At 73.5% G+C, this 54526-nt stretch carries 64 protein-coding genes (1 of these 64 cut by a window edge); 43 read left to right on the top strand and 21 right to left on the bottom strand.

Features of this window, described 5'->3' with window-relative positions; translation table 11 throughout:
• Positions 1-119, bottom strand: the 5' end (the start) of a protein-coding gene (locus ACFYPJ_RS32785; protein WP_389025064.1) for an NUDIX hydrolase. Its footprint begins 343 nt before the window's first position; 119 of the gene's 462 nt are visible here — the first part of the coding sequence; its start codon is at positions 117-119; the stop codon falls past the left edge of the window.
• A gap of 124 nt (positions 120-243) precedes the next feature.
• On the opposite strand from ACFYPJ_RS32785, the gene ACFYPJ_RS32780 reads away from it, so the two are divergent.
• On the top strand, positions 244-1230 hold the full coding sequence (locus tag ACFYPJ_RS32780; protein WP_389025062.1) for a phosphotransferase family protein: 987 nt from the start codon (positions 244-246) through the stop codon (positions 1228-1230).
• Here the strand turns inward: ACFYPJ_RS32780 and ACFYPJ_RS32775 are convergent.
• Genes ACFYPJ_RS32775 through ACFYPJ_RS32755 form a run of 5 tightly spaced genes read right to left on the bottom strand, consistent with a single transcriptional unit; the run spans position 1191 to position 7268 of the window.
• Complete coding sequence (locus ACFYPJ_RS32775; protein WP_389025060.1) at positions 1191-2486, bottom strand: ATP-grasp domain-containing protein; 1296 nt, start codon at positions 2484-2486, stop codon at positions 1191-1193. The two genes, ACFYPJ_RS32780 and ACFYPJ_RS32775, sit on opposite strands and share 40 nt — an antisense overlap.
• Entirely contained in the window at positions 2483-3637 is a 1155-nt protein-coding gene (locus tag ACFYPJ_RS32770; RefSeq protein ID WP_389025058.1) for a glycine amidinotransferase, read from the bottom strand. Before ACFYPJ_RS32770 ends, ACFYPJ_RS32775 begins: the two co-directional genes overlap by 4 nt.
• Before the next feature lie 26 nt (positions 3638-3663).
• Positions 3664-4635, bottom strand: coding sequence for an aspartyl/asparaginyl beta-hydroxylase domain-containing protein (locus ACFYPJ_RS32765; protein WP_389025056.1), 972 nt, complete (start codon positions 4633-4635; stop codon positions 3664-3666).
• Positions 4636-4651: 16 nt separating this feature from the next.
• Positions 4652-6058: a peptide ligase PGM1-related protein gene (locus ACFYPJ_RS32760; protein WP_389025054.1), complete on the bottom strand. Its 1407-nt coding sequence runs from the start codon at positions 6056-6058 to the stop codon at positions 4652-4654.
• 31 nt (positions 6059-6089) lie between these two features.
• Complete coding sequence (locus tag ACFYPJ_RS32755; RefSeq protein WP_389025052.1) at positions 6090-7268, bottom strand: cytochrome P450; 1179 nt, start codon at positions 7266-7268, stop codon at positions 6090-6092.
• A 374-nt stretch (positions 7269-7642) separates the two neighbouring features.
• Here ACFYPJ_RS32755 and ACFYPJ_RS32750 point away from each other — a divergent pair, with 374 nt between their 5' ends.
• The 5 genes from ACFYPJ_RS32750 to ACFYPJ_RS32730 all read left to right on the top strand — a co-directional run bounded on the left by ACFYPJ_RS32750 (position 7643) and on the right by ACFYPJ_RS32730 (position 11323).
• Positions 7643-8962, top strand: coding sequence for an XRE family transcriptional regulator (locus ACFYPJ_RS32750; protein WP_389025050.1), 1320 nt, complete (start codon positions 7643-7645; stop codon positions 8960-8962).
• A gap of 76 nt (positions 8963-9038) precedes the next feature.
• A complete protein-coding gene (locus ACFYPJ_RS32745) occupies positions 9039-9353 on the top strand; it encodes a hypothetical protein (protein ID WP_389025048.1) in 315 nt (104 codons plus the stop codon).
• The gene (locus tag ACFYPJ_RS32740; RefSeq protein ID WP_135788890.1) at positions 9353-10468 is read left to right on the top strand and encodes a tyrosine-type recombinase/integrase; all 1116 of its coding nucleotides are present in this window, start codon (positions 9353-9355) and stop codon (positions 10466-10468) included. Before ACFYPJ_RS32745 ends, ACFYPJ_RS32740 begins: the two co-directional genes overlap by 1 nt.
• A gap of 31 nt (positions 10469-10499) precedes the next feature.
• Positions 10500-10838 carry a hypothetical protein gene (locus ACFYPJ_RS32735; protein WP_389025046.1) on the top strand — a complete coding sequence of 113 codons (339 nt, stop codon included), beginning with the start codon at positions 10500-10502 and terminating at the stop codon, positions 10836-10838.
• Positions 10839-10918: 80 nt separating this feature from the next.
• Complete coding sequence (locus ACFYPJ_RS32730) at positions 10919-11323, top strand: hypothetical protein (protein WP_389025044.1); 405 nt, start codon at positions 10919-10921, stop codon at positions 11321-11323.
• A gap of 18 nt (positions 11324-11341) precedes the next feature.
• On the opposite strand, the gene ACFYPJ_RS32725 is transcribed toward ACFYPJ_RS32730, so the two are convergent.
• From ACFYPJ_RS32725 to ACFYPJ_RS32715, 3 genes are all read right to left on the bottom strand, one after another.
• The gene (locus tag ACFYPJ_RS32725; protein WP_389025043.1) at positions 11342-11959 is read right to left on the bottom strand and encodes a hypothetical protein; all 618 of its coding nucleotides are present in this window, start codon (positions 11957-11959) and stop codon (positions 11342-11344) included.
• 99 nt (positions 11960-12058) lie between these two features.
• Complete coding sequence (locus ACFYPJ_RS32720) at positions 12059-12484, bottom strand: hypothetical protein (RefSeq protein ID WP_389025041.1); 426 nt, start codon at positions 12482-12484, stop codon at positions 12059-12061.
• An 88-nt stretch (positions 12485-12572) separates the two neighbouring features.
• Positions 12573-12875: a hypothetical protein gene (locus ACFYPJ_RS32715; RefSeq protein ID WP_389025040.1), complete on the bottom strand. Its 303-nt coding sequence runs from the start codon at positions 12873-12875 to the stop codon at positions 12573-12575.
• Between the two features lie 158 nt (positions 12876-13033).
• On the opposite strand from ACFYPJ_RS32715, the gene ACFYPJ_RS32710 reads away from it, so the two are divergent.
• From ACFYPJ_RS32710 to ACFYPJ_RS32700, 3 genes are all read left to right on the top strand, one after another.
• Positions 13034-14317 carry a hypothetical protein gene (locus ACFYPJ_RS32710; protein WP_389025038.1) on the top strand — a complete coding sequence of 428 codons (1284 nt, stop codon included), beginning with the start codon at positions 13034-13036 and terminating at the stop codon, positions 14315-14317.
• A gap of 88 nt (positions 14318-14405) precedes the next feature.
• Positions 14406-14681, top strand: coding sequence for a hypothetical protein (locus tag ACFYPJ_RS32705; RefSeq protein WP_389025036.1), 276 nt, complete (start codon positions 14406-14408; stop codon positions 14679-14681).
• Positions 14682-14784: 103 nt separating this feature from the next.
• On the top strand, positions 14785-15165 hold the full coding sequence (locus ACFYPJ_RS32700) for a hypothetical protein (RefSeq protein WP_389025034.1): 381 nt from the start codon (positions 14785-14787) through the stop codon (positions 15163-15165).
• Positions 15166-15235: 70 nt separating this feature from the next.
• Here the strand turns inward: ACFYPJ_RS32700 and ACFYPJ_RS32695 are convergent, their stop codons facing one another.
• Genes ACFYPJ_RS32695 through ACFYPJ_RS32685 form a run of 3 tightly spaced genes read right to left on the bottom strand, consistent with a single transcriptional unit; the run spans position 15236 to position 18596 of the window.
• On the bottom strand, positions 15236-15856 hold the full coding sequence (locus tag ACFYPJ_RS32695; protein ID WP_389025033.1) for a hypothetical protein: 621 nt from the start codon (positions 15854-15856) through the stop codon (positions 15236-15238).
• On the bottom strand, positions 15853-17220 hold the full coding sequence (locus tag ACFYPJ_RS32690; protein WP_389025031.1) for a hypothetical protein: 1368 nt from the start codon (positions 17218-17220) through the stop codon (positions 15853-15855). The genes ACFYPJ_RS32695 and ACFYPJ_RS32690 overlap by 4 nt, the downstream gene beginning before the upstream one ends.
• Positions 17217-18596, bottom strand: coding sequence for a hypothetical protein (locus ACFYPJ_RS32685; RefSeq protein WP_389025029.1), 1380 nt, complete (start codon positions 18594-18596; stop codon positions 17217-17219). The genes ACFYPJ_RS32690 and ACFYPJ_RS32685 overlap by 4 nt, the downstream gene beginning before the upstream one ends.
• 395 nt (positions 18597-18991) lie before the next feature.
• On the opposite strand from ACFYPJ_RS32685, the gene ACFYPJ_RS32680 reads away from it, so the two are divergent.
• Positions 18992-19666, top strand: a complete 675-nt coding sequence (locus ACFYPJ_RS32680) for a hypothetical protein (RefSeq protein ID WP_389025027.1) — start codon at positions 18992-18994, stop codon at positions 19664-19666.
• A gap of 93 nt (positions 19667-19759) precedes the next feature.
• Here the strand turns inward: ACFYPJ_RS32680 and ACFYPJ_RS32675 are convergent, their stop codons facing one another.
• Positions 19760-20764, bottom strand: a complete 1005-nt coding sequence (locus ACFYPJ_RS32675) for a hypothetical protein (protein WP_389025025.1) — start codon at positions 20762-20764, stop codon at positions 19760-19762.
• 76 nt (positions 20765-20840) lie between these two features.
• On the opposite strand from ACFYPJ_RS32675, the gene ACFYPJ_RS32670 reads away from it, so the two are divergent.
• Positions 20841-21218 carry a hypothetical protein gene (locus ACFYPJ_RS32670; protein ID WP_389025024.1) on the top strand — a complete coding sequence of 126 codons (378 nt, stop codon included), beginning with the start codon at positions 20841-20843 and terminating at the stop codon, positions 21216-21218.
• Here ACFYPJ_RS32670 and ACFYPJ_RS32665 read toward each other — a convergent pair.
• Positions 21204-21974: a hypothetical protein gene (locus ACFYPJ_RS32665; RefSeq protein ID WP_389025022.1), complete on the bottom strand. Its 771-nt coding sequence runs from the start codon at positions 21972-21974 to the stop codon at positions 21204-21206. The genes ACFYPJ_RS32670 and ACFYPJ_RS32665 overlap by 15 nt on opposite strands.
• A gap of 88 nt (positions 21975-22062) precedes the next feature.
• On the opposite strand from ACFYPJ_RS32665, the gene ACFYPJ_RS32660 reads away from it, so the two are divergent.
• A complete protein-coding gene (locus ACFYPJ_RS32660) occupies positions 22063-22473 on the top strand; it encodes a hypothetical protein (protein ID WP_389025020.1) in 411 nt (136 codons plus the stop codon).
• 81 nt (positions 22474-22554) lie between these two features.
• Here ACFYPJ_RS32660 and ACFYPJ_RS32655 read toward each other — a convergent pair whose 3' ends face one another.
• The 7 genes from ACFYPJ_RS32655 to ACFYPJ_RS32625 form a co-directional block, all read right to left on the bottom strand.
• Positions 22555-23022, bottom strand: a complete 468-nt coding sequence (locus tag ACFYPJ_RS32655; RefSeq protein ID WP_389025019.1) for a hypothetical protein — start codon at positions 23020-23022, stop codon at positions 22555-22557.
• Positions 23023-23113: 91 nt separating this feature from the next.
• On the bottom strand, positions 23114-23791 hold the full coding sequence (locus tag ACFYPJ_RS32650) for a hypothetical protein (protein ID WP_389025017.1): 678 nt from the start codon (positions 23789-23791) through the stop codon (positions 23114-23116).
• Between the two features lie 356 nt (positions 23792-24147).
• On the bottom strand, positions 24148-24483 hold the full coding sequence (locus ACFYPJ_RS32645) for an SH3 domain-containing protein (protein WP_389025015.1): 336 nt from the start codon (positions 24481-24483) through the stop codon (positions 24148-24150).
• A gap of 976 nt (positions 24484-25459) precedes the next feature.
• Positions 25460-25846, bottom strand: coding sequence for a helix-turn-helix domain-containing protein (locus ACFYPJ_RS32640; RefSeq protein ID WP_135788875.1), 387 nt, complete (start codon positions 25844-25846; stop codon positions 25460-25462).
• Positions 25843-26358, bottom strand: a complete 516-nt coding sequence (locus ACFYPJ_RS32635; RefSeq protein ID WP_389025013.1) for a helix-turn-helix domain-containing protein — start codon at positions 26356-26358, stop codon at positions 25843-25845. Before ACFYPJ_RS32635 ends, ACFYPJ_RS32640 begins: the two co-directional genes overlap by 4 nt.
• A 1295-nt stretch (positions 26359-27653) precedes the next feature.
• Positions 27654-29345: a hypothetical protein gene (locus ACFYPJ_RS32630; RefSeq protein WP_389025011.1), complete on the bottom strand. Its 1692-nt coding sequence runs from the start codon at positions 29343-29345 to the stop codon at positions 27654-27656.
• Positions 29346-29926: 581 nt separating this feature from the next.
• Positions 29927-31258 carry a GNAT family N-acetyltransferase gene (locus ACFYPJ_RS32625; RefSeq protein WP_389025009.1) on the bottom strand — a complete coding sequence of 444 codons (1332 nt, stop codon included), beginning with the start codon at positions 31256-31258 and terminating at the stop codon, positions 29927-29929.
• Positions 31259-31531: 273 nt separating this feature from the next.
• Here ACFYPJ_RS32625 and ACFYPJ_RS32620 point away from each other — a divergent pair, with 273 nt between their 5' ends.
• The 31 genes from ACFYPJ_RS32620 (at position 31532) to ACFYPJ_RS32470 (ending at position 54371) form a co-directional block, all read left to right on the top strand.
• Positions 31532-31837, top strand: a complete 306-nt coding sequence (locus tag ACFYPJ_RS32620) for a hypothetical protein (protein WP_389025008.1) — start codon at positions 31532-31534, stop codon at positions 31835-31837.
• Positions 31834-32097: a hypothetical protein gene (locus ACFYPJ_RS32615; RefSeq protein ID WP_389025006.1), complete on the top strand. Its 264-nt coding sequence runs from the start codon at positions 31834-31836 to the stop codon at positions 32095-32097. Before ACFYPJ_RS32620 ends, ACFYPJ_RS32615 begins: the two co-directional genes overlap by 4 nt.
• Positions 32094-32270, top strand: coding sequence for a hypothetical protein (locus ACFYPJ_RS32610; protein WP_167513677.1), 177 nt, complete (start codon positions 32094-32096; stop codon positions 32268-32270). Before ACFYPJ_RS32615 ends, ACFYPJ_RS32610 begins: the two co-directional genes overlap by 4 nt.
• On the top strand, positions 32267-33865 hold the full coding sequence (locus ACFYPJ_RS32605; RefSeq protein WP_389025004.1) for a DUF2637 domain-containing protein: 1599 nt from the start codon (positions 32267-32269) through the stop codon (positions 33863-33865). The genes ACFYPJ_RS32610 and ACFYPJ_RS32605 overlap by 4 nt, the downstream gene beginning before the upstream one ends.
• On the top strand, positions 33862-34119 hold the full coding sequence (locus tag ACFYPJ_RS32600) for a hypothetical protein (protein WP_389025002.1): 258 nt from the start codon (positions 33862-33864) through the stop codon (positions 34117-34119). The genes ACFYPJ_RS32605 and ACFYPJ_RS32600 overlap by 4 nt, the downstream gene beginning before the upstream one ends.
• Before the next feature lie 98 nt (positions 34120-34217).
• Positions 34218-36488 (top strand): hypothetical protein, encoded by a 2271-nt coding sequence (locus tag ACFYPJ_RS32595; protein WP_389025000.1) that lies wholly within the window; start codon positions 34218-34220, stop codon positions 36486-36488.
• 217 nt (positions 36489-36705) lie between these two features.
• Positions 36706-37218: a hypothetical protein gene (locus ACFYPJ_RS32590; RefSeq protein ID WP_389024998.1), complete on the top strand. Its 513-nt coding sequence runs from the start codon at positions 36706-36708 to the stop codon at positions 37216-37218.
• 14 nt (positions 37219-37232) lie between these two features.
• Positions 37233-37907, top strand: coding sequence for a hypothetical protein (locus tag ACFYPJ_RS32585; protein WP_389024996.1), 675 nt, complete (start codon positions 37233-37235; stop codon positions 37905-37907).
• A gap of 149 nt (positions 37908-38056) precedes the next feature.
• Positions 38057-38656 (top strand): hypothetical protein, encoded by a 600-nt coding sequence (locus tag ACFYPJ_RS32580; protein WP_389024994.1) that lies wholly within the window; start codon positions 38057-38059, stop codon positions 38654-38656.
• Positions 38657-38753: 97 nt separating this feature from the next.
• The gene (locus tag ACFYPJ_RS32575) at positions 38754-39044 is read left to right on the top strand and encodes a hypothetical protein (protein WP_389024992.1); all 291 of its coding nucleotides are present in this window, start codon (positions 38754-38756) and stop codon (positions 39042-39044) included.
• A gap of 77 nt (positions 39045-39121) precedes the next feature.
• Positions 39122-39514 carry a hypothetical protein gene (locus ACFYPJ_RS32570; RefSeq protein ID WP_389024990.1) on the top strand — a complete coding sequence of 131 codons (393 nt, stop codon included), beginning with the start codon at positions 39122-39124 and terminating at the stop codon, positions 39512-39514.
• A gap of 15 nt (positions 39515-39529) precedes the next feature.
• On the top strand, positions 39530-40105 hold the full coding sequence (locus ACFYPJ_RS32565) for a DUF6919 domain-containing protein (protein WP_389024988.1): 576 nt from the start codon (positions 39530-39532) through the stop codon (positions 40103-40105).
• 131 nt (positions 40106-40236) lie between these two features.
• A complete protein-coding gene (locus ACFYPJ_RS32560; protein ID WP_167513675.1) occupies positions 40237-40401 on the top strand; it encodes a hypothetical protein in 165 nt (54 codons plus the stop codon).
• 77 nt (positions 40402-40478) lie between these two features.
• A complete protein-coding gene (locus tag ACFYPJ_RS32555; protein WP_389024986.1) occupies positions 40479-41084 on the top strand; it encodes a hypothetical protein in 606 nt (201 codons plus the stop codon).
• Positions 41081-41413: a hypothetical protein gene (locus ACFYPJ_RS32550; RefSeq protein ID WP_135788859.1), complete on the top strand. Its 333-nt coding sequence runs from the start codon at positions 41081-41083 to the stop codon at positions 41411-41413. Before ACFYPJ_RS32555 ends, ACFYPJ_RS32550 begins: the two co-directional genes overlap by 4 nt.
• 88 nt (positions 41414-41501) lie before the next feature.
• A complete protein-coding gene (locus ACFYPJ_RS32545) occupies positions 41502-42170 on the top strand; it encodes a GGDEF domain-containing protein (RefSeq protein WP_389024984.1) in 669 nt (222 codons plus the stop codon).
• Complete coding sequence (locus tag ACFYPJ_RS32540) at positions 42170-43006, top strand: AAA family ATPase (protein WP_389024982.1); 837 nt, start codon at positions 42170-42172, stop codon at positions 43004-43006. Before ACFYPJ_RS32545 ends, ACFYPJ_RS32540 begins: the two co-directional genes overlap by 1 nt.
• Positions 43007-43053: 47 nt before the next feature.
• Positions 43054-43776: an NUDIX domain-containing protein gene (locus tag ACFYPJ_RS32535; RefSeq protein WP_389024980.1), complete on the top strand. Its 723-nt coding sequence runs from the start codon at positions 43054-43056 to the stop codon at positions 43774-43776.
• A gap of 73 nt (positions 43777-43849) precedes the next feature.
• A complete protein-coding gene (locus ACFYPJ_RS32530) occupies positions 43850-44239 on the top strand; it encodes a hypothetical protein (protein ID WP_389024978.1) in 390 nt (129 codons plus the stop codon).
• A gap of 114 nt (positions 44240-44353) precedes the next feature.
• Positions 44354-44947, top strand: a complete 594-nt coding sequence (locus ACFYPJ_RS32525; RefSeq protein ID WP_389024976.1) for a hypothetical protein — start codon at positions 44354-44356, stop codon at positions 44945-44947.
• Entirely contained in the window at positions 44944-45675 is a 732-nt protein-coding gene (locus tag ACFYPJ_RS32520; RefSeq protein WP_389024974.1) for a hypothetical protein, read from the top strand. The genes ACFYPJ_RS32525 and ACFYPJ_RS32520 overlap by 4 nt, the downstream gene beginning before the upstream one ends.
• 12 nt (positions 45676-45687) lie before the next feature.
• A complete protein-coding gene (locus ACFYPJ_RS32515; protein WP_389024972.1) occupies positions 45688-46176 on the top strand; it encodes a hypothetical protein in 489 nt (162 codons plus the stop codon).
• Complete coding sequence (locus ACFYPJ_RS32510; protein ID WP_389024970.1) at positions 46173-46829, top strand: hypothetical protein; 657 nt, start codon at positions 46173-46175, stop codon at positions 46827-46829. The genes ACFYPJ_RS32515 and ACFYPJ_RS32510 overlap by 4 nt, the downstream gene beginning before the upstream one ends.
• Entirely contained in the window at positions 46826-47104 is a 279-nt protein-coding gene (locus ACFYPJ_RS32505; RefSeq protein WP_389024968.1) for a hypothetical protein, read from the top strand. Before ACFYPJ_RS32510 ends, ACFYPJ_RS32505 begins: the two co-directional genes overlap by 4 nt.
• A 212-nt stretch (positions 47105-47316) precedes the next feature.
• Complete coding sequence (locus tag ACFYPJ_RS32500; RefSeq protein WP_389024966.1) at positions 47317-47748, top strand: hypothetical protein; 432 nt, start codon at positions 47317-47319, stop codon at positions 47746-47748.
• Between the two features lie 80 nt (positions 47749-47828).
• A complete protein-coding gene (locus ACFYPJ_RS32495) occupies positions 47829-48266 on the top strand; it encodes a DUF2742 domain-containing protein (RefSeq protein WP_389024964.1) in 438 nt (145 codons plus the stop codon).
• Between the two features lie 300 nt (positions 48267-48566).
• Entirely contained in the window at positions 48567-49325 is a 759-nt protein-coding gene (locus ACFYPJ_RS32490; RefSeq protein WP_389024962.1) for a hypothetical protein, read from the top strand.
• 231 nt (positions 49326-49556) lie between these two features.
• Positions 49557-50843, top strand: coding sequence for a hypothetical protein (locus tag ACFYPJ_RS32485; protein ID WP_389024960.1), 1287 nt, complete (start codon positions 49557-49559; stop codon positions 50841-50843).
• Between the two features lie 320 nt (positions 50844-51163).
• Positions 51164-52126, top strand: coding sequence for a hypothetical protein (locus tag ACFYPJ_RS32480; RefSeq protein ID WP_389024958.1), 963 nt, complete (start codon positions 51164-51166; stop codon positions 52124-52126).
• 490 nt (positions 52127-52616) lie between these two features.
• Positions 52617-53084 carry a hypothetical protein gene (locus ACFYPJ_RS32475; RefSeq protein ID WP_389024956.1) on the top strand — a complete coding sequence of 156 codons (468 nt, stop codon included), beginning with the start codon at positions 52617-52619 and terminating at the stop codon, positions 53082-53084.
• Positions 53085-53561: 477 nt separating this feature from the next.
• On the top strand, positions 53562-54371 hold the full coding sequence (locus ACFYPJ_RS32470; protein ID WP_389024954.1) for a hypothetical protein: 810 nt from the start codon (positions 53562-53564) through the stop codon (positions 54369-54371).
• The last annotated feature ends 155 nt before the right edge of the window (positions 54372-54526 follow it).

Genomic DNA, 54526 nt, shown 5'->3' with positions numbered 1-54526 from the left:
AGGCTGCCGCCTGGGGTCGCCCAGAAGCCGCCATTCTCGTCGTACCGGAGCAGCAGGATGCGCTGGTCAGCGTCGAGAATGACGGCTCGGGCCGCCTCCCGGAGAGGCAGAGTGCTCATGGTTCCAGTCTGGCAGGTGGTTCAGCTGGACTGCCGCGCCGAATCGGCTCTCTGTGCCGTCGTCCGGGCCCTGATAACCGGTGTGCCCTGACGGACGAGGCCCGCACGGGGCATCCTGAGCGGTATGGACTTGAAGCCGGTTGAGCGCGTCTCGGGGGCGTTCCAGCAGTCACTGGATGCGGAGGAGATCGAAAAGGTCTGCCGACGGGTCTTCGGGGCAAACACGGTGCCGCTGTCCGCCGTCGAGCTCGGCGCGGGGATGTACAACAGCGTCTATCGGGTGACCCTGGCCGGGCAGCCGAAGCCAGTGATCCTTCGTGCCGCGCCCCCGGAAAGCTGCCAGTTCCGCAGCGAGCGGCACCTGATGCGCAACGAGCACGCGGCCCAGCCATGGCTCACCGTGATCGCCCCGCTGATGCCGCAGATCCTCGCCGCGGACTGGTCGCACCAGGTGATCGCCCGGGACTGGATGATCCAGACCCACCTGGACGGCGTCCCGGCCCCCCAGCACCTGGGGACCTACCCGCGTACGGCATGGCCGGCGTTCTTCCGGCAGATGGGTGTCATCACCCGCTCCGTCCACGACGTGCAGGGCCCGCACTTCGGGTCCGTCGGCGGGCCGGGACACCGCACGTGGAGCGAGACGGTGGTCGCCTCTCTGGAGGAGATCGCGGCCGACCTGGACGAGGCCGGCCTGGATGCTGCGGACGTGCGCAAGGTCGCCGCGGTGGCCGCGCACGAGCACGCCGTGCTCGACGAGATCACCGTGCCCCGGCTGCTGACCGGGGACCTGTGGACCGTCAACGCCCTGATGGACCCGGTGGCCCCCGAGCCCGTGATCACCGGTGTGCTGGACTTCGACCGCTGCCTGTTCGGTGACCCGGCCGCGGACTGGACCATCCGCATGGCCGGCGCCAAGTCCGATGAGCGGACCACGTTCTGGGAGTCCTACGGGGCGCCGGACCGGTCTGCCGCGGCGGTGTGGCGGGCCGCGGTCTACGAGGCCCGCCACCTGGGCGCGATCCGCTTGGAGCGCCACCGGCTCGCCAGGCCGGACGCGGTCGAGGAGAGCTACGGCGCGATGGCCGAGGTGCTCTCCGCCCTGACCTGACCGGCGCTCTCCGGCCACGGATCGAGACGGATGCGGATGCCACGCAGCAGCGCGTCGGCCCGCTCCTCGACCTCCGCGGCATCCGACCCGGCGACCACGAACGCCCCCAGCCGGTGGGCGTTGGCGGTCGCCCGGTCGACGCGCCCGCCGATCGGGGCCCGCCAGCGGACGAACGGGACGCCCGGCCCGGTCCGCGGAAAGCCGGACAACGACGTGAGCCGCCCGGGGTGCGGACTGGTCACGAACCGCACGGTGGCGTGCCCACGGGCGGTGGGGGTGAGCTGGGCCGGGCGGCCGAGGGCGGTGTCGAGCAGCGCCGTCCACACGTCGACGCCCAGGGCGTGCTCGATCAGGAGCCCGATGTGTCCGGCGCCGAGCCGGGCGCCGATCTCGATGACCGTGCACCGCCCCGCGCCGTCGACGACGACTTCGGTATGCGAGGCGCCGTTGCGGATGCCGGCCGCGCCGATGGCCGCCTCGACCTGGCGGTGCACGTCCTGCTCCACGAGCGGCGGGAGACGCACGGGCAGACTGTGCCCCGTCTCCACCCGCACCGTTCCGCCGCTCACCTGCTTGCGGGTCACCGCGAGGTGCACAGGGGCGCCGTCCTGGGTGAGGGACTCGACGCTGTACTCGCTCCCGGCGGCGTACGCCTGGAGCAGGACGCGGTACGGGTCGCCGCCGGGGAACGCGCCGGCCGCCTCCCGGGCGGCGCGCACGGCCGCGCCCGCAGCGGCCGGTCCGTCCACCACCGTCACGCCGGCGGACCCGGCCCCGGACAGCGGCTTGACCACGCAGGGCACCCCCAGCCGCTCGTCCGCCAGTGCCGCCTTCAGTTCGGTGTCGTCCCGGACGCACACGGAGAAGGGGGTGCGTACGCCGGCGGCGGTGAACGCCTCGGCCATGACGGCCTTGTCCCGTGCCGCGCGGGCCCGGCCCGGGTCGTTGCCCGGCAACCCCAGCGCGGCAGCCGCCTGCGCGGCGAGGTCGGTGAGGTACTCGTTGACGGTCAGAACCGCGCCGACACCGTGGCGGCGGGCGTACGCGGTGATGTCGTCGAGGGCCTGGCCGGGCCGGGTGAGGTCGGTGACGACCGTTCCGGCCAGCAGGCCCTTCAGCTCCGGCCCGTGCCCGGCGTGCGCGACGGCGGTGGCCGCCGCGTGGACCGGGTGCCCACGGTCGGCGGCCGCCGCGGCGAGCCGGCCCGCCTCGGGACCGGCCGCGTCCAGAAGCAGCACGCCGGGGAGGAGGGTCACGACAGGTAGTCCTCGAAGCCGCCGGTGCGGTGGGTGTCCAGGGTGAAGCAGTGGAACCCGCCCCCGAACAGCCTGCGGTGCCGGTGCTGCACGGGCACGACGTCGAAGCCCTCCGTCTCCAGCAGCTTGATCAGGCCGGTGCACTCCTGGTTGGCCAGCACCGTGCGCTCGTCGACCGAGAGCACGTTGAGGTCGATGTACGGGCTGGTGAGGACCAGGTCCTTGTAGTCGTCGTAGACCGGGAACGCGCCCGCGTCCGGCTCCGGCGGCACGAGGTAGCGCCAGGAGCGCAGCGGCTCGGGCATCAGGTCGCGGATGCCGTCGTGCCGGGCCAGGAACACCCCCGGCTTCAGGGCGAGCACCATCGAGTCGATGTGGTTGTCCGCCATCCGCCACACCCGGTGGACGCGGTACGCGTCACCGAGGTGCCGCTCCAGCCACTGCGCGCCCCGGGCGTGGTTCTCCTGGGCGACGTTGACGACCAGGTCACGCCCGAGGCGCAGCACCTGCGCGCCGTCCAGCATCATCTCCACGCCGACGTCGTACGGGCTGGGCCGCGGGTCGTCGATGGCCTCCGTCGGCCCGCCCAGGGTGGTTGCGGTGTCCCGCGCGTACGACAGGTCGAAGCTGTTGTCGGTGAGGGTGGGGCGGGGCATCGTCGTCCACCGCGCGCCCGCCTCCCAGTAGGCGTTGAAGACCTGCGCGAGCAGGCGGGTCTCCAGGTAGCGGGAGCGGATCGCGGGCGGCGTCTCGATGATCTCGCCCCCGAGGATCAGCGTGTTGTCGCGGATGTTCAGCGCCGGGGTGGGGGCGGCCTCCCAGCCCAGGCCCGCGATGGCCGTGGCGTCCGCGGGCAGCGGCAGCGGCCGGTGTACGACGACGCCGAGCCGGGCGAGGGCGGCCGCCAGGGCCTCGACGTCCTCGTGCAGCTCCTCGGCGTACCGCTGCTTGATGGCCCAGCTCTCCCGGTGGCCGCCGGCCGCCCGGGTCAGGCGCGGATAGGCCCAGTCCGACCGGAAGCCCTTCAGGTTGTCGTGGTGGAACAGCTCGAAGCTGACGTCGCGGTCGTGCCCGACGTAGTTGGCGGCGGACCCGACGATGACCTCCTTGAGCGGGGTGAAGTCGTCGTGGCTGTTCAGCAGGGGGGACATGGGGCTCCTCTCGAAAGGGCCGGGGGTCAGGAGGTTCGGGGGGCTGCGGTGACGTGCCGGTCGGCGAGCGCGCGACCGCGGCGCACCCGCAGCGTCAGGCCGGTGGCATCCGGCTGGAGGGTGCGCTGTTCGCTCCAGCCGGAGAACCGGAACTCTCCGGTGTCGCCGGCCGAGACGAGGGCGAAGGCGCGTCCGGCGACGGTGAGGGTGAGGACGTCGTCGCTCTGGTCGATCCGGGCGGGAAGCAGGGAGCCGTCCAACGGGGCGGCCGCGTCGAAGTCCGCGAACCCGGACGGCAGCAGCGCCTCGTACGGCAGAGCGCAGGGCCAGGCGGGCGCCGCGGTCGGGCTCATGCGGTTGAGGAGGACCTCGCCGCGGGTCAGCAGCTCCTGCCACTCCTCGGGGAACCAGGCTGCCAGCTCGGCGGTGAGCAGGGCGTCGATGACGACGTGGACCCGGGTCACCGTCTGGCTGGTGTTGCGCACCAGGTGCTCGCGGGAGAAGTCGCCGTACCACAACGCGCCGGGCTGCCAGCAGTGTTCGACGCCGTCGAGGACGAGGACGGCGCCCGGGTCGGTGACGACGGGGATGTGCAGGCGCACGATGCCGCGGTCCAGGCGGTACTTCGGGTCGCTGTGCGCCGTGGAGACGGCGCCCGGACCCAGCGCCATCAGCCGGACCGCGTTCAGCGGGGCCGGGATGGAGCCCAGGACCTCCGCGAGGTAGGGCAGTTCGTCGAGCCAGCGGGTCGCCGTGAAGGGCTGCGGTCCGGGGCCGCCGGGATCGGTGCGGTCCGGGTCGCCGCCGAGGCTGCGCAGCGGCAGGACCCGCCAGTCGATCGCGGCGGGCTGGCCGACCTGGCCGCCGTAGGTGTGGGTGCGCTGGGGGCTCCAGGTGTGGGAGGTGACGGCCGCGAGTTCGGCGGCGAGCCGGTCGGCGTCGAAGACAGGCCGGAGTCGGGCGGCCTCGGCGGCCGCCGCGGGCGGGCTGGTGGTCATGGGTGGGCTCCCGGGGTCAGCTGGAGAAGGACACGGCGCCGGTGCCGATGTGCTGGCTGGCGTCGTAGGTGCCGGCGGGCACGGTCGCGAATCGCCCGTCGAGCCGGTCGAAGGCGTCCGCGTGGCCGCGGGCGGGGTCGTAGGCGAGGCAGAACACGAACTGCACCGGTTCCCCGGCGGCGAGCGGGATGGCGGGCATGGAGACGATCACCCCGGTCCGGGTGGCCGGGTCGTAGGCCAGCCCCAGTTCGTCGAGCGCCGTCAGGAACGCGGCGAAGGACGGGACCGCCCAGGTGGGCGGGACGTGGTACTCGACCACCTGCCGGCCCGGTTCGGCCGTCACATCGACGATGCCGTGGGCGATCGACTGGTAGATGTGCAGCGAGCCGGAGACCTGGGCGTTGACCTCGGTGAACACCACGCGGCCATCGGGCAGGACCAGGGCGTCCGCGCTCAGGTGACCGCGGTAGCCGAAGGCGCGGTACGCCTCGGCCAGGCGCCTCCCGCCGTCCAGCAGCGCCGCCCGCACTCCCGCGGTGACCCCGTCCAGCGGCACGACCTGGTGGCTCAGGCGCCGCCCGACGTACAGCAGGCGGCCCGTCTCGGTGGCCCGGGTGCCGGCGTTGGAGGCGTAGTGCTCGGAGTACACGGCGTCCGCGCCCGGCGCGAACTCCTCGATGACGACCGGCCAGCGCCCTTCCCCGCTCGCCCACGCCCACCGCTCGGCCCAGTACGCGGCGATGCCGTCCGCGCCGGGCGCCAGGTGGTGCAGGTGCCGGGCCCCGACGTGGTCCACGGCCAGCTGCGGGTCGCGGACGAGGAGCTGGTTGCCGACGCCGGCCCCGTTGTGGGCCTGCTTGACCACGACGGCCCCGATCGCGGAGTCCTGGAGCAGCGCGCCGGTCGCCTCGATCGCCTCGGCGGCGCTGCGGCAGACGCGGCCGGGCAGGATCGCCACCCCGGCGGCCGCGGCCACGGCCCGGAAGTTGGCCTTGTTGTTCCCGATCTCGCCGCCGCCCTGCGCGAAGAACGCAGCCCCGGGGAGCCGGTCAGCCACGCCCACCGCGGCGGCGAACCGCGCCACGGCGGCCGACGGCCACAGCGAGAACACCTCCTCCACCCCGTCGGCCCCGGACGGGCCGAGCGCGGCGCGCACCCGGTCGAGGAACGCGGGCGCGGTCAGGCAGGAGGGATCGAGGAGCTGCTCGCCCCACGCGCCGGGCGGGACGGCCAGCACGGTCAGGTCCTCGCGCCGCACGCCGGTGTGGGCCAGGGCGTAGTCGACGAACGCCCCGTCCGGCTCGCAGGCGAGGACGAGGAGGTCGCCGGGGCGGGCGAACCAGAACAGGCGCTGGGTCCAGGCGCGCATGTCGCCGCGCGCCCGGATCGAGGGGTCGATGTGGTTGCCGATGAGGATGCGCACGGCTACCTCCAGGAAGAGGGGCGAGGGGGTGTCAACGGTGGCGGGGGAGGAGGACGGCGGGCAGCGTGTCGAAGGCCCGCATGGTCGCGGTGCGCCGCCGCACCCCGTCGCCGGCGGCCTCCAGGCGGGCGGGGTGCTCGGCCAGGGCGGCGACCAGGGCGCGCAGGCCCGCCTGGGCGACCGTCGTCCCGATGCAGGAGTGCGGCCCCCACCCGTAGCCGAGGTGGCGGTTCGGGGAGCGATCGAGCACCAGGTCGTCCGGGCTCGGGAACGCGGCCGGGTCGCGGTTGGCCGCCGCGAACAAGGTGACGACCTTCTGTCCGGCCTCGATGCCGATGCCGCCGATCCGGCAGGCCCGCACGGCGGTGCGGGTGGTGCCCTGCACGGGGCCGTCGAAGCGGACCAGTTCGTCCACGCCGGTGGCCAGTAGCGCCGGGTCCTGCATCTGCTCCAGGGCGCCGGGGTGGGTGAGCAGCGTGTGCACGGCGTTGCCGACGGCGGCCGCCATCGTGCTGTAGCCGCCCTGGAACATCACCCGCGCCGAGTTCTTCACGTACAGCCGCGCCGAGGCGTCGGCGTCGGGGCCGGTGCTCTGCCGCACCTGGGCCAGCAGGCCGGGCCGGGGCGAGGCCGTGAACCAGGAGTCGACCAGGTCGCTCAGCCGGTGGCGGGCGAGGCGGCCCGGCTCGACGAGCGCCGGGTCGAGGCCGCCGTCCATGCTCCGCATGATCGCGTCCGACACCGCGGCGTATTCCTCGTACGGCGGCGGCTCGACCCCGAGCAGATCGGCCACGACCGCCACGGACAGCGGCACCGCGATCTTCGCGACCACGTCGAACGCGCCGGTTCCGGCCAGAGAATCGAGCCGCTCGCGGACCAGGAGCCGCGCGCGGTACTCGATGGCGTGCAGGTCCTGGGCGCGCAGCGCGGTCATGAACAGGGACCGGACCCGGTTCTGCTGCGGAGGGTCGAGCGTCTGCACGCTCAACGACGGCTCCGGCACCGTGCCCCCGGTGCGCCGCGGGTTCCGCGCGAACGCTGCATGGTCACGGAGCACCTGCACACTGTCCGCGTACCGGGTCAGCGCCCACGACTCCATGCCGGTGTGCCAGAACACCGGCTCCCGCCGGCGCAGCTCGGCCAGCACCGGGTATGGGTCGCGCAGGATGTCCTCGGCCAGCGGGTCGTAAGCGTCGGTCGCGGGCGTCATCGCAGATCCTCTCCATCAGCGGGAAGGGGGCGGGCCCGTCGTGACGGGCCCGCCCCGGGGACTTCCTCGGATCAGTGGTCGTACGACATGGCGGCCCCCTTTCCTGCGCGTCGATGGCGATGGGCGTCCGGCGTGGGGCGGACAGGTCGCGCAGACCCTCGCCCGCCGGACGCGACGAGCAGCCCGGCGAACGGCACAAGGCCCGCTAGGAGCACCCGCCGCCCGTGTCCCGCCCCGTCACACGGGTGGCGGGCGGGACACGTCGAGTACAGCCGTCGCCGGCCTCACGGCACAGAGGAAACACCTATCCCCGCCCTATCCCCGGTCTTCCGGAACCGCCCTTCCGGACACGGCGCCGGTGGTGCAATGGGTGGGTGGACGATGAGATCCGCCACCCCCTGGCGCACGCCAGGAGAGCCCGCGGATGGTCGCAGGAGGAGCTGGCGCTCCGTATCCGGCGGGCCGCCGCGCGCCGTGGCCTGCGCTCAGGAACCCGGGGCTCCCGCGTCTCCAAATGGGAGACCGGCCGGGCCGATCCGGACGAAGCCGAGTCCCAGCCGCTCATCGCCGAGGTCTTCGGCATCGACTACGCGGCCGTCGCCCATCTCGGCTGGCCCTACTGGCTCCCGGGACAGGACATGCCGCTCCCGCTCGGCCCGCACAACGCCGTCCCCTCACTGCGAGAGGCCCTGATGACCTCGCTGGACCGCCGGTCGTTCATCGCCTACACCAGCGCGTCCCTGGCCGTGATGGCCCATCAGTGGGCCATCACCGAGCCCGGCCGGTTCCCCCGCACCGATCCGCCCGGCGAAGTCGACGCCGAGATGCTCGACTGGCTGGAGGGAGCAGGAGCCGAACTGATCCGTCTCGCCACGGAACGTCGGCACCACACCCGCCACCTGCTCGACGCACACCTGAGAGCCGTCACCGACCTCATCAGCGAGTCCCGCTACACCGCCGCCACCGGGCAGCGACTGCACACCCTGGCCGCCTCCCTCGCGCAGGCCATCGCCTGGCAGCACTTCGACGAACGCCGCCACGCCTCCGCCGGCCGCTTCTGGCACGCAGCCCTCCACAACGCCCACACAGCCCACCAGCGCGACCTCGGCGCCGGCATCCTGTCCGATCTCGCCTACCAGCTGCTATGGCTCAGGGACGCCCGCGCCGCCGCCGACATCCTCGAACACGCCATCCCTCGCACCCAGCACCCCGCCGCACGGTCCCTTCTCCACCTGCGCCAGGCCCGCGCGCTCGCCGTTCTCGACGAGGCAGGTCAATGCCGCCGGGCCCTGGCCGCTGCCGAGAAGGCGCTGGACACCGTGTCCGCCGACCCCGCCCCTGCCTGGTGCTCGTGGATGTCCTACGCCGACCTGGCCGCAGACGGCGGCCGTTGCCTCGCCGATCTCGGCCAGCGCCGCCAGGCCCACCGGCTCATGGACCAAGGCATCGCCCTGCTGCCCACCCCCCGCAGCAAGACCAAATCCGTCTTCCTCACCTACCAGGCTGAGACCTACCTCCGCGACGGCAGTCCCGACATCGCGGCGGAGACCGCCACCCGCTCCCTCGACCTCGCCGAACAGATCGACGCACCCCGGTGCGTGGCCATGGTCCGTGACCTCGAACCCGCCTTCACGCCGCACGCGCACACGGGCGGCGTCGGTGAACTCCTCGAACGGCTCCGCGCCGTCGGGTGAAGCACCTCCCGGCGCCGATGGTCCGACGTGTCCGACCCCACCGGTAGCTTTGATGATCCAGAGCTAGGAGGGGCGCGTGGATCGCCAGGGTGTGAAATTCCCGATGATCGTGCAGGGCGAGGGTGAGCTGGACCGGGACCGCGCCTTGGTGGCCTTCCTGACGGAACGGATCAAGGAGCGGGCGAAGGTCGCGGAGGAGGGCGAGGAACAGATGCTCGCCGGAGTCTCCCGCGTGCTGGCCGAGTTCGAGGAGAAGATCGAGCACCCGCACCGGTACGACGAGCAGAACGACTACTTCGCCGGACAGCTCCAGGCGCTCGGCTGGTCGCTCCGCTGTGCGGCCGCCGCCTTCTCCGAACACCCCGACTTCCGCGAGGACTTCCGGCCGTGATGCCCAGACCGGAGGTCGCCCAGCGTCCCGCCGGCGACATCGCCCTGCCGCCGACCCGCGCCGAAGACGCCTTCGCCCAGATCCGCGAGGCCCTCGGCGAGGTCGCGCCGCGCGACCCGGTCACCCGGGAGCTGGGCCCGCGCCGGCACCGGATGGACATCCTCCGGGACATCTGCCGCGTCGACACCTTCACCACCGTCATGAACTGGCTGGCGTCCTCGACGATCCCCAGCGTCAACAGCAAACGGGCCTACGCCGACGACCTGCGGTTCTGGCACTCCTTCGCCCGGGAGCTCGGCCACGAGCGCTTCTACATCGGGTGCATCACCCGGGGCGACATCACCACCTGGCGGCTCAGCGAGGAACGCCGCGAGCGCGCGGACCGCAGCATCGCCCGCCGCCTGTCCGCCCTCTCCTCCCTCACCACCTTCGCGGCCGAGGAGTCCCAGACCTTCATCCCCAACCCCGTCACCCGCCACAACCGGCCCCGCATCGACCGGCGCGACGAGACCACCGCCACCCCCATGATCGAGGTCGAGGACCTCACCGACCTGTTCGAGTGGGCGGAAAGCCTTCTCGACGTCGTAGTGATCGCCCTCGTCTACACCTTCGCCGGCCGCGTCTCGGAGTGGTGCGCCGCCGACGTCGAGGACCTCCACAACGGCCGCACCCCCGCGATCGACCTGACCCGCAAGGGCGACAAGGGGCACCAGTGGCAGCTTCCCCCCGGCGTGCCCGGCCTCCAGGAGCTCCACCTGCTCCTGACGCGGCTGGTCGGAGGCCGCACGACGGGGCCCCTGCTGGTGGACGCCCAGGGCGAGCGCCTGGACCGTCATGACGTGGACCGCATCCTCACGCGGCTCGGCAAGCGCGCCGGCGTCCTGCCCGGCCGCGATCTCACCCCGCACGTCCTGCGCGTCAGCCGTCTGACCCACATGCACGACGACGGCGTGCCGCTGGCGGAGATCCAGGAGTTCGCCGGCCACCGAGACCCGGCCACCACGCTCACCTACATCCGCCGCCGCGGCGACGGCGAGCGCCGGGCCAGGCACGCGGCCGCCGCAGTGGCGAAGTTCCGCCCCCATCTGGACCGATGGCTGGCGCGGACCGCGTGACGCCCTCCCTCCGTCGGGCATGGTGAGACGCATGAGCGAGCGCACGTTCTCCACGGCCACCGCGGTGGCCGTCGCCGAAGCCGTCCGTCCCTGGCTGGGGCAGAGCGGCGACCAGCCGCCGCCGGCCGCCGCGATCGTGGCCGCCCTGCGGGCCGCCGAAGCCGAGCACGGGGGTCCGGTCCGCGACCTGTGGGGCCACGCCGCGGGCAACGCCGAGCACGCCGCGGCCGCCGTCGACCCGGCCCGCGCCGGATGGCTCTGGGCGACCTCGCTCGACTATGCCGCCCGCGCGGTCCAGGCCGCACCGACCGCCGCCGTCCCCCCTTCGGGTGGAACTACCCACACCGCCCTCTGCCTGGCGTCTCGCTGAGACGTCTACCAGCTGCGACACGACCAAGTGGAAACGGGAAACCCCTTCTCCTGCCGCCGCCCCGCCCCGAGCCTGGAGCCATGAACCCCTTACCCGTCACGATCGAGTCCTTCGGCTTCCGCCACCAGGACGACCAGCCCGTGGGCCATGCCCTCCTGTTCGACGTCCGGGGTCTGCTGCCCCGCGCCGCGGCGGGCCGGCAGACCGTCACCGGCCTCGACCCCCAGGTGCGCGGGCAGGCACGGCACAGCGAGTGCGCCGAGGAACTGGTCGAGCGCATCGCGGGGGAGACCGCCGCGCTCCTCGCCTACGCCGGGCCGCGCGGCCGGAGCGTGCACGTCCTGATCGGCGGCACGGACGGCGTGCACGGGAGCGTCGCGGTGGCCGAGTGGGTCGGCGAGATGCTCCGGGAGCGGCTGGGCGCCGACGGGCCCCGCGTCGAGGTGACCCACCGGCACATCACCAGGAGCGCGGTACGGCCGTAGGGGGCCGCCCGGCGGACGTCAGCGGCAGCCGTAGGAGCGCAGCAGGTCCCTGGACGTGCCATCGGCCGGAGCCAGCGGACGGACGCCGCCGTTGACCGCGTTCTTCAGCTTCAGCGGCGGGAACTTGTGGCCCTTCGCCGTGCCCTCCGGGACCGGGCCGCCCGGCCAGACCTCCATGACGCCGCTGTGTTCTCCGCCGTTCGCCGGCACGGTGGTCACCACCGAGGCGTTCTCCCGGCCGTACGGCGTACCCGCCAGACACCGGCCGGTCCCGCCCAGCTCGCGGTCGAAGCGGTCCCACGACGACATGAACACGTGCGACGAGGCGGTGCTGACGCCCCACACGAGGGCGATCATCGCCCCGATCGTCACCCACACCGCGCGAGGGGCCAGACGGTGACGGCGTGCGAGGAGGCGGCACAGCAGTCCGCCGAGTACGCATCCGGTGAGGGCGCTGGTCAGCCAGATGATGGTGACCAGGGGCTGCTCCAGCAGCAGGTAGGCGTCCGCCGTGACCGTGACGGCGGCGGCGAGGAAGCCGACGCCGCAGGCCAGCACCAGGGCCATGGCGGCCGGGTTCGCCTCCTGCGGGGAGGCTCCGGCCGGTCGGGCTCCGGTCGAGGTCGTCGCGGTCACGCGGGGGCCTTTCTGCTCGCGGCGTGTCGGTGGCGGCAGCATCCCACGGCTCGCTGACACCGGCCCCGCCGCTGTCACCGAAACGTTGACAACCGTCGCCTATGGCGTGCGCTTGATGCTCGCCAGGCGCGCCCGCATCTCCTCGCCCACGTCGGCACCGCTCATCCACTCGGACAGGCGGTCGTGGTCGGCCGCGGGCAGCGCGCCCTGCTGGACCCCGGCGTAGAGCAGGCCGCTCATCACGGTCGTCTGGACCGTGTTCGGCGAGCACAGGGACGTCAGGAGATTTTGAAGCAGCGCGGCCATCGCCGTGTCGCCGGCCCCGGAGGCGTCCACGTATGCGCGGAACAGCATCGAGGCGCGCAGCTGGTCGGCGAGGAGCTCGCGGTCCTCCGGGCTGGTGGCCGCCTCGGCCAGCAGGTGGTCCTCGATCTTCTTGGCCTGATCCAGGTCGCCAGCCACGAGGGCATCGCGCAGAGCCGTCGCCTGCCGAGTCTCGAAGATGTCCGGCAATGGCATCGCCACGGGAGCCCCCTGTCGTACGCGGTCGGTCCGTACGAGGGTATGCCGCTTCCCGGGCCGCCGGGGGCGGTGTTCGAGAGGGCGGCCGAGATCAGTCGGTGTCCGGGCGCGGACGGTGTTCGTCGACGAGGTCGGTCAGCCACTGGGGGATGTAGTGGCCGGGCTCCCCGGGGGAGAACGTCCGCTCGGCCTGCTCGCCGGTCTCAGCGCCGGTGCGGTCGAGGCCGGGGCCCCGCACCGTGACGATGCCGGTCTGCTCCCAGCGGCCGCCGCGCTTCTCGTACGTCACCTCTGCCACCGAGGCGGTCAGGCCCCGGCCGACGCCCGCGGCGATCTCCCAGTGGCCGGGGATGTCGGCGTTCACCTGCTTCATCGGCCCTGCCTGCTTCGCCATCGCTCTCACTGCTTCCTCGTCCAGCGGGTGGTCCGCAAATCTACCGCGAGCCGCGGAACCGGTTGAACGCGTCGACAGGGCGGCCCGCGCTCGGGCACCATAGGTAGCCGGCAGAGGGATAATGAGTCCTCAAAGATCGAGGAGGAGGGAAGTTCCGCGTGACGACGAGCCCAGTGCAGGAGGACCCCGCCCCGGTGAGCGAACAGCTCTCCGACCTGGTCAGGGAGGTGCTGGCGGACCCGGAGGTGACCGAGAGCGTCGGCAAACACGTTCGGTGGGTGGAGGGCACCCTGCACCGGGCACTGAAGGAGAAGGACTACCGGGACCGCTACGGCGCATCGCTGAAGGACCTGCTCGGACCCGGCGCCGCCGCCCTGTGCGACATGACCGACGAGGGGCAGCTGCGGGCGAAGGAGCTGAAGACCCCGCCCAAGCACGTGACCGCCTCCCAGCGGCGCCGTGCCAGCATCCTGCGCCGCCTCGCCGCCGCGGCCGGAGTGCCCAGCGGGGCGTACTCCTACCCCAAGCCGACCCCCAAGGGCACGATGCCGGCCTGGGCCCGCAGCGAGCTGCACAACCGGGTGCGGACCGAGGTCGACGCCCGCCCCTCCGACCCGGGCCGGGCCCGCTTCCTGGTCGTCCTCGGCACGGTGCTCGACACCGCCGCGCGCGCCGGGGAGCTGTGCACCATCGGCATCACCGACATCGCCCCCGACCTGTCCCTGGCGAAGATCACCCGCAATCCCCAGGCCGACGGGTCCGACCTGCACGTCACCGAGGTCTGGCCGCTCTCGCCGGTCACGCAGGCCGCCCTGGCCCACTGGCTCCCGATCCGGGCCCGCCTCACCGAGGACCTGGAGGGCGGGGCCGGCGCCCTGTTCGTCGTCCTGCACGGCAACCGCGCCGACCACCGCCAGGGCGCCTACAAGCGGGGGATGCCCCTGATGCTGCGCGGCATGATCGGCAGCTACCGGACGCACGTCCAGGAGCTGAAGGCCGACAGGACCAACCGCGGGGGAGCGGGCTGGGAACTGCCCACCGGGCTGGAGCAGCTGCGCCGCGGGGTGCAGGAGCGCCGCGACTCCTACGCGGACGAGCGCCGCGCCGGGGACCGCAAGCCGAAGTGGGCCCCGTTCCTCGTACGGCGCCCGCTGCTGAGCGAGGAGGCGGAGAAGAAGGAGAGGCAGGCCACCGCCGCGGCGTTCGCGGCCGTCGCCCAGGCCGTCGACGCCTTCCACCAGGCCCGCACGGCCGCCGGGGACGACACCGATCCGCGAGTCCTCAAGGCCCGGCGCGCGCTGCGCGAGGCGACCAGGACGGCGTGGGCCCGGTCCGACCACGCCACCGTCCTGAAGCTGCTCGGGCAGGCCAAGCTGGAGAACGCCGACCTCGACGCCGCCGGGTACGCCGCCGAGCTGCTCGACGCCCTGGAACGGTCGTGAGCCGGTCCCGGACTTCCGGGAGGCGCGTAGGGTTCAGCGGCGTCCGGCACCGGGCAGGAACAGGCCGGTCGACGTCAAGGAGCAACCGATGATCGTGAAGTTTCGGCGCTGGTGGGGTACGGGGTCGCCGCTGTGGCGCCGTCTCGCGGCGACCGCCGTGTTCGGCGCCGTCGCCTTCGTCGCGGCGCAGGTGTCGGCACTCGCCGGGGGCAACCCGGTCCTCACCTTCGGCCTCGCCGGCCTCGCCGCTGTCGCCATGATCTTCTTCGGCTTCACGCTCATGATGGCCCGCGCCCGCGGAGAGCACGCCTACTCGCCCGGCTGGTACCGCCGGTTCCAGGAGCAGGTCCACTCCGCGCGTTGACCGGCGGCCGCGGATGGGTACGCGTACTCATCCGCGGCCGCCGGAGCCCCGGCCATACTGGCCGTCGCGCGACCCGTACGCGAGCACCGACAGGAAGACCAGGATGGACAACCCACGAGAAGACTCCGGCCGACCGGCCGGGGCCGGCCCGGACTACAGCGACCTGTCCAACACCGCGGTCGCCTACCGCTGGGTGCCGGGCGAGCAGGGCCGCGAGCCGGGAAGCCAGGAGCGCATCACCGCCGAGCTGGCGGCCGGCCTGGCCATGCACGCCGAGCGGCAGGGCGCCCGCCTCATCGGCGACATGAACATGGACTTCCCCCAGTTCCGGCACCTGCCCAAGGCGGTGCGGCGCGAGCTGCTGCGGACGATGTGGCGCCAAGAGCGCTGGTGGCGCTTCGGCTCCCTCGTCCTCGTCCGGGCCTGGCAGCGGACCCGGCCGGTGACCGCGGCGGAGACCAACCGTCCGACGCCCCGGCGCTGATGCCCGCAGCCCCGGAGGGCCGCCACCGTACGACGACGGTGGCGGCCCTCCTGTTTGTCCCGGCGGCCCCTCAGCGGCCCGCCAGGGCCAGAGCGCGCGCGTGGTCCTCCACGTACGCCTGCATCCGGCGCTCGTCGAAGGCGAAGGCGTGGGCCAGCATCACCGCGGCGAACCAGCCGCCCGACAGCAGCAGTTCAGGATGGTCCTGCCCTGCGGCACCGGGCCGCACCCAGTCCTCCACGAGGTCCAGGGCCTTCTGCTCCCTGCCGGCCAGCTCCTCCTGGTCGACCTCACCGGTGCGGTGCAGCTCCTCGGCGAACAGCGCGGCGACGCCGACGGTGACCGCGTCGGCCGGGTGCTCCACGGCCGGGTTCGGTCCCTGCTCGCGCACCGTGCGGGCCTGGACGTCGAGCCAGTGGCTGACGGCCGCCGGATCGCCGTCCTGGGTGATGGCCAGCGCGGCGACCGCCGTCCGGCCCAGCGCGCACACGATGGGCACGAGCTCGGCGCGCAGGTCCGCGCCGTGCGCCCACGTCGACATGTAGCGCAGGCCCTCGTCGACCCCGCCCCGGGCCTGGTCGATCGTCTGCTCCAGCCCCTTGCGCTCCAGCGCCCCGCCCATCAGCGCCCGCACCAGGGTCAGGGCGGCCAGCTGGGGACCGACGGCCGCGCGCACGGCATCGCGGTTCATCGCCCGCCCCTCTCGTCGGCGGCGGCCGGGGTGCCGATCGGCAGACCGGATCGGTGCGGGGAGCGCTCGGCGGCCAGGTGGGCGCCGTGGTTGTACGTACCGGCTCCGGCGGCGTGCATCCAGTGAACGGCCCGCCGCAGCCAGTCCGCCGCGGTGTAGTCGGCCGGCCGGGTCTTGGAGCGCACCCGTTGCCAGTGCCGCTCGCGGCCCAGCTCCGCCCGGATCTCGGTGAGCGGCTTGCCGTCCAGGGCGCCGAGCACCCGGGCGTGGGCGAGGGCGTCGAAGGCGCGGTCGTCGTCCAGCGTCGAGGGGAGCGCCGCCCGCGCCCCGGCCACCGTGCGGCGTACGGACGCCAGGGCGTACGGGAGCTTGCCCACCCGCCCCTCCTCGACGCCGAGCTGGTCCCGTACGGCGGCCGCCGCGGCGGTGAAGGCGGCTCGGTCGACGCCGACCAGGAGGCCGTCGTCGAGGCGGCGCCCGATCTCGTCCAGGGTGGAGGTGCACGCGCTGGTGAAGGTGTCGGCCAGCTCGCCCAGGCCGTCGAGAGCGGCCGCCAGGTCGGCGGTGGTATCGCCGGGTGTCTCCCAGTGCTGGCAGACGAAGGCGTACAGCGACCGCTCCGCCTCCCACACGGCCCACGCCGGGGTTCCCGCGACGGCGGGCAGCGCCCGCTGGATCGAGCGGCCGTACGCCCGCGCGCTGTAGCGCTTCTCCGGGACCGGCCCGGTCAGCTGCGTGGTGACCGGGCTCTGCCACGTCTCCTCGGCGCGCTCCTCGCCGGGCTGCGGCATCGTCCCGCCCGCCACCGCACACCACTCGCCCGGCGGGTAGAGGACCGCTTCGGCGCGCTCCTGCTCCGGGGACGCGGCGATGACCTCCGGCAGCACGGCGACCGCGCCGGAGGCGTGGGCGGTGTGGCTGGTCCACTCCCGCAAGTCGTACACCAGATGCGAGGCGTCGCTGAGCGACCGGTGCACCGGGTTGTCCGGCTCGCGGTCCGGCTGGTGCCAGTCGGGGATCAGGCCGCCGCCGTACGTCCGCACCAGGTCGCGGTAGGCGCTCAGGTGCTGGTGGGCCGCCTCGATCTGGCGGGCCATCAGCACCGCGACCGTCGAGGGGACCTCGGCTGGCCGGTGCTCGAAGGCCCGTACCGGAGCGGTCCCGGCCGCCGAGACGTCCTCGACGGCCACCTCGCGCGCGGCGGGGCGGGTGTCGACCTCCAGGTAGTTGCGTCCGCCGCTGTAGGGGTCCGGGTCCGTCACGGTGAAGTGCCCGGCCAGCACGTCGAGCAGGGCCTGCGTGGCCGCGTCGTCCCCGGTGATCCTCACGCGGGCGACCCCGGGCAGGGTTCGGCGGCCGCTCATGACAGCGTCCCGCGGACCGCGACCAGACCGCCCAGGAGGTGCCCGGCCCCGGCGGCCCGGCTGACCGCCTCCAGCCACTGGTCGCCCTGGCGCTCTCCCACGCTGCCGGACGGCACCACCAGGAGCAGCGCGCTGCGCTGCCGGGCGGCCTTGCGCCACTCGCCCGGCGTCGCCCACCCGCCTTCCTGCCGGTACCAGGCGCCGGTGCTCGCGGTCATCACCGAGACCAGGCGGCCCCCGTCGCACCGCAGGCTCCACCCGTCCAGCTTCGGGAACGGCTGCTGGCCGGAGAGGTCGACGGGCTTGAAGCCCTCGGAGAGCCGGGCCGCCAGCCAGCCCTCGGCGCCGTACGCGTCGGGCTCGCCCGGCTCGATGAGGACCAGGGGCACCATCCCGCCGCCCGGCCGGCGGGCGAGGCTGAAGGTGGTGTAGTCGGCGTTGCGGGGGTGCTGCTGCCCGGCCGGCCTCTCCGGCTGGCGGTCCTCGGGGGCGACCTCCAGCCCGCGGCGCTGCCGCTCGGCCATCAGCTCCGCCCACGGCCACACCCGGGTACGGCCGCAGCCGGGGTGCGTGAACACCGGGTGCACCGTGTCGAGCTCCCGGCCGTCGAGGGTGAGGGTCCGCATCGCCACCCCGAGGTGGATCTCCGGTTCCGCCGCCACGTCGAGCGGCTGGTCGCACAGGAAGCACTCCACCGCGTCGCCCGCGGCCGCGGACTTCTCCGCGTGCTGGATCAGGGCCTGCATCTCCTCCCGGTCCAGCAACTGGTCGATGCCCGCGCTCAGCAGGTAGGCGGTGCCGCCGGCGACGTCGAAGCGGCGCGGCTCCTGCTCCTGCTGTCCGTCCGGGGCGCCGTCCTCGGCGGCCGGGGAGGCGGGGGCGGCGCCGGCGGCGGCCGCCCACAGGTCGAGCGTGTCCTCCAGGAGCGCCTCCAGGTCCTCCGCGCTCATCTCCTCGACGGCGGCGAGGACCGCCGGGCCGTACCCGTCGCGCCCGGTGTCGTGGGCCACCGCGTGGAACCGCCGGGTGGCCGGGGAACAACCGAAGCCGGGGGAGGGGAGGAGCGCGTAGACGGTCCCGGCGAGGCTGGCGACGACGAGCCGGTCACCGGTGAGGACCTGGTCGGCCAGGCTGGCCTGGCACGACCGGCACCTCTCCAGGCAGGCGCCGATCAGCGCGGAGGCGGTCTGCATGTCGGCCGTACGGTCGGCGCCGAACCCGGAGCCGTCCAGCGCAGGCAGCTCGGGCCCGCGGTGGCAGTGGACGGTGCCCGACTGGGCGGAGGTGTAGGAGGCGCCGCTCGCGGCCTTCTTCGCCTTGATCCGGTCGCGCTCGGCGTGGCTCTTGCGGCGGCGGGTCTTGTCGTTCTTCGGCACAGCTGACTCTTCTCGGCGCGGCACGGTCCCATGACCCGGCGCGCACGAGGATCAGCGCACGGCGGAGGAGGTCGTCGAGGACGACGACGGGGAACTCGTGCGCTGGCGCGCTGCCGTCTCCGGCGGCTGACCAGGTCCCGGAGGACCCTGGCACCTTTGCCCTCGTGCCGCTCGGTCATGGGCCGCAGCGACGGGCTTGGGCCTACGCGATGCCCACACCCAGAATACCGGTGCGCCGAAACGAATCCAGGGTGAAACCGGCCATGTTGGACGCTTTTCCGGCCGTGCGTGTCCCGCCCGGGGGGCCCGCCGTTGTACGCGGCGGCGCGGCCGCCCGGCGCGTCACCGCGCGCGGCGACGCGGCCCGTCGTCGCCGCGTCGAGCGAAGGATGCCGATGACCCCCCAGCAGGACGCCACCGAGGACCACATCCGGAGCGCGGTGACCGCACTGGTCCGCGTCTTCGAGAACCTCGGAGCCGAGCACCAGGCCCTGACGGCCGAAGAGGCGAAGACCTCCGCGAAGGAACGCCGCGGCACCGTGATCCGCATGGCCGAGGACATCGCCCAGACGGCCCGCACCATCTCCTCCACCATCATGGAGCTGGCCACCGCCCGCGGGCTGCGCGACCTCGGCGTCCCCCACCAGTTCGCCAAGGACGCCGAAGGGCGCGACTACAGCCCCCTGCTCACCCTGCCCGCTCCCTCCGACACGCTGTACGACGCGGTCACCTACCTCTCGGAGGCCGCCGACACCCTGGGCCGGGCGTACGAGCCGACCAAGAAGAACCCGGGCCTCGCGGTGGCCCGCTGCCCCAGCCACATGAGGGTGGTCTTCACCAGCCTGGGAACAGCCCTGGGCGCAGTGTGCGCCGACCTCGCCACGAAAGACGCCGAGGTGGCACAGGACTACGCTGCCGCCCAGGCTCTGCTGGTCAGGCTGGAGGACCGGGTGTGCCGCACCGTGCCCGCCCAGGGTGCCGGCCTGAACGCGGACCAGGTCGCCGCGGCGATCCGGGCGGACCCGGCGGTGGCCCGAGCGGCCGCCGCCGCACTGGCGGAGAGCGCGTGAACGCAGGCCGCCCCGGCAGGCACGGGGGGAGCCTTCCGGGGCGGTGCTGAACTCAGCGTACGGGCGCCGCTGCACGCGGGCACCGGCTTTGCGTCAGCCGCCCGCCATCAGGTCGTCCACCCACCCGGCGAAGCCGTCCTGTCCGAGCGCGGCCACCCCGTACATCGACAGGAATACGGCCGCGTAGTGGGCCGACACCTCCCGGCCGTGTGCGGTGTCGATGTCCACGCCCCCGGTCGGGTGTCCGGCGCTGGTCGCCTCCAGGTAGGCGATCAGCGCCGCCCGCGTCGCCTCGGGGGCCAGCGCGGCGAAGGCGTACAGCCGCTCGTCCTGCTGCTGCGGCGACAGCTTCACCCCGGCCGCCGTGGCGAGCGGGACCATCGTCTGCATGGACCGGCGCACCAGCATGAAGGTCTCGGTGGCCACCTCGGAACTCGCCGCCATGCGAAGCTGGGCCCGCGCCACCTGGCCCGGCTCGGCCAGGCCGTACCCCCGGACCAGCTGCACCGCCACCTGCGCCGCCTCCTGGAGGGGATCGGCGGCGGGGGCGGGCGTGTTCCCGAAGAACCCCAGCGCGTCCATCGTCATCAGGAGCTCGGCCTGCGAGGTCGAGACCTGCTCGGCGGTGGCGACGGTGGCCTCCCACGTCTCCAGCCAGCGGCGGACGTTCGACCGGCTCAGGTGCGCGGCCTGCTGGCGCAGACACCGGATGGCGGCGGCGTGGACGACCGCCACGAGCTTCGGACCCTCCAGGGCGACGTCGCCGAAGAGGCCGGAGAGCGAACCGGCGTCCATGGCCCGCAGCGCCTCGGCGATGTCCCGCTCGATGTCCGCCGGGGCCACTCCCACCGGGCCGAACATCTCCGGCAGGCGGGCACCGGGGTCCTTCTCCCGCAGCTCCGCGCCGCCCTGGCGCAGCAGCATCCCCACCACCGACACGGCCCGTTCCGCCGTACCGCTGTCGGCCAGCAGGTCGGCGTGAGCCCGCAGCACGGGCGCCTGGTCCGCTCGGAAGTAGCCGCGCAGCAGGCCCAGCACCGCGGTGTGAGCGGCGCGGAAGTCGGCCAGGTACGCAGGGTCGGCGTCGGTAGTCGTCACACCGGTACAACGAATCGCCCGGTCGGCGGACACGCCCGGCCGCGTTGCCCCAGGTCCGCCGCGTCGTTCACCGGTCATGAGCACCACGCCGCACCCCAGCGCCGCCCCGGCTCTCGCGCAGCGGGCCGAAGCGCTGGCCGAGGCCGCCTGTGCGCTGCACGACGTCTCCGGCGGCGCCGGGCCCTGGGCCGCGGCGTCGGCCGAGGACGCCATCGAGGCCGTCGAGACCACCCTGCTCGCCCTGGCTACGGCGCACACCGCCGCCGGGCCCGCCTTCGCCGTCCTGCGGCAGGACCTCGCCCGCCTGCGCCGGGACCTGGGACTGCCGCCGGGCGACCTCCCCGCTCCCGGCCCCGTCCGCAGTGCCGCCGTCACGCCCCCGGACGGACGAGGTCGGCGGCCGCAGCGCCGCGGGCTCGGCCGCGGCTACGTCCCGCTGTCACCGCTTCGTTGACAGCCGTGCGGCGTCCGCCTCCCGACGGACCCGCGCCACCTCGTCGAGCAGGGCCTTCACGACGTCGCGCACCCGCGCCGCCTCGCCGGCCCGCTCGCCGGAGGGCTCCGGCGGCGGCTTCCCGTACGGCATCAGCCGCATCCGCATCGTCTCCAGCTCCTCGACCAGCTTGGCGCCGTTGCCGCCGTCCTCCGCCCTCAGCTGGGCGTCGATGGACCGCAGGGCGTAGGGGGCGATGTAGTCCTCGGCCAGCTCCGGCCACGCCCCGGCGACGTCGACCAGAGCAGCGGCCGTCTCGCGGATGCGGGGCAGATGCGCGGCGCACCACGCGTCCACCGCCCGGCGGCGGGCGCGCTCGCCCCGCTGCGCGTGCACGTCCCGGTCGCGGCTGTGCGAGTGGGCGGCCCGTTCCAGCCGTGTCGCCCTGGCCTCGGCCGCCTGCCGGTGCTCCATGCCGAGGCTATCCGCGATCCGCTGCCAGGACGCCTTGCGGTTCCGGGCCCCGCGGATCAGGTTCCCCTCCAGCGCGTCCAGGCTTGCGCGGGCCGCCTCGACCTGTGTCAGTGCCGCCAGGAGATCCTCGGCCGGCACCTCCGGCGCCTCTTCGCCGTCCCGGGCGAAATACCCGAACGCCTGGGCCCGCACCGCCTGCATCACCGTGATCGGATCGAGGTACTGGCCCTCCACGTACCGCTCGCGCAGCAGCTCCTCGGCCGCCTCAAGCACACGCTGTCGCTTCACCGGGTCGATCGCCATGACCCCACCCTTCCACCCCGGTGCTCTTGTCACCAAAACGTTGACAAGCGTCGGAGGGGCCCGGCGGCGCCCCGGGTAGGGTCGCGCCATGTTGACGGACGAGCTGAACAACAGCGCCATCCACCAGCGGGACATCTCCGCCGACCACTTCGGCGTCGGGGACGTCGTGCACGTGATGGCCACCGTGGTCGAGGCCCGCCAGGGCCACCCCTTCTTCACCTACACGGTCACGGGACAGACCGGCGACCACGCGACCGGCGAGACCGCGCACGTGCTCAGGAGCGACCGCTCCACCGTGCGGGCACCCGCCCGATACCTGATGCACCGGACGGCCTGCGCCGAGTGCAGCGCCTTCGAGGCCGTCCTGCGCAACGAGATCACCACCGCCGACTACGGCGAGGACACCCAGCCCCACGAGGTGATGCTGATGGCCCGCTCCGACGACGGCCAGCTCCTGCACATCCTCGATGTCATGCGCCTGGAAGAGGGCACGGCCTGACGACCCGCAGTACCTGTCACCGGATTGTTGACAGGCGCTGCGGGGTGCCGTGCCCGCCGCGAGCCGGGCCGCCGCAGCGACTCAGCCGTACGTGGAACGGCACAGCTCGACGATGTTCGAGCCGACGCCGTTGCGGGCGGCGGAGCGGCACAGCGTCCGCATGTCGGGGTTGGCCGGCGGGCCGGGGCGCGGTTTCTTCGCCCGGGGCACCGGCGGGGCCGCCGGACGCCGCGGCGCAGGGGCGGGGCGGGGCGACCGCAGCCGGGGCGGCGGCGCGGCCGCCCGCGGAGGAGCGGTCCGGCGCACCGGGGGCTTCGGGACGGCCGCAGCCGGCCCGGCGTCGTGCCCGCGGCCGCGCGGCCGGTCGTCGTCCGTACGCACCAGGGCCTCGCGTGCGGGCGCCTGGCTGGGCGGAGCGGCGGCCGGGGGAGCGGCCGCCGCGGCGGTCGTCGCCGGAGGCGGGACCGGGCGGCCCTCGGCCCGCACGCTGACGCACGCCGTGGCGGCGAGGAGGACCAGCGGGATCAGCAGGACGGGACGGCGGCGCATCCGCCCACCGTGGCGCAGGTGACACGGCGCGGCCGCGCCGACACGGTCACCTCCACCTAGACGTGTGACGGCATAGGCCGGGGCGGACGGCTCAGTCGAGGTCGCTCAGCCGGTGCGGTACGAACCTGGTCCTGCCCTTGACCTGCTCCTCGGCCGTGAGTCCGGCGCGGCTGCGGCGAGCGATCCTGTCCAGGACCCCGCTCGGACCCTGGCTCTGCTCCCGGTCGGCCTCCTGCCACAGGTGCAGAACGTCCTCGACGTCGCCCTCGTCGCCCCCCAGGGCGTGCACAAGGGCCTGCACCGTGTCCCAGCGCGTCAGGACGGCCCCGCTCAGGACGTTGCGCACCGCGGCGGCGGCCGGGTGGCCCGTCACCGTCTCGACCCGCCGGGCGAGGTCCTCGGCCGAAGGCCAGTCCGCCAGGGACTGGAGGCCGCGGAGATGGTCGGCGAAGGCCCGCCGCGCGGGGTAGAGGTCGGGGGGCGGCAGGCACGAGGGGCAGTAGGCCCGCAGGTTCCCCTGGCCGGCGTCGGTCGTCAGCGCGCAGAGGTCGGTGGCGGCACCGCACCGGTGGCACTGCCAGTCGATGTCCGGCGCGGTGCGCGGCAGAGGCTCGCCCCTGCGGAAGGTCATCACCGTAACCTCGGTGGGCGAGGCCGGCCCGGTGGCGGTCGGGGCAGTGTGCCGGACGGCCTGGGTGTACTTGGTGCCGGTGCGCTCCTTGCGGGCGCGGGCGCGGGACTTGGGGCCGCTGGCTCCGCTCTTGGTCATGACAGCTCCGTCACGGGAACCCACGCATCCCGCCGGGCTCGGGCGCCATCAGCGCGGGCAGGGTGTACTTCGTTGCGCGGGCCCGCGCCGGGAGCGCCCGGGGGTCCTTGGCCACCGTCCGGCAGCGTGGGAGCCGGACGTCCTGCGGCGTGCGGCGTGCGCGTCCTGCCGCTGGTCGGCAGCCTACCGCGCCACGAACCCCCGCTGTCACCGGAAAGTTGACACCTGCCCGGCCGAGAAGGGCGGGTGACGCCGAGGCGCGGCGCCGGGCGGTCTGGCAGCATACGGGCCCGGCAGCGTCACCGGAAAGTTGACACTGCCGGGCCCGTGGACTCGGCGCCTCGCGCGGCCTGAGATCAGTGGATGTACTTGCTGGCCACCCAGCCCGTACGGCCGTCGAGCGGACCGTTGAGCACGTAGACCCGCATCCACCCGGCCGTCTTGGCCTTGCACTTGACCTCGACGCCGTCGCCCTCGTGCAGGAGGCCGAGTGCGGAGTGGCCCGTCCCCGGGCCGGACCGGAGCTTGAGGTTGGTGGTCGGGTAGGTCCACCAGTAGCCGGCCGGGTACGTCTTCCCGCAGGCGGAGGTGCCGACGACGGACGCCTTCGCCGGTGCGGCCTGGGCGGTGCCCGCGAGCGCCGGCACCATCAGTGTGGCCGCGGCCAGGGCGGTGAGCAGTGCTTTACGCATGATCCCCCTCGTTCCATGATCATGTTTGGGTCCTGTGCACCGTAGCCGCCGTCAGCCGCTGTTCGGCAAACGGTTTTGGCGTCGCAGTGACGTACCCCCCAAGTCACAGAAGCCTCAGACGCCCCCGTGAGCGCCCGGCGGCGCATCCCGCACGGAATCGGGCACGAGAGCCCTGAACGCGCCCCAGGGCCCGCGTCAGGCCGCTTCTCGACCTGTCTGCGACCCGAGGAGGCCCCGCCACCTGCACCGATGCGGTGCCCTGCTTCTTCAGTCGCCGCGCGAAGCGCGTCCTTTCCACCCCTTCCACGGACCCGCACCCGGCAGCGGTGGGTCGGGGGAGCACGGAGGAGAAGCCGAGCGGATGGGTGGGGCGGGGCCTGCCCGGCCCGTACGGCGCCGAGGGGGCCCGCGCACCGTGACCCCGGCCCCGCCCCACCCATCCGCCCCTCTTTCGCGCGCCCGCGGCGCGCTCTCTCCCACCAGGGGGATAATTAGTCCTCGCGCTCTTGATCAATAGGTGGGCGCCCGCTCCGCGTACAGGTGCGACGGCGTGGGCCGTGGGCCGGGCCCGGTGCCCATCGGTACGGCGCACTCCGCTCCGCAGCGCGACGCCGCTACTACGTCGCGGGGGCTCGCCGCGGCACGTCGGCCCGGGTGTCCCGAGGGGGAGTGGGCCCAGTAGGGCCCACGGACCCGAGGGAGAGAGACGGTCGCGGGGGACTCATTATCCCCTAGCCGGTAATGGAGGCCGGTTGGGCGGTCGGGCAGGCGGCGGAGACCTTCGGGCAGCGCGGAGGACAGCGACGGCCCGAAGCTCTCAGGGCTTCTGGGCGAACCGGGAGCGCGGCGGCCGGCGGTGCGTTGGCTCCAGCCAACACGCCCGCACACCTCGACCCTCAACTGTTGGCTGGAGCCAACACGCCGGAAGCCCGCCCCCACGCGGTGGGAACGGGCTCCAAGGTTGGCAGGCGGGCGGCTACTCGTCGGCGGCGCCTCGAAGGGGGAGGTGCCGAACCGTCGCCAGCGGCTCCTCCGGCCGGTCGTCCTCGGCCGCCAGCTCCAGGACCTTGTTGCTGGCCCGGTAGAACGGAACCGTGCCGACTCGGAAGGCCAGCGTCAGCCAGCCGTCGGCGACCAGGCGGCTGATGCTCTTGGATGTGCTCCCGCGGCTGATCTTCACGGTTTCAGCAACGACCTTCGCGGTCTCCCTGACCGTGTCCCCCAGCGGCGCGGCCGTGAGGTAGTACGTCAGCACCCGGAAGTCGGCGCCTGGCAGCTCGGCTGTCTCGACGAGGAGCTTGCGCATGAGGTCGACCGAGAACGGGAGGGCGCGCGGCCGCATTGCGGTCGTGGGCGAGGTCATGACGCCTCCTTCTTCTTCTGGGCCGCTGAGGCCGGGGCGGGTACCACCGGAAACCGTGCGTCCTTGACGGCTTCCACCTGGATCGCCGCGGGGCCGTCGAAGGCGGCTCGCGGGTTGACCCTATAGAAGGTGATCCGGCCGATCTTCTCCGCTTCGAGGAGAAGTCCGCCAGCGTGCAACGTACCCAGGAGCGTCGAGATCGTAGCCGGACGTCCCCCCAGGATCTCACCAATCTCCTTGTAGGTGAGCCTCAGCGGCTCAGCCCCATCCGGCGAATGGGCGAGGTAGAAGAAGAACAGGTCCCTGTGCTTCGCGGTGTAGCCGCTGTCCCTGGCGTAGAGCTTCGCCAGGAGAACCTTCGGCACGTTGACGTGGCGCCCCGGGTGAGGAGTCCAGTCGTAGCGGACACGGGTTCGCTGAAGTGTGTCGTCCTCGAAGAACGACATCTGCACAAGCTCACCGGTTTCGTGGTTCACGGCCTTGCCGCGACGAACCGGGTTGGCCCCTGACATACCCCTCCTCACCTCGGATGATTGCCTATACGCAACCGCAGGGGCACACCGTATCCGGTGCGGTTGCCTATAGGCAAGGACCAGGGTGCACGGCGCGGCGAGCGCGTCCTGCGCACCCGGAAACGCGGCTTTGGGTGCCCAGTTGCGTATAGGCAACCGCAGAGGCCGAAACTGTAATTCGAGTGGCAGTTTGGAGCTACTCGGAAACGCTCTGACCAGGGGAAACGATCTTCTCCTCTAACTACGTAGTAGACGTCCGCTGCCGTCTGCGGGCGGTGAGGCGCCTTCGGCGCGTTCACCGGGGCTGCGGCCGGACGACGGCTTGCCGGTCTACCGGAGTCGGGGGCAGTAAGGCGGCTTCGCCGCGCACCGAAAAGCACGTAGCCCCGCCGACCCCCCTCCTTGCCAGCCGTCTTTCCCTCCCCCGGCCCCGGGCCGGCCCGCACCACCACGACGTCGAGCAGCTCCTCCAGGCCCTCCTCGACCTCGACCCCTCGCGCCCGCCACGACGGCGCCGCCGGCCGACGACGGCGCTCCGGACTCGCCCCGGCCACGACGGCACTGCACCACTGATCCCAGGGGCAACTGTCCAGGGAGGGCCCCCTGGGGCCCGAGCGGTCAAGCGCGCAGGCCGCGGAGCGAAGCGGAGTGGCCGAGCACTTGAGGACAGGCGGCAGTGGCTGGTCCAGCGCAGCCGAAAGGCGCTGGTGGGGGGTCCGGGGGGAGGCGCCCCCCGGCGATGGGCGGTCCAGCGCGCCCTGGGCGCTGGCGAGGGGTCTGGGGGCGAGGAGCCCCCAGGTACCGGCCCGGAGGGGCGGGACGCTGCGGCAACGGTGGGCGGTTTACGTGACGGGCCGCACCCGACTGCGGGTCGTGGGGCTTGGGGAAAAGCAGCTGGCTACGGGAGGGGGTGGGTGGCGTCGGTGATCATCTTCGGGAGGTCGGACGCGTGGGGGCCGGCCGCCGTACCGCCGCCGTCTCAGCAGCAGGAGCGTGAACGGTCCACTTGCTGCGGCCGGGGTCGAGCGTGAGCAGCTGCTGCCGCGAGGTGCCCGGGGCGGGTCGACCGCTCCGCTCAGTGCGGCCGAGGGGGTGGTCGCAGTTGGCCGGCGGAGGAAGCGACTTGATCGGCGTGTGCGCCGTTGACCGCGGCGGAGCCGCCTTTCGGCCTCAGCTTCGTGGGACCTGGAGGTTCACGCGGACCCGGTACGAGGCCAACGCGCCGTAGGCGCCACCGAGGCCGGGCACGCGTCGGCCCCCGGGAGGAGCGTTCTCCCGGGGGCCGAGTCGGTGGTTCAGCTGATGTGAGCGGGCTCCCTCTGGACGCGCACGGCCCGGCACCGGGTGCACAGGCCGTCGTACCCGACGGCCGGGCGGTCCCAGTCGCAGCCGGTCCCGTCGTGGCCGGGGCAGCGGTCGCCCTGCCACATCGCCTGAGCGGGGATGCCGACCTCGGGTTCCGGGTCGGGGCGGTCGGCAGGTGCAGCAAGAGCGACCTGTTCGACACCGCGCTCGCGCAGCCGCCTGAACTCCTGGGCGAAGCCGTCGGCCGCGACCCGCGCGGCGAGAGCCTGGCCCAGGGCGTCGGCACCCTGCGCGGCCGCCGCCGCACGGGCCTGGTCGACGCCCCCGGTCACGTACGCGCGAAACGCGGCCGCGGCCTGGTCGTCGCCGACCGTCGCCTGCTGCTCGGCCAGGACCCGCTCGACGAGCTGGACCGCCTCCCGCTCGGTCGAGGCGATCGTGTGGGTGCAGTCCGCGCACGGCGCGCCGTTGGTCCCGCGGTCAAACTCGCAGTGCGGGCAGGCCCGCCGCCGGGCCTCGGCCTTCTTCTCCGCGGCCGCCGCCTTACGCTCGCGGTCCCGGTCCGCCCGGTAGTCCTTGTCCCGCTCGATGCAGGAGCGGCACGGGGAGCCGTCCTCGAACTCGCCGTCCTCGCACCGGGGATCGGGGCACGGGCCCGGCTTGAGCATGGCCACGGTCGCGCCGACGGGGCTGGACAGGGTGCCGGCCGCGAAGTGGTTGGTGTAGCCGTGGGTCACCCAGCGGCGGGCGACCCGGGCGCCGAGCTTGCGGGCCTGGGCGAGATCGCCCTGGGCCAGCTGCTGCTCGATCGCACTGATCACGGTCTTGGGCCGGTCGGTCCGGGCGGTGCTGCGCAGGGCTTCGCGCAGGGCGTCGGGGAACGCCTCCAGGACCAGCTGCACCTCTGGCTTCACCAGCACTTCCCCACCAGACCGACCCGGCTTCCGCTTCGGCGCATTCGCGCCGTCGGCCGCGGCGGAGCCGCTCGACTGCTCGCGCGCGCTACTACCGGTAGAGGGCCTGCGGCCGTCACCAGCGCTACGCGCTGAAGGCGCTGTCTGTGGTTGATGTTGGTCTGGTTGATGTTGGTCTGGTTTTGCACCCCCATTTTCGGGGGCACCGGCGCCGCCATTTTCAGGGGCTCCGGCCCCCCTATTTTTAGAGGTGCCGTGCGGGACGGTCCCTCTATTTTTAGGGGTGCCGGTCTGACCTGCGGTTTCGTCGGGATTCGTGGCCTCGAACGCTGCCGTGTCGGCGGACTCGGCAGCGGCGGCGGCCGCCAGCCGTTCCTTGCGGCGGGCCAGCCACTCCTGGCGGTTGCGGGGCCCGGTGTAGTCCTTGGGCGGGTGGTACCGGACGTCGTAGACGTACCGGCGGCGCATCCCGTTGGCGTAGCGCTTCTCAGTGATCACGACCGCGCCGATGGACTGGAGCGCCTCGCGGTAGGGCTTCAGCTGGTCGGGGTTCTTGATCTTCATGGCGTCGGCCAGCTCGGGGCCGGCGGGCCAGACCCGGTTGTCCGGGCGATCGTGGTTCACGCAGCTGGCGAGCACGGTCCAAAAGTCGCGCTGGGCGGGCTTCAGCTCGGAGTAGGTGATCCACTCCGGGACCATGGTGAACAGGGGCGGCGCGTCGGAGCTGTAGACCTCGTGCTCGTCGTCGAAGGGGACGTCGTCGGTCATGTGGCCGCTCCACGGCCGGAGTTGACGGGTCGGATGGGCGGGTGGTGCTGGAGTGGCACGAGAGATTCCCTTTGAGGCATTTCGGGGAGCCTCTTTGGCCAGATAGCGGGGTAGCGGCGTGATCGACGTGCTGAGGATGCACGGCCGCGTCTATCCTGGCGCTCCTGGCGTGTGGGTAGCACGCCGGTGAGGCCCCACCTGATGGGTGCGGGTTGCGCCCCCTCGGGGGCATTGACTCTGGGCGAGTCGACGTGATGGCCGTTCCGCTTCGGCGGGGCGGCCATCAGACGTTCAGCGGGGCGGGACGGGGCGGAGCGGGCGCCGGGCGGCGGCCGAGCGTGGTCGGGCCTGCGTCGGCGTGGCGCTGCTCGAAGGATGCTGCGGCGGTATCGCCTGAACCCGTACGCTCATCGAGCGCACCTCCCCGTGATCAAGGTGCGGCCGTCTCGCCGGGTCTCGACCCCCCGGCGGCGGACCGACAGGCCCCGTGACGGGGCCTGTTGTGTTTCGGGAGGTTTTGGCCTCCCGTTCCTCTATCCGACCACACGCACGGTAACGGGTGCGTCGCCGGGGGCACGAAGTCATTTGTCCCCGGCCCCGGTTGGCACGTCCGCCGGGTCGGTGAGGAGCGGACCGACGTCGAGCGTGGCGCCGGCCGACCGCTGGAAGAGGGCGCCGGACTGGCGGCCCTCCGCCGTCACGGTGCGCACGAGGTCGAAGCCGCGCGCGCTGTAGTAGTCGAGCAGCCCCTGGTTGGTGCGCCAGGCGTCCAGCCGCAGCCATCTCGCGCCGCGGGCCTGCGCGCGGGTGCTGGCCCAGTCGAGCATGGCGCTGCCGAGCTCCTCGCCGCTGGCGTCGCGCCGGACCACCATCCGGTGGAGGTAGAGGGCCTCTTCGGCGCTCTCCTCGGGGGTCCAGAAGTCGGGGTCGGCGAAGGCGTCCAGGGTGAGCGTGGCGACCGCGACCCCGTCGTCCAGGACCAGGAAGCACTCCCCCGCCTCGATGTTGCGGCGGATGCGGTCGACGCGCGGTTCGTACTGCCACTGGTCGATCTCGCGCTCCCGGAGCCAGTCGCCGGCCTGCTTCCACAGGCCCGTGACGGTCTCCAGGTCCTCCGTGGCGGCCGGGACGACGGTGAGTTCGCTGCCGAGGCGGGGACTCTCGTCCTCCAGGACCATCTTGATCCGGTCGCCGGGCAGGCAGTTGATCACGCACCGGACGGGCTTCCCGGCGGCCGTGTAGCCGGTGACGATCTCCTCCGCGACCGGAGTCCCGGGCGGGATGCCCAGGCGGGCGGACTCCTTGGGGTTGGGCATCCGCCACTCGTACTCGCGCACGGTGCGGCGCTGGCGGTAGCCCATCTCGGCCAGGACCACGTTCGCGCCGCGCGCGATGTCGGCCGGGCTCGTGATCTCGTCGCTGTCGCGGACCAGCGAGCGGGGGTAGTAGCTGTCGTTCGTCAGGTACGCCTCGCCGTCGAGGAAGCGCACGCGGCTGCGCACGACGTTGAGCTCGCCCTCCTCCAGCTCCAGGCGCTCACGGACGACCTTCGGGGCCGGCACCACCGAGACCTCGATCGTCTGGGACGCCTCGCGGCCCAGCTCCGACATCTCGGTCAGGAAGGAGTCCATCTGCGGGCTGAGCGGGCGCTTGCGGAACTCCTGCTGCGGCCGGTAGATCATCGGGCGCCGCTCGCGGACGAAGTGGCCGCGCGGGCGGTCCGCGTAGATGCGGCCCTCCTGGACCAGCACGTCCAGACCCTTGCGCACGGTCACGCGCGTGGTCTTGTGCTGCTCGGCGAGGGACATCTCCGTGGGGAGGGCGCCGTCCGGGAATTCTCCCGCGTCGATGCGTTTACGCAGGTCATTCGCGATACGCGCATAGAGCGGAGGCGGCTTCTGACTAGGTGACATGCCCCTAGTTCTACCCGTCGCTCTCCGCATTGTCTACTCAATGTGCGTCGGGTGCACGAAGCGCTTGACTCTGGTGTGGCGAGAGGGCAGGATCTTTCTCGGGCAACGCATTGTCTACACAATGTGTGTCGCAAAGAAGGGGTATGCAATTCGCCCCTGAGCAGTGCAGATGGAAGGCCCGCCGTGCCCGGTCCTCCCGCAGCACCACCCGCGGGGATGGCACCCCGCCCCCCGGCACGACCCACTCGAAACCCGACCCCGAAGGACCACACCGTGAACGCCACCACCGCCGAGCGCCCCCCGTACGGGGCCGCGCTGCACGCGCTGTCCACCCTCACCGGCCAGCCGGAAGCCTTCTTCCTGGGCCGCCCGGCCGACGGCCCCCGCACCCGCGGGGCCCGCGTCGAGTTCGTCGCCATGCTCCTGCTGGACCTGGGCGACACCGACGCCATCACCGCCCGCCGCCGCACCGCCCCCCGCCCGGCGCTGCTCGCCGTCGTCGACGAGCTGGAGCACGCCGAGGAGTCCGCCGCCGGCCACGGCCTGGACGAGGAGACCGCCCGGGGGTGGGCCGCGTGAAGATCGACGCCCGCACCATCGAGGCGATCAACGCCTTCATCCGCCTGTTCCTGGTCCGCGTGGACGAGCTCCACACCGGCCTGTTCTTCCTGGTCATCCCGCTGTTCGTCATCGTCGTCGGCGCCGCCGCCCTCGCGGTCATCGTCGTCGCGGCCGCCGTGGTGCTGGTCGCCGGATCGCTCGCCGTCGTCCTCATGGCCCGCCGCGGGATCAACGCCGCCGCCGAACGCAGCGCCATGCGCCGGGCGGTGAGCACATGAGGAACCGCTGCACCCTCCCGCTGACCGCCGAGGCCCTGCGCGCCCACGGCCTCACCAGCCGCGACCAGGCCCACGAACAGGGCCGCTGCACGCAGATCCTCGCCCGCCAGCACACCCCGACCGCCCCCGCCCGCGACGCCGCCCCCCGCGCCGAGGAGACCCGCACCCGATGACCATGACCGAACCCCGAACCGACGAGGACACCCCCCTGATGTCGCGCGGCGAGCGCCGCCAGGTCGGCCGCGCCACCGCGCGCAAGGCCGGCGCCGAGGCCAAGGCGTCGGAGGTCGAGGCCGACAAGGTCGAGCGCCTGGCCGACCTCGACGTCGAGGAGCGCAGCCTCAGCGTCGAGGGCAAGCGCGAGAAGCTGCGGCAGCAGAAGCGCCGGGAGGCCCGCGCCGAGAAGGCCCGCGTCCGCAAGGACGCCGTGCAGAAGTGGAAGGCGCGCGGCAAGGCGCTGCTGCACGCGCTGCCCGTAATCGTCGCGGTCACCGCCGTCGCCGCGCTGATCGTCGCGTCCGTGTGGATCGCGTGGCCGGCCCAGGCCGAGGCCATGCGCGCCGACCTGGGCGAGCGCTCCTGGATCGTGCCCGGCGTGGTCGAGGGGCTGACCTGGACGTCGGCCTCCCTGACCATCCTGGCCGTACGGCGCGGAGCACCGGCGGGCCGCTACCGGCTGATGACCGCCGTCTCGGCGCTGCTGGCCGCCAGCCTCAACCTCTTCCACTCGCCTTCCGTGTCGGCCGGACAGGTCAACGCCCTCGCCTCGCTCGCCGGCGTCATCTCCTTCGAGATGGTCGTCGGGCTGCTCCAGCACACCCAGAGCGGCCGTACCGCCGCCGAGGTGCGCGAGCAGCTCGCCCGGTGGATCGCCCACCCGATGGTGTCCCTGACCGCCTGGCGCATCCGGGCGCCCTACCGCCGCAAGATCACCGTGCAGGCGGCTTGGGACCAGGCATGGGAGTCCCACCACGGCGGGACGCCCGGCACGACGGCCGCGCGGGTGCGCCGCCAGCGCCGGGCCGAGGCACGGATGGAGCGGGCGCGTACCCGTACGGGCTGGCTGCGGCGCCGAGCGCTGAAGCGTTCCGCCGAGGCCGTCGCGCTGGAGGCGGAAACCGCCGAGCGTTCCGCAGACCTCGCCCAGGCCCGTGCCGACGAGGCCCGTGCCCGTGCCGAGGAGTTCCGGTTCCGGGCGATCAAGGAGGAGGAGAAGGCTCAGGCGCGGCTCAGTTCCCAGAAGTTCCGGGGCCTGCCCTTCGTGGGCGGCCAGTGGGTTCCCGTGCTCCCGCCGCAGTCCAGTTCCGCCACGGGCGAGAAGCGTTCCGAAGGGCCGAAAATTCAGTGCCCTCAAGGGGAGTCGGCCTCTGGTGCCCCGGCGGGGAACGGTGCGGAGCCCGGCGAACGGAACGGCTCCGCACGGTCCGGGAACGACTCGAAGGTGGCCGATGAGAACGGCTCCGCACGGTCCGGGAACGGCTCGAAGAGTGCCGGGACGGAACGCGACCTGAGCGAGTTCGTGGCACCCGGCTTCAAGGTCGCCCGGGAACTCGCGTACGAGGCCGCGACCGACAAGCGCAAGCGGAGCGGGAACGGGTTCTTCTCCCCGTACGTGCTCGCGGAACGCGTCGGCATCCACCGCTCCAACGGCAAGCGGCTGCTCGCCCGGCTGGAGGCGGAACCCGGTTTCGCCGAGGCGATGGCGGAGGAGATCGAGCGGGCCCGCCAGCAGGAGACCGACCAGACGACCGAGGAGATCAGCGCATGACCGCAACGACCAAGGCCCCGCGCACCCTGCCGCCGCTGCTGATCCTCGCGGCCCCCGCCGGGATCACGACCCTGTGGGTCCTGCCCGTCCGCTACGGGTGGGACGGCCGGGACACGGCCATCGCCGCGGCGGTCGTCTTCCTCGCCGTCCTGGCCCTGCCCGTCGTCCCCGCGGCACTGGCCGGCACGGCCAAGGGAGCCGCCAAGGCCCTGCGGCGCAAGCCCAAGAAGAAGGACGACAGCAAGAAGAAGTAGCCCCACCCCGCCCCGCACGACGTGGGGGCCCGGCCGGAGAAGTTGACGCGACCCGGCCGGGCCCCCGTCCCCCCGACAAGGAAGGACTGAGGCCCATCATGACCCACCCCACCGAGACCCCGACCAGAAACAGCCAGGTCGTCAACCTGCTGGACCGGATGCCGCCCGCGCAGCGCGACGCGCTGGAAAAGGCCGCCCGCGCCCAGGTCCAGGACAGCAGCCCGGCGGGCATCGCCGACGCCAGCACCGGCACCGTCAAGCTCTCCGCCGAGGTCGACGGCCAGGACCTCCCCATGGTCGAGCAGATCGACGAGACCACCCGCCGCCGCCTGCGCCTGCACCTGCCCGCCGCGCTGGTCAGCCGCGAGGTCTGGCAGCACCGCCGCGCCGTCGTCACCCACGCCGCCGGCTACCACGCCTCCCGCAGCCACCTCTACGCCGGCCGCCTGATCAAGCTCTCGGCCATGGGACTGCGCAGCGAGCTCGCCAGCGCCGCCAGCTACCTCCTGGTCTCCGAGTACGGCGAGATGATCGCCGAGGCCCGCGTCGAGGCCAAGCGCAAGGGCCACGCCGACCACAGCGACGTCGCCCAACTGCGGGCCGAGCGCCGCACCGTGGGCCGGGCCCGCCGACGGGAGAACCTCACCGTCCTGTCCGCCACCGGCGTCACCTCCTACGTCGCCGCCGTCGTGGCCATCGCGGAGGTCTGGGGCATGGCACTGGCCACCCCGGCGCTGCTGCCGGTGGTCGGCGTGATGTACGCGTGCGGACTGCGCGAGGTTCGCCGCCGCTCCGAGCCGTACGTCATCTTCGACCAGGCCGCCGCCGACGAGGACGCGCCGCTGACGGACTCGACGATCAACGCCGCCCTGCGCAAGATCAAGGTGCTCGGGGAGGAGGAGATCGCCGAGCTGGTCGGCCCCATCCGGGCCGTGACGATCAACGCGTGCGAGGCCACCCTCAAGCTGCCCTCCGGCGTCACCGCCCCGCGCGTCATCGCCGCGCGCGAGGCCCTGGCGGAGGCCCTCAACGTCGAGCCGTCCTGGCTGGACGTGCGGCAGGCCGGGCACCCCAACCGCATCACCCTGTGGATCGCCACCTCCGACCCGTTCGCCGAGACCCGCGTCTCCCCGCTGGTCGAGGCGCCGGAGCGCCAGGACGTGTGGGGCCGGGGCATCCCGATCGGGTTCAACCGGCGCGGCGAGACGATTTACCTGAAGCTGAAGCACGTCATGGCCCTGCTGGGCGGCATGTCGCGCACCGGCAAGGGAATGCTGCTGCGCTCGATCGTCTGCGGCCTGGGCCTGGACCCGCGGGTGAACATCCGCCTCGCGGCCGGGGCCAAGCCGGGTGAGCACATCGGCTACTCCCGGGTGTGCGCCACCTTCTTCGGCCGCCGGCCCGGACGGCTCGACCTGCTCCTCGACGCCCTGCTGGTGGAGGCCAACCGCCGGGAGGAATTCCTGGAGGACGAGGGCCGCGCCAAGCTCGGAGAAAGGGACCTGGCGCAATTCCCGCTCGAAATCCTCATCATCGACGAGGGGCAGGAATACACCCAGAATTCCGGCCCCCTTTCGGCGGACATCGTGGCGAAGATCGAGCGCCTGGCAGGCTTCGCGGCCGCGCTGAACATCGTGGTCTTCCTGGTCACTCAGGACCCGGACAAGAACACGGTCCCGCGCAAATTCAAGTCCAACTCCGCTGTCCGTATCGCCACGAAAACGGGTTCACCGACGCAGACCAACGCCATCCTGAAGGAGGGCGCCACCGGTAATGGACTGCGCGCGCACGAAATTCCCTTCGAGCGCAAGGGGCAGACCATCGTCGACATCGACGGCGCCGAGGGCGAGCTGATGCGCTCCTACTTCATCGAGGACGAGGAGCACGACGGCGCGGAGCCGATCATCACGGCGGGCCGGGAGCTGCGCGAGCAGTGCGGCCGGGCCCCTGGCCAGTTCGCGGACCCGATCGAGGACTTCCTGCTGCTGGCGACCGGCCTGTCCTCCTCCGGGGGCGGCCCCGGAGGACGGGGCAAGCCGGGCCGGCCGGAGGTCACCGCCGAGGAGGCCACCGTGCTGGACGTCCTCCTCGGCGCATTCCCCTCCGGCGCCGACCGGGTGCCGCTGGAGACCGTGCGCACCGAGCTGGCCGACTGGGACCAGCAGTGGGCGCCGCGGCCCGAGGAGGAGGCGGCCGCCTACGCCGGGCGGATCGGCAAGGCCCTGGGCGACGCCCTGGACAAGGAGCTGGAGGGCACCGGCGTGACGCTGGAGCCGACCCGCTGGCGGGAGGACTCCGGACGGGTCCGCGGCTACCTCAAGAGCGACGTCGAGGAAGCCTACGAAGCCGCCCGGAAGATCCAGAAATGACCCCTGGGCCACACCCTGGCCCGGCGCGCATCGCCGCAGGTCAGAGCCTGGCCCGACCGTAGGCCACCCGTCGGCGGCCCTGGGACGCGTCCCTGGGCCGCCGGGGCCCGGCCCAGGGGTGTCCACCCCTCCCACCTGCGGTGATGCGGCCCGGCCCAGGGTCCGACCCACGCCCATACCCCCACATAACGATCTTCGCTCTGGAGTCTTCCCGATCATGAACCAGCCCGTCCGTACCGACGCCCAGCCCGTCTACACCATCACCCAGCACCACCCGGCCGCCTCGATCGCTGTGACGCAGGGCACGGCACCCCCGGCCCCCTCGCCGCCGCCCGGCGCGGGCGTCGAGCTCGTGGTCCTGCCCGGCGGCGAGCAGCGCTGGGCCTACGTGCCCGCGACCCGCCCGGCGCCCTACGGCGGACCCCGCAGCCAGCCGGTCCCGGCATGGGCCAAGACCGCCGCCCTGCTGATGTGGTCGGCCGCCGGAAGCGCCGCCGTGGCCGGGTGGGGCCTGTCGCTGGCCGGCCCCTGGCTGGAGGCCCTGGCCTGGGCCCTGGTGGCGTTCGCCGTCGCCGTCAGCGTCGTCGCCTACGTCGTACGCGGCCTGTTTGCCCGCGCCCGCCGCGCAGGCGGCGGCAACCGCGCCGAGGCCACCGCGACCGCCACCGGCCGCACCGTCCTGGGCGGCAAGGTCACCGCTACCGCCACCGCCGTCGCCCACAGCGAGTAAGGAGAACCCCGACCGTGAGCGCCACCCTGACCCTGTCCATCCGCGGCCCCCTCAAGATCAACGACACGCCGGTGCGCTGTCCCGGCCGGGACCAGGCCCCGGCCCCGTTCCGGCTGACCCTGATGGTCTCCGGCACCTCCGTCATGGCCTCCTGCGAGCAGCGGCACAAGGGCGCCGACGGTGGCCGCAAGGCCAAGTGCTTCTTCGCCGTCAAGGAGCTGACCCCGGCGATGGTCCGGCTGATCGTCGACAAGACCCAGCCCGGCGCCTTCCGCGTGACCATGCCCGACGGCAAGGTCCTGGAGGGCAAGCGCGACCGCACCGCCCGGCCCGCCCCCGCCGGCCAGGGCGGCACGGCAGCCTCCGCCTTCGCCGCGAAGAAGGCCGCCGCCCGCGGAGGCAAGGGCACCGCCGCCCCCGCGCGCCGCGGTGGCGGCGGGACGCTGGCCGCCGCCCTCAACACCGTCACCGCGGTGGCCGGCACGGCCACCGCGGCCGCCAACGCCATCGGTGCCGGAGCCAGCGCGGTCGGTGCCAGCGCCAACGCCCTCGGCAAGGGCTTCGACATGGGCCGCGAGGGCTTCCGCACAGGCCAGAGCGCCATCCGGGCCGCCGACAACGCCCAAGCCCGCCGCTTCGCCCGCGACAACCGGGCCGCCGACGACGAGGACAAGGGCGGCGGCGAGTAAGGGCACCGCCCCGCCCCGCCTCGCACAGACCCGCCTCGCACGACCGGCACCCCTTGCCGAACCGACGTAAAGCTAGTATTGTTTTTCATGCTGGAAGGGGGTGGTACCCCGACCGGCACCACTCGACACCCGACTGCCCTGGAGGCATCGTGCGCCGCATCGTCCCGACCCGCCGCTGCACCGACTGCGACACCTACAACTCCGTGCTCCGTCCCGCCTGTTCGGTCTGCCACCAGCCGATGCCGGGCGTCACCGCCCTGCGCGGCCGCGCGGGCACCGTCCTGCGGACCGGCGCCGACTGGGCCGACACCCTCGGCTGGACGGCTCTGGTCGTCCTCGCCGGAGCGGCGGCCCTCCAGTACGGCGCCGGGCTGGTCCTCACCGACCTGCTGCCCGCCCTCGCCGCCTACGGCCTGGGCCAGTTCGCCGTCCTCGCCCTGGAGGCCCTGGCCCAGGCGGTCGACCCGGGCCCGACCTGGCAGGAGGCGGCCGACGCCGTCGCCGAGGCCGCCGGGAAGCTGACGGCCAGCGCGGACCGGGCCGCCGCCGCCCGGGAGCTGAACCGCCACGGCGGAATCCACCCGCTGACCGTGCTGCTGCGGGCCGCCGCCGTGCTCAGCCGGGAGGAGGGGAACCGGGCGCAGGAGACCGGGGACGAGCAGGAGGCCCTGAACCAGAAGCGGCTGGAGGAGTCCCTTCTCTCCGCCGCCCGCGAGCTCGACGCCGACGTGGAACGCGCCTGGCTCTGACGGCTGCCCGCGGTCCCGGCCGGCCAGGCCGGGGCCAAGGGGAGCCGGGCAGACCCGCCCGCCCACGTCCACCTCGACCCGCGAAAGAGGCCCCGCCGTGCCCGACACCCGCTGTCCCGCAGCCCTCCCCGACGACCCCCGCCCCTGCGACGGCCGCCCCGCGGTCACCGTCCTGGACACCGCCAACGCGGGCGCGGACGGATGCGAGGCGCACGGCGCGCGTCTGCTGGCCGTCCTCGACGGGGCCCGCCCCGTCGCCCTGCCGGACGCCCCCGCCGGGGCCGCGCTGCGCGTGTTCCGCGCCGCCGGTGCCGAGAGCCCCGCCCACCGCGCCGCCGGCCTCGCCGAGCTGGCCCGCTCCCTGACGACCCAGGCCACCACGGCCTGACCCGCTCCACCCCGGGGCGGCGGATGGCACCGCCGCCCCGGCCCCGCTCGGAACCGACCACCCCTGAAAGGCACCCAATGATCCGCGTCGTCTCCTTCGGCTACGGCCACGGCCAGCCCCCGGCCGCCGAAACCACCTACGACCTGCGCGACCTGCTGCGCAACCCCTTCCACGACCCCGCGCTCAAGAACCTCACCGGCCTCGACGCCGCCGTGTACGAGCACGTCATGGACACCCGCGGCGCCCGCGAACTCGCCCAGGCCGCCGCCTACCTCGCGGTCGGACTCAACGAGTCCACCGGCGCCGACATCACCGTGGCCTTCGGCTGCGTCGGCGGCCGGCACCGCTCGGTCGGCCTGGCCCGCCGCGTCGCGGAGATCGCCGAGCTGACCAACCGGCCCGTCCTGATCGAGCACCGCGACGTCGACAAGCCCCTGCTCCCCGCCGGCCTCCACCACCGCACCCGCTGACCGAGGAGCCACCCGATGTCCCGTGCAACCAGGCGCGCCTGGGCGGCCGCCCGCACGACGGCCGACCTCGGCGCCCTCACCGCCCAGTGGCTGGAGGGGAAGCTGGACGCCCTCCCCGGGGGCTCCCACCGGGGAGGGCCGGACCCGGAGACCGCCCCCCTCGTCGACGTCCTCGCCGCCGTCAACCGGGCCGGGTGGGTCACCGTCCAGTCCCAGCCCGGATGCGACGGCCCCGCCTTCGACGGCCGCCGGTGGCGCCAGCGCGCCGCCGTGATGCTCCTGGTCGACACCGCCGGCCGGGACCGGCTGACCGCCGCCGCGCGCACCGCGGGCCTGCTGGTGGCCGAGCACCGCGCCGAGCGCCCCGGACTCGTCCGCGAGATCCCGGTCACCACCTGGGGCGGGGACGTGCACACCGCGTTCGGGGTGCACTTTCGTCGCCGCCACCTGCGGCAGTGGTTCAGCGGATGCCACCGCGAGGCCCTGCGCGCCGTGGGCGAGGCCCACCAGGTCACCCTGGCCGATCCCCGATGGAACGAGGACGGCCTGCTCTGGCCCCTTCTCGCCGCACAGGCCGCCGCCGTCTCCTAAGCGGCCCGCGCGCCGGGGAGGTACTGAAACCCTTGCGTCTCAGCTTCAAAACTAGTAGTGTTCTTCTTGTTGGAAGGGGTTGGCACCCCGACCGGCACCCACTCGAAATCCGAACCGACGGAGGCACTTCCGTGGCCCAGCCCAACACGACCGTCCAGCAGCTCCAGGCCGACGCGGCCAAGGACTACCAGCAGCACAACGACCCGCAGACGGCGGCCGCGCGGCGGCTCCAGCAGGGGCTCACCATCGCCCGCGCCCAGGAGGCGGCCGGCAGCGCCGCCGCCCGCGCGCACTGACCCCCGTCCCCTTCCCGGGGTCGGCCGCCGCGCACACGGCGGCAGCCGACCCCGGCCTCTCCTGCGGAGTCCAGACCATGACGTCCTGCCCCACCCACCACAACAGCCACCCGCCGGCGGCCCGCCACCCGCACAACGGCCAGAGCGCCCCGCTGGTCTGCAAGGGGTGCCTCGCTCCCGCCGGCAGCGAACAGGAGCGCCGTTCCCACCACTGCCCGTGCTGCGGCGAGAAGTACGCCAGCAGCTGCCTGGGCAACCTCCGGGACTGTCCGAACTGCGGCCGCCTGAACCTGGACACCGGCCAGTGGCAGCGGCCCAACGACCCCCTCACCGACCTGCTGCGCGGCCACCTCGACCCCGACCCGTGGATGCAGGTGCGCGAGCGCGCCGCCGGACTCTTCGGCCGCCTCATCGCCCACCACCTCCACCAGGTGACCTTCGAGATCGACCGGACCCGCCTGTACGGCGAGATCGCCGTCGGCAGCCGGGCCCTGACGGTCCGGTACGCCGACGGCCGGTTCGAGGCCGCGAGCGACTGCCCGCGCCGCGCCGAGTGCCGCCGCGGGCGGGTGTGGACGCCGGTGGCTGGCCGCGAGGAGCTGCTGCACGTCCACCTCCACGGACCCGGCCGCGCCGTCCAGTGCGACCGCGCCGAGCGGCACGCGGCCGGGGGTGTGCGGTGAGCGTCTACCGGCCGCGTCGCCTCGACCACGTCCACCCCGGCGTACGGGTCATCGTCGGCTGGGACGCCCCGCTGGCCACCTTCTTCACCCAGGTCTGGCAGTTGCCCCGCCGGGACGGCGCCCTGATCCGCGACCTGGTCGCCGCGGGCATCACCCCGTACGAGATCGACGACCCGGCGACCGTCGTGGACCTGGCCCGCCCCTTCGCGCGCGTCCCCGACGACCTGAGCGCGCAGCTGGCGCAGGACCGGCTGACCGAGACGGACCCGACCGGCGGCCAACTGCGGGACGCCGTGCAGAAGCTGCTCACCACCGTCCCCGCCCGGTGAACTGCCCCCGGGCGGCGGCAGGCCGTCACTCCGCGCCGCCGCCCCGGGCCCCCTCCCGACTCGAAGACCGAAAGGAAGACCCTCCATCATGCCGTCCGGCATAGAAACCGGCGCCCTGCTCGACCGCGCCCGCACGGACCTCGCCCGCCCCGACGCCAGCCCGGTCGACCTGCGCCGCCACCTCACCCGGGTGGTGCCCGCGGTCGAGGAGCTGCTGGCCGAGAACGCCGCGCTCCACGGCCAGCTCGCACGGGCCCGCACCTGCCCGGTCACCCACCTGCCCACCCGGGCGGCGTGGACCGAGCGGGCCGGCCAGGTCCTGGCGCAGGGGCCCACGGTGGTCCTGCTCGTCGACCTCGACGGCTTCAAGCCGGTCAACGACCGGTTCGGGCACGCCGCGGGCGACGACGTCCTCGCCGCCGTCGGGGCCCGGCTGGCCGCCTGGTCCGCCGCCGCGGGCGGAACGGCCGGGCGGCTGGGCGGTGACGAGTTCTCCGTCGCCGTCCCCGACACCCCCGGCCTCGACCTGGACGCGCTGCGGACGCTGCTGACCCGGCCGGTCCGCCACCAGGACCTGACCCTGACGGTCGGCGCCTCCATCGGCTCCGCGCACGGCCCGGCGTCCGCCGACCTCTCCGCGCTCCTCAAGACCGCCGACGCCGCGATGTACCAGGCCAAGGGCCGTGGCCGGCGCGGCCGCCGCCTCGCCCCCCTGGCCCGCCTCGCGCGCGTCCTCCCCTTCCGAAAGGCCGCCTGATGACCACTCCCACCGACGTGCTCGCCCTGCCGGACTCCCTGATCCTGCTGCTGGGCGCGGCCGGCACCGGCAAGACCCGCACCAGCCGCATGTTCCCCCCGGACAGCGTCCTGCGCGCCGACGACCTCCGCGCGCTGTGCGCCGGTGACCCGGGCAGCCAGCAGGCCAACGGCGAGGTCTGGGACGTCCTGGAGCGCGCGCTCACCATCCGGCTGAGCCTCGGCCTGAAGACCGTGGTCGACGCCACCAATTCGGCGGCCGCGCACCGGGCCCGCCTGGTCGCCGCAGGTCGGGCCCACGGCGCCCCGGTCGTCGCCCTGCTGCTGGGCCCCGGCCTGTCCGTCGCCCAGCAGCGCAACGCCGCCCGGCCCGGCAGCCGGCGCGTCCCGGACGGCATCGTGGCCGAGCAGTACGCCCAGGTCGTCGCCGCCCACCCGCGCCTTAAGAAGGAGGGGTTCGACCACGTCGTGTTCGCGGAGAGCCTGCCCGTCCTGGGCACCGCGCTGGAGCGACTGGCCGCCGAGGAGGAGAAGAACGAGGCCACCGCGGACGTCCGCCGGGTCTTCGGCGACGCGGCCGCCGACCTCTTCGACTGGGACGCCCCCAGCGGCGGGCCGTACCGGACCGGCGCCTTCGCCGCCGCCGGCGAGTCCCTGGCCGTGCGCTGGGCCGACGACGGCGACCCCTTCGACCACCACTTCCAGGCCCGCGTCTCCTGCCCCGCCGACTGGTGCCCCGGGCCGGCCTGGACCCCGGTCCGCTCGATGGCCGACCTGGCGGCCGCGCACCGCAACACCCCTGCCGACGACACCGAATGCGAGCGCTGCGACCCGTGAACGCCCACCCGACCTCTTCACCGCAACCCCGAGACCAGGAGCGATCCATGAACAAGACCACCACGACCGTCCCCGCCGAACTGCGCGACTGGTCGACGGACTGGCCGGCCTACACCCCCGAGGACGTCACCCCGCCCGAGCTCCGGCCCGCGGCGCTGGCCCAGGGCGTGCCCGACTGGGCCGAGGCCGCGCCGACTCCCGCTGACGTCCACGACTGGGACCGGCGCCGGAAGGCCGCCCTCGTGCCGTACGAGCTCGACGCGCGGGGCTGGCCGCTCCACCCGCGGGGCCGCACCGGCCGCACCGGCCGCAACCTCGGCGTGTGGGGAGAGAACGCGGCGGCGGACCCGATCGTCGTCGCGGGCACCGGTCGCAACCGCCAGGTGCTGCTCATCACCCGGTCCGACATCCTGGTCGAGGCGATCCCGGGCGGCATGGTCGACCCCGGCGAGACCGCGCCGATGGCCCTGGTCCGCGAGCTGCGCGAGGAGACCGGCGTCGACCTCTCCGACCACCGGCCGATCATCCTCGGCCGGGACGTCGTGGACGACTGGCGCGCCTCCGACCACGCGTGGGTCGCCTCCACCAGCGCGCTCTACCTGCTGCCCGCCACGGTGTCCGCCGCCGGGGCCGACGACGCGCTCGACGCCGCATGGTGGCCCTTCGGCTCCCTCGACCAGCTCGACGCCACGGTGTCCGCCGCCGGGCGCACCCTGTACGCCGCGCACCGGCCCCTCTTGCAGCGTGCCCTCGACCACCTCGCCCGGTAGTCACCGGCCGTCCGCCTCCGCTCCTGCCGGGAATCGGCCCGGCAGGTCCCATCACACGAGGAGAATCATCCCCATGGTCCGCGTCACCATCACTACCTTCGGCTACGTCGACGGCCGCGCCCCGGAACCGGCCGACATCACGCTCGACATCCGCCGCCACGTCCTGGACACCCACCAGATCCCGGCCGCCGAGACCCGCACCGGTCTGGACCCCGTCATCGCCGACACCGTCCTCTCCGCGTCGGGCGTCGCCCGGATCGTGGACAACCTGGCCCTGCTGGCCGCCGGCATCCTCGACGACGTCGCCGACGCCCGCGCCCGCCTGGTGAAGATCGCCGTCGGCGACCACCGCGGCGTCCACTGGGCCGTGGCCATCGGTGAGGACGTCGCCCGCGTGCTGCGCATGAACGGCGTGGACACGGAGGTCATCCACCGGGAGATCGCGGAGCCGTCCACCTCCTGACACCGCGGGCCGCAACGGGCCCGCACTGTCCGACCCGACCGACACAGTGGGGGTCCGGGGCCGCGGTCATCGGCCCCGGACCCCGCGCCGTACAACCTAGGAGAACCACCGCCCATGAGCGACACCACCGCTCTGGATGCCGCGAAGATCGCCATCCGTATCGCCACCCGCGACCAGGGGGCCCGCGCCCTGTACGGGGCGCGCGTGCTGTACGTCCCCGGCGTCCTGGACGAAGCGGCCGAGCTGTTGAGCAAGCTGTTCGCCGCAGGCCAGGAACACCGCATCGAGCCCGAGGACTGGGCCAATGTCACCAGCCTGCCCCAGGGCGTCCTGGACGCCCTGGCCTCCCGGTACTGCTCGCGCGTGCAGGTCACCCACGCCGAACTCCACGCCGCCCGCGACGCCCTGGTGGCCGAGCTGACCGGCCGGGGGCTGACCGTACGGCCCGGCCAGCGCATCGCCGTCGACCCGCCGGCCGCCGATCCCCGCTCCGGACACGGCCAGCAGCAGAGGCCCGTGGCCCTCTCCCTCAGCAGCGGAGGATGGGACGTCCGGGTCGACGAGCCGTTCGGCGGCCCGCCGCACTCGATCGCCGCACCGGCCACCGAGGACGGCGCCCGCGAGGTGGCCGAACTCGTCCACAAGATCCTCAGCGGCGAGGCCCCCGACCCGTTCGCCGCCCCCGCCCCCAAGGAGGCCCGCGCATGACCGGGCACACCGAGGCCCGGCGGATGCTGCTGCCCGATGACGAGGACTGGCTGGCCCAGCTCCTGGGCATGGAGGAGCCGCTGCTGATGCAGCTGGCACTGAACACCCGCGCCGCCGCGGCGGGAGAGCAGGACGTGTGGGAGATGCCCGCCGGCCTCGACGGCACCGCCGCGCACGACGCGTTCGGCCGCCTGTACCAGGCGCTTCCCGCACCCCTGCGCCACACCGCCGCGAACACCGGCCGCTCCGTACCGGACCGCGACCGGCCCGCCGGGACCTACACCCTGCGCGCACCCGACGGACGGTACGAGTACACGCCCCTCTACCCGGCCGACGTCGACGCCGGCGACATCGCCGTCCTGGCCGCCGCCCTCGCCCACTTCCGGACGGCCCTCCAAGGGACTGACGGGACCGAGCTCGCGGACTTCCTCCAGCAGATGGCCGACGAGTGGAGCGAGCCCGGCCGGCACCGGGAGCCCGACGACGGCACCAGGCTGGTCGACTCCTTCGCCCGCGGCCTGGCCGTGCTGCAACTGCCCCGCCAGCACGACACCGAGCAGCTGCTCGACGCCGTCGCGGCGGCTGCGCCCGGCTCCGAGACCGTACCCGAGCAGATCGTCCTCACCGAGACGCAGAACGACGCCTACCAGCGGTTCATGACCCGGGTGTCCGCCGCCGTCACCGACGGCCGCCACGACTACGCCCTGCACCGCTACGCCACTAGCTGACAAGGACCCGCCATGCCCAACGACGTCACCCCCAGCCCCGCCTCCCTCTCCGAGCAGGAGATGACCGACGCCCTGACCGCCGGCGCCCAGGCCAGCCGGAGCGAACTCACCCGAGCCGCCGTTCACCTGCTCACCGGCTCCGGCCTGCCCGGCCGCGGCGACTTCGCCCGGCACACCACCCTCGCCTGGACACCCGGCCCCGTGGGCGAGCGCACCCTGACCGCCCAGGTCGACCTCGCCGGCCTGCGCGACGACGACACCCTCCGCCTCACCGGCACGGACGAGAAGCTCCTCACCCTCGCCCTCAGCTACGCCCAGGGCCGCCCCGTCCACCTGGGTGCCTACCTCAACTCCTTCGGACACCAGACCGCTCGCCGGGTCCTGGAGGCGCACCTGATCGGCATGGGCATGGAGGGCTTCCTGTCCGTCTCCACCGGCGGCCCGGAGCTGGACAAGCTCAACGCCCTGCACGCCGAACTCGGCGTCGGCGGCGACGCGTGACCGGCGGCCTGGGCGCGCTCGCCGCCCACCTCGACTACACCGTCCCCCAGCACCGGCCGGACTGCACGGCCACCACCTGGGATGTCGACTACCGCGTCCACCGCGCCCAGCGATCGGAGCGGAACAGCGGACACGCCTGCCCGCTGGACACCGACAACCCCGGGGCGTGCGGGCACGGTGACTCCCACCAGGCGCTGGCCGTACGGATCTACTGCCGCCGCTGCGGCGCAGCCACCGAACTGCGGGCGGAACTGCCGGAAGTGCCGATGCGGTTCGACACCGCCCGCCTCGGCATGGGCACCAAGCCTCGACGCTGCGGTGACCTCTGGATCTATCAGGGCCCTCCGCCGCAGCAGGGCATCCTGAGCGACCAGCCCGGCGAACCCCGGTGGTACCTCGTTACCCGTCGCAACGCGCCCCGGCTCGACCGGCAGGACATCGTCGGCGCGATCGAACCCGCGCTCACCCCCCGGGGGAAGCCGTGCTTCGCCGCGAGCTGGGGCCTGACCGAACTGGCCCACGACGGCGGCGGGCGTCCCACCCCCGTCTTCCAGCACGTCGGCGGCAGCGACGGCACGTTCTTCCCGACCGTCACGGCGGCCGCGCGCTGGCTGGGCGAGAACGTCCCCGCCCCCACCGGGGCACCGGCATGAGTGTCACGCTCCCCGACCCGGGCCGCCTGCACGCCGCGTTGCAGGCGTGCCACCCCGCCGGACTGCCGGGGTGGCTGACCGCCGCCAGCCCCCGCTGCGGCACCGCGGCCCAGGCCCTTCAGCTCGACGCCGACCAGGCCGAGGAACTCGCGGATCTCGCGGCCCTGGTGCTGTGGGAGTGCCAGCAGGCCGAAGGCGACACGGACCCCTTCACCCGGATCTTCGCGGCCGCCTGCGAAGAGGCCCTGACCCTCCTTCACCCCGTCTGCTCCTGACTGCGTTCCCGACGGCCCGCGCCCCGCGAGGGGTGCGGGCCGTCGGTGTCCCCGGCTCGACCCGCGCGTCAGGCCCGGAGATGAAATCCGCCGCTCAAAGGGCACTTCCACCCTTCACGATACGGGTTATAGATGGTAACGTTGTTCTCGTTGGAAGGGGATGGCACCCCGGCCAACACCACTCGAACCCCGAACCGTTGGAGGACCACCTCTTGCCCAAGACGCACGCCCGCCGCGCCCGCACCGCCGTCAACGCGATGCTCAACCACCCGCAGGGCACCCGCACACCCGTCCCCTCCGCCAAGGCGGCCCGCGCCGCCCTCCGGTCGACCGGCGCCCTCTCGCGCGCCGCCCGCCGGGCCGAGGGCAACCCGGCCGCCGCCGACATGGTGGCCATCGTCGTGCAGGACGCCCTCGCGGACGCCTTCCACTACGGCCGCACCCTCGTCCTCAGCCCGCAGGACCTGGACCAGCTGCACCTCGCGCGCCTGTCCGGCCGCCCTTTCCCGGCCTGGACCACCGACCGCGGCCGCGCGCTCGCCTGCCACATCGGCAACCTCCGCCAGCTCGCCAGCGCCTACGGGCTGTGCGAGGACCACCTCCTGGCCAGCGCCGAGCAGACCTACAAGCACGAGATCGCCTGAACCGGCACCCGGGGGGCGGCGGATGGCACCGCCGCCCCCCGGAACCCCCACTCGAACCCGACCACCCGCGGAGGTACACCGTGCACAGCGCCGACGCCGCCACAGCGTGGGCCGAACACCAGGTCACCACCCTTGCCGACGGAGCCCGGGAGTGGACCGTCCCGGCCTACGGCTCACCTGCCTGGAACCGACTCCCGCCCTCCGACCCGCGCCGCTTCGCTGCCGTCATCGAGGCCGCCGAGCACTGGAGCCGGCACGCCGCCGAGGAGGAGCGCCTGGATCAGCTCGCCGACGAAGACCCCACCGCCTGGTACGCCGAGATCACCGCCGAGGCCAACGCCGCCGCCCGCCACCTGGCCGGCCGCCTCGCCCGGATGCGCACCCAGGCCGAGCTGGAGAGCGCCCGTATCCACCGGCCCCCGCACAGGCTGCGCGCCACCCCGGGCTGGCCGCCCATCGCCGTCCCCGGACAGCCGGGCCGCTACCTCCACCCCTCACGGCAGCTCGCGGCAGCCTGACCCCCGCCGTGCCCTGGGCGCCGGGCCGGAGCGGGGGGAGCGGCAGCGGTGGGCGGTTTACGTGACGGGCCGTCCGCCGGGTGCGGGTCTGCGCGGGCGGACGAAAAGCGGCTGGCAAGGAGGGTGGGCGGCCCGGCCCGGAGAGAAAGCGCGGGCCGAAGAACCCCGGAAAAACCCTGGTCAGAAGCCCTTTCGCGCTTCCCGATACGGGTAATGACTGGTATAGTTGTTCTTGTTGGAAGGGGATGGCACCCCGACCGGCACCACTCGAAACCCGAACCGTACGAAGGGCACCCGACCATGGCCAAGACCAAGGCATCGAAGATCAGTACCCGCATCGAGGCCCTGCGGGCAGTGATCGAGAAGGAATGCACCGCGCCCAAGTGCCGCGAGACGGGGAAGTGCGGTCATGAAGGCGAGAAGGAAGCCGCCCGTCACATGCTGGGTCGCCTGCTGGAGAAGCTGAAGGATGCGGCCAGCGACGAGCAGGAGGAGCGCGCCCAGATGTGGGCCGACATCTACGAGCGCGGCTACGACTCGCACGGCAACACCTTCTTCCAGGGCAGCAAGTACCGCTCGGGTCAGTCCATGAAGGACCGTGCCGCAGGTATCCGCATGGACATCAAGGTCGCGCGGAAGGCGGGCCAGACCCCGCTCGTCCAGGATGGCCCCGGGCTGGTCTCCCAGGCGCTGGAGACCTACCGGTTCGACCCCATCGGGGAAGCGCCCGCAGAGATCAAGTTCGGCGTCCGTATCGGCCGCGGCTACGGCTCCATCTACATCGACATCAAGTCCATCCCCCAGGACTGGGGATGGATCGCCGAAGAAGTCACCGACTACCAGGGCGAGAAGGTCACGCGGTGGCACCGCTCGCGGGCGCTGAAGGACCTGGAGGCCGAACTCAAGGCGGTCGGGGAGGCGTACAACGCCGATCACGGCTCCAACATCATGACCGACTGCTTCGCCAAGGCGTTCTACGTGTTCGTCGAGTACGACGACCCCGCGACGCTGGAATGGCGCGCCGAGTACGAGCGCAAGCGCCGGGGAGCCCGCGCCTGACGGAAGTCGAGCCGCCGCCCCCGCCGGACATCCGGCGGGGGCGGCCGCGCGTCCGAGGTCTGCGACGACTGCGGCCGGCGCGGGTCGGCGGGCGGAAGGCGCGTCGGGAAAACCCTGGTCAGAAGCCCTTTCATGCTTCCCGATGCGGGTTATGACTGGTATAGTTGTTCTTGTTGGTAGGGGGTGGCACCCCGACCGACACCACTCGACACCCGAACCAGCGGAGGAATCGTGCGCGACATCAAGACCCGGTACCGGTACGGCAAGCCGAACAGCGAGGGCCGCACCCCGGTCCACGTCGACGGCGCGGCAGAACCGGCCGGGCACGTACGGAAGATCGGCCGTAGCTCCTCGCCGTGGCACGCGGTCGGCGTCAAGGAGACGCTCGGCACCTCCCACCCCCGTAAGTACGAGGCCGCGGAGCGCATCGTCCGCATGGTCGACGCCGACACCATGTTCGTCCAAGACGTCGCCCACCGGCGGGCCCGGCGCACCACACCGCCGCAGGGGTGGCAGTTCGTCTCCTGGGAAGAGGTCGAGCGCCAGGGCCACCGCCAGGTCCGCCCCGTGCACCGCGCCCCGCTGGTCGCCGCCGGGGAGGCGGACCGCTACCCCGACGCCTTCGCGGAGGTGCCGGTCACGCTGACCCGGGTCACCCGCCTGGAGAACGGACACGTCGTCATCTCGGGCCGCGAGCACGGCCAGCACAGCCCGTACGTGCTCCTCATGGACCCGGCCCACGCCGAACTCGGCGCGCTGATCCCGGACCGCGCCGCCCAGTACGCGGGCCACGGCCGGTGCCCGGCGTGCGAGCAGGACACCGCCCTCTATCGGGCCGGAACCCGCCTCGCGTGCGCGCGCACCACCGCCGCCGACCTCGGCGTCCCCGTCGACCACCTTCCCGCGCCCGCCGACCACGACAGCGCCGTCTGGTGGCGCGTCGGCGACTCCGCCCGCCGCACCTTCGAGCTGCCGGACCACGGACACGCCGAGACCGGCCGCATCATCGAGACGACCACCGACATCACCGATCGCACCCGGCAGGCCCGCGTCGACTACGGCGGGCGCTGGGCAATCTCCAGCGCGGTCAGCGCCCTGGCCCCCCTCGCCCAGGAGGCCGGGCACCTGCGCCACCTCGGAACCGACACCGCCGGAACGCCGCTCCTGGCCCGGCCCCGGCCGGTAGCGCCCCTGTGCGACCCGCTCCCCGCCGGAGCGGACGAGGCGGACGCCGTTGCAGTCCCGGCGCACGTCGTACGCGAAGGCGATCTGATCCTGGCCGACTTCCGCCAGGCAGAGGACGGAGCCGAAGGGGCCCGCGAGGCCGACCACTTCGCCATCGCCTACTCCGCCCACCCTGTGAAGCCCTGCGGGGAGTGCCAGGAATGCCGCGCCGCCGCAGGCGCCGCCGACCGCGCCCTCCGGTACGTCGTCCTGTCCACCGACGAGGACGGGTGCGACACCTGGTTCCGCAACGAGCCGGTACTGATCATCTCCGCCGCGAACCTCTCACGCTGACCCCATTCACGGGGGTCAAGCCCGCAAGGCTCCCCGCCGCAGCCGGGAGCCTTGCGGGCGGGCGAACGCACGTCGACACGCCGCGCGAGCCCGCAGCCGTCCGCCGGGTGCGAGCTCGCGCGGGCGGACGAAAAGCGGCCGGCAAGGAGGGTGGGCGGCCCGGCCCGGAGAGCACGCGCGGGCCGAAGAAACCCGGAAAAACCCTGGTCAGAAGCCCTTTCACGCTTCCCGATACGGGTCATGACTGGTATAGTTGTTCTTGTTGGGAGGGGATGGCACCCCGACCAGCACCACTCGAAACCCGAACCGAGGAGAACGCCGTGAACCCCGATCTCCGGCACCTGGCCCCGCTCACCGACACCCTGACCGCGCTGCTGCGCGAGCACGGCCACACACCCCTCGCCAAGGGAACCGGCTACACCCTCCGCGCCACCTGGGACCAGACCGCGCTGGTGCTCATCTACTGGTGCGAGCCCGAGAACGCCCATGACCATCTCGTGGGCGGCCATGTCCACCGCCGGGGGCGGTTCCTGAAGGAATGCGTCGAGATCATCAGGGGTGCCGGTCACCAGGTCACCCGGCACCCCACTGTGAACGAGGCCGGACGGGCACCCGTGGAGTCCGCGATCATCTTCCCCCCGGCCGAGCCGGAGCCGGAACCGCTTGACCCCTCCGTCTGCCGGTGCGACCCGGCCCGGCCGTGCGAGCGAGCCGCCCGCCTGGCCGTCGCGGCCACTCGACTCAGCAACGCCGTGCAGTCCGCCACCGACCAGCTTCTTGACGCGCTGCACGAGGCCGCCGTCGAACCCGTCGACCACGCGCCGTGGGGCCCCGAAGGCGCGGCGGCCCTCCTCGACCACTCGTACGGCATCCTCGCCGGCCTCTCTCCACTTCCCGACACCGACGACGCCCAGCAGGAATGCCGGGACTGCGACGCACCAGCCTGCCGTGCCGCCAACGGCATGGCCCGCACAGCGGTCGCCAGGGCGGCCCACCTTGCGGACGTGCGCCGCGCCACGCTGGCCGCGACCCGCACCATCCTGGACCGCGCCTACCTCGCCCTCACCCCCGGAGATCGATGGCACGGAACCCTGCGCAGCACCGCTGAAGAACTGCACCGGGTGTACGTCACCGCCGCGGCCGCCTGTGCCGCGCCCAAGGATCAGGTGCACGGCCGGTACCGACGCTCAGCCCGCCGCCGCACCACCGGCCTGCCGGTCTACCTCCGCCGAGGCGGCAGCCGGTACTGGTTCGTGCGCTGGAGCCGAGCCATCTGGCACTGATCCCCGCCCCCTCGGCGGGGCGAGCGCGGACACCTGGGCCGTGGTCGTCCCGCCGGGCATCTCCGGCGCGGTGGGGGCGACGGCCGCGCCGTGGCGGCCCGGCCCGCCGCGCACCGCCCCGGGTGGCCGGCTCCGGCGGGCGACGGCTGCGCCGTAGTGGCCGGCGTGGCCGCGCACCGCCGCCGCTCCCGGACCCGGCGCCGCCGGCCCCCCGCCGTGTCCGGCCGTCGGGACGGACGGGGAGCGGCAGCGGTGGGCGGTTTACGTGGCGGGCCGTCCGCCGGGTGCGGGTCTGCGCGGGCGGGCGAAAAGCGGCTGGCAAGGAGGGTGGGCGGCCCGGCCCGGAGAGCACGCGCGGGCCGAAGAAAACCCTGGTCAGAAGCCCTTTCACGCTTCCCGATACGGGTTCTGACTGGTATAGTTGTTCTTGTTGGAAGGGGATGGCACCCCGACCAGCGAACCACTCGAAACCCGAACCACGGAGGTTCTGTTGTCCCCCACCGATCACCCCCAGAAGCACGCGGCCCGGCCGAGCCTGCACTTCCCCAGTACGGCCGCAGCCATCCGGGCGGCGATCCGCCCGCACCGTGACGCCCTGGCGGCCGAGCTGGACGCCGACCCCCATACCCCCGCTCTCACCCCCGAGGAGGCGGCGGAGGAAGAGGCGCTGATCGCTCGCATCGAAGCCGGGGAAGGGGCGCCCGAGGTGTTCGTGCGCTGCTTCTCCGACAAGGGCACGGGGTGGATGAAGACCGCGACCGTCACGGCCGGAATCCGCATTGACGACTACCTGTTCGAGGCGGCGAACCCGGTCCACTTCGGCCCGGTGCGCTGCCGTCCCACCGAGAAGCCGCACCAGACCATCAAGCGGCACATCTGGCGCGTCAGCCGGTCCCGCTCGATGTTGGTCGTCGAGCCGGATGTCTCCGTGGTCTGGTACGACGACCCCCGGCCCTGACGGCCCGGAGCCGCAGAGGGGCGGGTGCCGTCACGGCGGTGCCCGCCCCTTCGGCGTGCCCCGTCGCGGCGGCGCGCCGGTAGCCCGGAAGGGATGCAGTCCGTCGCGCCCCGGGCAGGCCCCGCCGCGCCGCGGGCGACGGCCGCGCCGACGTGGCCGGCGTGGCCGCGCGGCGCCGTCGTGCGGTGCCGGTGGCCGGTCCTGATGCAGGGCTGCGGGCCGGTGCGGGGGAGCGGGCGGTTTACGTGGCGGGCCGTCCGCCGGGTGCGGGTCCGCGCGGGCGGGCGAAAAGCGGCTGGCAAGGAGGGTGGGCGGCCCGGCCCGGAGAGCACGCGCGGGCCGAAGAAACCCGGAAAAACCCTGGTCAGAAGCCCTTCCACGCTTCCTCATACGGTCTCTGACTGGTATAGTTGTCTTTGTTGGAAGGGGATGGCACCTCGACCAGCACCACTCGAAACCCGAACCGAGGAGAACGCCGTGCCCGTCATCGACGCCACGTTCTACCCGCTGATCGTCACCGAGCGCCCGACGGAGCTGTTCCGCCAGCCTCCGGCCGGAACCGACATGGGCGCGGCGCGGCTGTGCCCCATCACCGAGGTTCGTCCCGGCGACTGGGTGCTCGGGGAGTTCGAGCGCCCCATGAACCCGGATCGGCTCGACACCCTCATGCAGTCGGTCGCCTGCTTCCCGGCGCTCCCCGCAACGCTGAACGGCTACGTCGCCCTCGACGGCCAGTCGCCGGTGTGGGACAACGACGAGACGGCGCTGATCATCCCGCGCGAGTACATCCCCGGAGAGACCTACGCCGACCGGTCGGGCGGCTACCGCGTCGGCGACCGGGTGGAACGCACGTTCATCTACGACCCGATCCACGACGACGCCCGCGACACGGTGGGCAAGGCCCGCCCCGTGATCCAGCGAGGAACCGTCACCGACGTGGACGACGGCGCACTTTCCATCGCCTGGTCCGGCTACTGGGCCAACGGCCACAAGGAAGAACAGGCCATGAGGCTGGCCAACCCCGAGGACATCGCCCGGGAGCGCGCCGTCTTCGGCTTCGCCGTCGGTGACACCGTGACGGTCGAGGGCAGCTACGCCACCGGGGTCGTCCTGGAGCTCTACTACCACCCGTGGGCCGGTGCCCCGTGCGCACGCGTCTTCTGGCCCGGAAGCCCGTGGGACAACTACTGCTCCTACGACTTCTCCCCGACGACCCGCTACGTCCACAAGATCCCGGAGAACACCTACTCGATCACTTCCCGAGAGACCCGCACCACCACCGCGTGACGATCCACCGACTCCGCCCGGGGCGCACCAAGCCCCGGGCGGAGTCGGTCGGGTGCAGCTCCGTCGTGGCGGTGGGCGGCGGCTGCGCCGTGGGGGCGGGGCCCGTCGCGCGGGGCCGCGCGGGGCCGGCCTTGGCGGGCGGCGGTTACGCGGTG

The sequence above is a fragment of the Streptomyces sp. NPDC006012 genome (assembly GCF_042871185.1).
Lineage (GTDB): Bacteria > Actinomycetota > Actinomycetes > Streptomycetales > Streptomycetaceae > Streptomyces.
This window is presented reverse-complemented; position numbering and strand designations above follow the sequence as displayed.

Coding starts and splice junctions, on each gene's coding strand:
- ACFYPJ_RS32540 (WP_389024982.1), top strand. CDS start 42,170: ATGACCACTCCCACCGACGTGCTCGCCCTGCCGGACTCCCTGATCCTG.
- ACFYPJ_RS32695 (WP_389025033.1), bottom strand. CDS start 15,856: ATGAACCGCGATGCCGTGCGCGCGGCCGTCGGTCCCCAGCTGGCCGCC.
- ACFYPJ_RS32700 (WP_389025034.1), top strand. CDS start 14,785: ATGGACAACCCACGAGAAGACTCCGGCCGACCGGCCGGGGCCGGCCCG.
- ACFYPJ_RS32570 (WP_389024990.1), top strand. CDS start 39,122: ATGATCCGCGTCGTCTCCTTCGGCTACGGCCACGGCCAGCCCCCGGCC.
- ACFYPJ_RS32595 (WP_389025000.1), top strand. CDS start 34,218: ATGACCCACCCCACCGAGACCCCGACCAGAAACAGCCAGGTCGTCAAC.
- ACFYPJ_RS32645 (WP_389025015.1), bottom strand. CDS start 24,483: ATGCGTAAAGCACTGCTCACCGCCCTGGCCGCGGCCACACTGATGGTG.
- ACFYPJ_RS32655 (WP_389025019.1), bottom strand. CDS start 23,022: ATGCGCCGCCGTCCCGTCCTGCTGATCCCGCTGGTCCTCCTCGCCGCC.
- ACFYPJ_RS32600 (WP_389025002.1), top strand. CDS start 33,862: ATGACCGCAACGACCAAGGCCCCGCGCACCCTGCCGCCGCTGCTGATC.
- ACFYPJ_RS32780 (WP_389025062.1), top strand. CDS start 244: ATGGACTTGAAGCCGGTTGAGCGCGTCTCGGGGGCGTTCCAGCAGTCA.
- ACFYPJ_RS32530 (WP_389024978.1), top strand. CDS start 43,850: ATGGTCCGCGTCACCATCACTACCTTCGGCTACGTCGACGGCCGCGCC.
- ACFYPJ_RS32490 (WP_389024962.1), top strand. CDS start 48,567: ATGGCCAAGACCAAGGCATCGAAGATCAGTACCCGCATCGAGGCCCTG.
- ACFYPJ_RS32625 (WP_389025009.1), bottom strand. CDS start 31,258: ATGTCACCTAGTCAGAAGCCGCCTCCGCTCTATGCGCGTATCGCGAAT.
- ACFYPJ_RS32740 (WP_135788890.1), top strand. CDS start 9,353: ATGCCCAGACCGGAGGTCGCCCAGCGTCCCGCCGGCGACATCGCCCTG.
- ACFYPJ_RS32765 (WP_389025056.1), bottom strand. CDS start 4,635: ATGACCACCAGCCCGCCCGCGGCGGCCGCCGAGGCCGCCCGACTCCGG.
- ACFYPJ_RS32505 (WP_389024968.1), top strand. CDS start 46,826: ATGAGTGTCACGCTCCCCGACCCGGGCCGCCTGCACGCCGCGTTGCAG.
- ACFYPJ_RS32730 (WP_389025044.1), top strand. CDS start 10,919: ATGAACCCCTTACCCGTCACGATCGAGTCCTTCGGCTTCCGCCACCAG.
- ACFYPJ_RS32670 (WP_389025024.1), top strand. CDS start 20,841: ATGAGCACCACGCCGCACCCCAGCGCCGCCCCGGCTCTCGCGCAGCGG.
- ACFYPJ_RS32590 (WP_389024998.1), top strand. CDS start 36,706: ATGAACCAGCCCGTCCGTACCGACGCCCAGCCCGTCTACACCATCACC.
- ACFYPJ_RS32610 (WP_167513677.1), top strand. CDS start 32,094: ATGAGGAACCGCTGCACCCTCCCGCTGACCGCCGAGGCCCTGCGCGCC.
- ACFYPJ_RS32535 (WP_389024980.1), top strand. CDS start 43,054: ATGAACAAGACCACCACGACCGTCCCCGCCGAACTGCGCGACTGGTCG.
- ACFYPJ_RS32690 (WP_389025031.1), bottom strand. CDS start 17,220: ATGAGCGGCCGCCGAACCCTGCCCGGGGTCGCCCGCGTGAGGATCACC.
- ACFYPJ_RS32715 (WP_389025040.1), bottom strand. CDS start 12,875: ATGGCGAAGCAGGCAGGGCCGATGAAGCAGGTGAACGCCGACATCCCC.
- ACFYPJ_RS32635 (WP_389025013.1), bottom strand. CDS start 26,358: ATGTCAGGGGCCAACCCGGTTCGTCGCGGCAAGGCCGTGAACCACGAA.
- ACFYPJ_RS32770 (WP_389025058.1), bottom strand. CDS start 3,637: ATGTCCCCCCTGCTGAACAGCCACGACGACTTCACCCCGCTCAAGGAG.
- ACFYPJ_RS32665 (WP_389025022.1), bottom strand. CDS start 21,974: ATGGCGATCGACCCGGTGAAGCGACAGCGTGTGCTTGAGGCGGCCGAG.
- ACFYPJ_RS32565 (WP_389024988.1), top strand. CDS start 39,530: ATGTCCCGTGCAACCAGGCGCGCCTGGGCGGCCGCCCGCACGACGGCC.
- ACFYPJ_RS32525 (WP_389024976.1), top strand. CDS start 44,354: ATGAGCGACACCACCGCTCTGGATGCCGCGAAGATCGCCATCCGTATC.
- ACFYPJ_RS32605 (WP_389025004.1), top strand. CDS start 32,267: ATGACCATGACCGAACCCCGAACCGACGAGGACACCCCCCTGATGTCG.
- ACFYPJ_RS32660 (WP_389025020.1), top strand. CDS start 22,063: ATGTTGACGGACGAGCTGAACAACAGCGCCATCCACCAGCGGGACATC.
- ACFYPJ_RS32735 (WP_389025046.1), top strand. CDS start 10,500: ATGAGCGAGCGCACGTTCTCCACGGCCACCGCGGTGGCCGTCGCCGAA.
- ACFYPJ_RS32555 (WP_389024986.1), top strand. CDS start 40,479: ATGACGTCCTGCCCCACCCACCACAACAGCCACCCGCCGGCGGCCCGC.
- ACFYPJ_RS32545 (WP_389024984.1), top strand. CDS start 41,502: ATGCCGTCCGGCATAGAAACCGGCGCCCTGCTCGACCGCGCCCGCACG.
- ACFYPJ_RS32515 (WP_389024972.1), top strand. CDS start 45,688: ATGCCCAACGACGTCACCCCCAGCCCCGCCTCCCTCTCCGAGCAGGAG.
- ACFYPJ_RS32520 (WP_389024974.1), top strand. CDS start 44,944: ATGACCGGGCACACCGAGGCCCGGCGGATGCTGCTGCCCGATGACGAG.
- ACFYPJ_RS32650 (WP_389025017.1), bottom strand. CDS start 23,791: ATGACCAAGAGCGGAGCCAGCGGCCCCAAGTCCCGCGCCCGCGCCCGC.
- ACFYPJ_RS32630 (WP_389025011.1), bottom strand. CDS start 29,345: ATGACCGACGACGTCCCCTTCGACGACGAGCACGAGGTCTACAGCTCC.
- ACFYPJ_RS32640 (WP_135788875.1), bottom strand. CDS start 25,846: ATGACCTCGCCCACGACCGCAATGCGGCCGCGCGCCCTCCCGTTCTCG.
- ACFYPJ_RS32680 (WP_389025027.1), top strand. CDS start 18,992: ATGACCCCCCAGCAGGACGCCACCGAGGACCACATCCGGAGCGCGGTG.
- ACFYPJ_RS32705 (WP_389025036.1), top strand. CDS start 14,406: ATGATCGTGAAGTTTCGGCGCTGGTGGGGTACGGGGTCGCCGCTGTGG.
- ACFYPJ_RS32755 (WP_389025052.1), bottom strand. CDS start 7,268: ATGACGCCCGCGACCGACGCTTACGACCCGCTGGCCGAGGACATCCTG.